The 46,185-nt window shown below is 68.3% G+C and carries 50 protein-coding genes, 1 tRNA gene and 1 other annotated feature; of the genes, 31 read left to right on the top strand and 20 right to left on the bottom strand.

The genetic code is table 11. The features are described from left to right. From BGN98_RS13350 to BGN98_RS13330, 5 genes are all read left to right on the top strand, one after another. Positions 1–469: hypothetical protein (locus tag BGN98_RS13350; RefSeq protein ID WP_288121662.1), on the top strand; the 469-nt coding region annotated here is incomplete at its 5' end. 11 nt (positions 470–480) lie between these two features. Further along, positions 481–3,000 carry an ATP-binding protein gene (locus BGN98_RS13345; RefSeq protein ID WP_061018407.1) on the top strand — a complete coding sequence of 840 codons (2,520 nt, stop codon included), beginning with the start codon at positions 481–483 and terminating at the stop codon, positions 2,998–3,000. Next, on the top strand, positions 2,997–4,961 hold the full coding sequence (locus tag BGN98_RS13340) for a hypothetical protein (protein ID WP_288121661.1): 1,965 nt from the start codon (positions 2,997–2,999) through the stop codon (positions 4,959–4,961). The genes BGN98_RS13345 and BGN98_RS13340 overlap by 4 nt, the downstream gene beginning before the upstream one ends. Continuing rightward, complete coding sequence (locus BGN98_RS13335) at positions 4,961–6,322, top strand: peptidoglycan DD-metalloendopeptidase family protein (RefSeq protein ID WP_288121660.1); 1,362 nt, start codon at positions 4,961–4,963, stop codon at positions 6,320–6,322. The genes BGN98_RS13340 and BGN98_RS13335 overlap by 1 nt, the downstream gene beginning before the upstream one ends. Positions 6,323–6,422: 100 nt before the next feature. Then, positions 6,423–7,004 (top strand): hypothetical protein, encoded by a 582-nt coding sequence (locus tag BGN98_RS13330; RefSeq protein ID WP_288121659.1) that lies wholly within the window; start codon positions 6,423–6,425, stop codon positions 7,002–7,004. Here BGN98_RS13330 and BGN98_RS13325 read toward each other — a convergent pair. The 8 genes from BGN98_RS13325 to BGN98_RS13290 all read right to left on the bottom strand — a co-directional run bounded on the left by BGN98_RS13325 (position 6,995) and on the right by BGN98_RS13290 (position 14,638). Further along, positions 6,995–7,549, bottom strand: coding sequence for a hypothetical protein (locus tag BGN98_RS13325; RefSeq protein ID WP_288121658.1), 555 nt, complete (start codon positions 7,547–7,549; stop codon positions 6,995–6,997). The genes BGN98_RS13330 and BGN98_RS13325 overlap by 10 nt on opposite strands. 233 nt (positions 7,550–7,782) lie before the next feature. Next, positions 7,783–7,971 carry a hypothetical protein gene (locus BGN98_RS13320; protein WP_288121657.1) on the bottom strand — a complete coding sequence of 63 codons (189 nt, stop codon included), beginning with the start codon at positions 7,969–7,971 and terminating at the stop codon, positions 7,783–7,785. Between the two features lie 19 nt (positions 7,972–7,990). Next, entirely contained in the window at positions 7,991–8,647 is a 657-nt protein-coding gene (locus tag BGN98_RS13315) for a hypothetical protein (RefSeq protein WP_288121656.1), read from the bottom strand. A gap of 133 nt (positions 8,648–8,780) precedes the next feature. Further along, the gene (locus BGN98_RS13310) at positions 8,781–9,254 is read right to left on the bottom strand and encodes a hypothetical protein (RefSeq protein WP_288121655.1); all 474 of its coding nucleotides are present in this window, start codon (positions 9,252–9,254) and stop codon (positions 8,781–8,783) included. A gap of 581 nt (positions 9,255–9,835) precedes the next feature. Next, positions 9,836–10,783: a hypothetical protein gene (locus BGN98_RS13305; RefSeq protein ID WP_288121654.1), complete on the bottom strand. Its 948-nt coding sequence runs from the start codon at positions 10,781–10,783 to the stop codon at positions 9,836–9,838. Further along, positions 10,783–11,883 carry a TniB family NTP-binding protein gene (locus tag BGN98_RS13300; RefSeq protein WP_288121653.1) on the bottom strand — a complete coding sequence of 367 codons (1,101 nt, stop codon included), beginning with the start codon at positions 11,881–11,883 and terminating at the stop codon, positions 10,783–10,785. Before BGN98_RS13300 ends, BGN98_RS13305 begins: the two co-directional genes overlap by 1 nt. Next, complete coding sequence (locus BGN98_RS13295; RefSeq protein ID WP_288121652.1) at positions 11,880–13,898, bottom strand: TnsB C-terminal domain-containing protein; 2,019 nt, start codon at positions 13,896–13,898, stop codon at positions 11,880–11,882. The genes BGN98_RS13300 and BGN98_RS13295 overlap by 4 nt, the downstream gene beginning before the upstream one ends. After that, positions 13,895–14,638, bottom strand: coding sequence for a TnsA-like heteromeric transposase endonuclease subunit (locus BGN98_RS13290; RefSeq protein ID WP_288121651.1), 744 nt, complete (start codon positions 14,636–14,638; stop codon positions 13,895–13,897). Before BGN98_RS13290 ends, BGN98_RS13295 begins: the two co-directional genes overlap by 4 nt. Before the next feature lie 602 nt (positions 14,639–15,240). Here BGN98_RS13290 and BGN98_RS13285 point away from each other — a divergent pair. Genes BGN98_RS13285 through nrdH form a run of 4 tightly spaced genes read left to right on the top strand, consistent with a single transcriptional unit; the run spans position 15,241 to position 18,030 of the window. Beyond that, positions 15,241–17,268, top strand: a complete 2,028-nt coding sequence (locus BGN98_RS13285) for an FtsK/SpoIIIE domain-containing protein (protein ID WP_288121650.1) — start codon at positions 15,241–15,243, stop codon at positions 17,266–17,268. A gap of 15 nt (positions 17,269–17,283) precedes the next feature. Then, positions 17,284–17,475: a hypothetical protein gene (locus tag BGN98_RS13280; protein WP_061018396.1), complete on the top strand. Its 192-nt coding sequence runs from the start codon at positions 17,284–17,286 to the stop codon at positions 17,473–17,475. Continuing rightward, on the top strand, positions 17,472–17,753 hold the full coding sequence (locus BGN98_RS13275; protein WP_061018394.1) for a hypothetical protein: 282 nt from the start codon (positions 17,472–17,474) through the stop codon (positions 17,751–17,753). Before BGN98_RS13280 ends, BGN98_RS13275 begins: the two co-directional genes overlap by 4 nt. Positions 17,754–17,796: 43 nt before the next feature. After that, positions 17,797–18,030, top strand: a complete 234-nt coding sequence (gene nrdH, locus BGN98_RS13270) for a glutaredoxin-like protein NrdH (protein ID WP_061018392.1) — start codon at positions 17,797–17,799, stop codon at positions 18,028–18,030. 49 nt (positions 18,031–18,079) lie between these two features. On the opposite strand, the gene BGN98_RS13265 is transcribed toward nrdH, so the two are convergent. Genes BGN98_RS13265 through BGN98_RS13255 form a run of 3 tightly spaced genes read right to left on the bottom strand, consistent with a single transcriptional unit; the run spans position 18,080 to position 19,087 of the window. Then, complete coding sequence (locus BGN98_RS13265; RefSeq protein WP_061018390.1) at positions 18,080–18,301, bottom strand: hypothetical protein; 222 nt, start codon at positions 18,299–18,301, stop codon at positions 18,080–18,082. 7 nt (positions 18,302–18,308) lie between these two features. Continuing rightward, positions 18,309–18,533: a hypothetical protein gene (locus BGN98_RS13260; protein ID WP_061018388.1), complete on the bottom strand. Its 225-nt coding sequence runs from the start codon at positions 18,531–18,533 to the stop codon at positions 18,309–18,311. Further along, positions 18,530–19,087, bottom strand: a complete 558-nt coding sequence (locus tag BGN98_RS13255; RefSeq protein WP_288121649.1) for a hypothetical protein — start codon at positions 19,085–19,087, stop codon at positions 18,530–18,532. The genes BGN98_RS13260 and BGN98_RS13255 overlap by 4 nt, the downstream gene beginning before the upstream one ends. A 199-nt stretch (positions 19,088–19,286) precedes the next feature. On the opposite strand from BGN98_RS13255, the gene BGN98_RS13250 reads away from it, so the two are divergent. The 13 genes from BGN98_RS13250 to BGN98_RS13190 all read left to right on the top strand — a co-directional run bounded on the left by BGN98_RS13250 (position 19,287) and on the right by BGN98_RS13190 (position 31,852). Further along, positions 19,287–19,496, top strand: coding sequence for a heavy-metal-associated domain-containing protein (locus tag BGN98_RS13250; protein WP_061018383.1), 210 nt, complete (start codon positions 19,287–19,289; stop codon positions 19,494–19,496). Further along, on the top strand, positions 19,496–20,458 hold the full coding sequence (locus tag BGN98_RS13245; protein WP_061018381.1) for a DUF8832 domain-containing protein: 963 nt from the start codon (positions 19,496–19,498) through the stop codon (positions 20,456–20,458). The genes BGN98_RS13250 and BGN98_RS13245 overlap by 1 nt, the downstream gene beginning before the upstream one ends. A 35-nt stretch (positions 20,459–20,493) precedes the next feature. Continuing rightward, positions 20,494–22,770, top strand: a complete 2,277-nt coding sequence (locus tag BGN98_RS13240) for a heavy metal translocating P-type ATPase (RefSeq protein ID WP_061018378.1) — start codon at positions 20,494–20,496, stop codon at positions 22,768–22,770. A 52-nt stretch (positions 22,771–22,822) separates the two neighbouring features. Then, complete coding sequence (locus BGN98_RS13235; protein ID WP_061018376.1) at positions 22,823–23,065, top strand: YHS domain-containing protein; 243 nt, start codon at positions 22,823–22,825, stop codon at positions 23,063–23,065. Between the two features lie 55 nt (positions 23,066–23,120). After that, positions 23,121–23,411, top strand: a complete 291-nt coding sequence (locus tag BGN98_RS13230) for a metal-sensitive transcriptional regulator (protein WP_061018374.1) — start codon at positions 23,121–23,123, stop codon at positions 23,409–23,411. A 203-nt stretch (positions 23,412–23,614) separates the two neighbouring features. Next, positions 23,615–24,879, top strand: a protein-coding gene (locus tag BGN98_RS13225; RefSeq protein ID WP_502687837.1) for an IS3 family transposase whose coding sequence is annotated in 2 segments (ribosomal slippage) — positions 23,615–23,906 and positions 23,906–24,879 — 1,266 coding nt in all. Because the reading frame shifts where the segments join, the coding sequence is not laid out codon by codon here. Next, positions 23,899–24,027: a sequence feature (AL1L pseudoknot), on the top strand. It overlaps the preceding gene by 129 nt. Positions 24,880–24,902: 23 nt before the next feature. Then, positions 24,903–26,063 carry an MFS transporter gene (locus tag BGN98_RS13220; RefSeq protein WP_288121647.1) on the top strand — a complete coding sequence of 387 codons (1,161 nt, stop codon included), beginning with the start codon at positions 24,903–24,905 and terminating at the stop codon, positions 26,061–26,063. Then, positions 26,060–27,580 carry a multicopper oxidase family protein gene (locus BGN98_RS13215; protein WP_061018370.1) on the top strand — a complete coding sequence of 507 codons (1,521 nt, stop codon included), beginning with the start codon at positions 26,060–26,062 and terminating at the stop codon, positions 27,578–27,580. Before BGN98_RS13220 ends, BGN98_RS13215 begins: the two co-directional genes overlap by 4 nt. 141 nt (positions 27,581–27,721) lie before the next feature. Beyond that, on the top strand, positions 27,722–27,934 hold the full coding sequence (locus BGN98_RS13210; protein ID WP_061018368.1) for a YHS domain-containing protein: 213 nt from the start codon (positions 27,722–27,724) through the stop codon (positions 27,932–27,934). Between the two features lie 56 nt (positions 27,935–27,990). Further along, entirely contained in the window at positions 27,991–29,184 is a 1,194-nt protein-coding gene (locus BGN98_RS13205) for an FAD-dependent oxidoreductase (RefSeq protein WP_082738577.1), read from the top strand. 25 nt (positions 29,185–29,209) lie between these two features. Then, a complete protein-coding gene (locus BGN98_RS13200; RefSeq protein ID WP_061018366.1) occupies positions 29,210–31,390 on the top strand; it encodes a heavy metal translocating P-type ATPase in 2,181 nt (726 codons plus the stop codon). 15 nt (positions 31,391–31,405) lie between these two features. Next, entirely contained in the window at positions 31,406–31,720 is a 315-nt protein-coding gene (locus tag BGN98_RS13195) for a metal-sensitive transcriptional regulator (RefSeq protein WP_061018364.1), read from the top strand. Positions 31,721–31,778: 58 nt separating this feature from the next. Further along, positions 31,779–31,852, top strand: a tRNA-Cys gene (locus BGN98_RS13190). A 30-nt stretch (positions 31,853–31,882) separates the two neighbouring features. On the opposite strand, the gene BGN98_RS13185 is transcribed toward BGN98_RS13190, so the two are convergent. The 3 genes from BGN98_RS13185 to BGN98_RS13175 all read right to left on the bottom strand — a co-directional run bounded on the left by BGN98_RS13185 (position 31,883) and on the right by BGN98_RS13175 (position 33,848). Beyond that, a complete protein-coding gene (locus tag BGN98_RS13185; protein WP_061018362.1) occupies positions 31,883–32,716 on the bottom strand; it encodes a F510_1955 family glycosylhydrolase in 834 nt (277 codons plus the stop codon). 58 nt (positions 32,717–32,774) lie between these two features. Beyond that, positions 32,775–33,389, bottom strand: coding sequence for a DUF305 domain-containing protein (locus BGN98_RS13180; protein ID WP_061018432.1), 615 nt, complete (start codon positions 33,387–33,389; stop codon positions 32,775–32,777). Positions 33,390–33,476: 87 nt separating this feature from the next. Continuing rightward, the gene (locus BGN98_RS13175) at positions 33,477–33,848 is read right to left on the bottom strand and encodes a DUF6153 family protein (RefSeq protein WP_288121646.1); all 372 of its coding nucleotides are present in this window, start codon (positions 33,846–33,848) and stop codon (positions 33,477–33,479) included. Between the two features lie 162 nt (positions 33,849–34,010). On the opposite strand from BGN98_RS13175, the gene BGN98_RS13170 reads away from it, so the two are divergent. From BGN98_RS13170 to BGN98_RS13160, 3 genes are read left to right on the top strand one after another with little or no spacing between them, the layout of a single operon-like run. Next, entirely contained in the window at positions 34,011–35,909 is a 1,899-nt protein-coding gene (locus BGN98_RS13170) for a multicopper oxidase domain-containing protein (protein ID WP_061018351.1), read from the top strand. Positions 35,910–35,918: 9 nt separating this feature from the next. Further along, entirely contained in the window at positions 35,919–36,251 is a 333-nt protein-coding gene (gene fdxA / locus BGN98_RS13165) for a ferredoxin (RefSeq protein ID WP_061018348.1), read from the top strand. 24 nt (positions 36,252–36,275) lie between these two features. Further along, positions 36,276–36,968 carry an SDR family NAD(P)-dependent oxidoreductase gene (locus BGN98_RS13160; protein ID WP_061018346.1) on the top strand — a complete coding sequence of 231 codons (693 nt, stop codon included), beginning with the start codon at positions 36,276–36,278 and terminating at the stop codon, positions 36,966–36,968. A 14-nt stretch (positions 36,969–36,982) separates the two neighbouring features. Here BGN98_RS13160 and BGN98_RS13155 read toward each other — a convergent pair whose 3' ends face one another. Beyond that, positions 36,983–37,924: a cation diffusion facilitator family transporter gene (locus BGN98_RS13155; protein ID WP_061018344.1), complete on the bottom strand. Its 942-nt coding sequence runs from the start codon at positions 37,922–37,924 to the stop codon at positions 36,983–36,985. 93 nt (positions 37,925–38,017) lie between these two features. Here BGN98_RS13155 and BGN98_RS13150 point away from each other — a divergent pair, with 93 nt between their 5' ends. The 5 genes from BGN98_RS13150 (at position 38,018) to BGN98_RS13130 (ending at position 41,782) form a co-directional block, all read left to right on the top strand. Further along, positions 38,018–38,623 (top strand): TetR/AcrR family transcriptional regulator C-terminal domain-containing protein, encoded by a 606-nt coding sequence (locus tag BGN98_RS13150; RefSeq protein ID WP_061018341.1) that lies wholly within the window; start codon positions 38,018–38,020, stop codon positions 38,621–38,623. 49 nt (positions 38,624–38,672) lie between these two features. Further along, entirely contained in the window at positions 38,673–39,053 is a 381-nt protein-coding gene (locus BGN98_RS13145; protein WP_061018340.1) for an ArsR/SmtB family transcription factor, read from the top strand. Beyond that, positions 39,050–40,297 (top strand): MFS transporter, encoded by a 1,248-nt coding sequence (locus BGN98_RS13140; protein WP_061018337.1) that lies wholly within the window; start codon positions 39,050–39,052, stop codon positions 40,295–40,297. The genes BGN98_RS13145 and BGN98_RS13140 overlap by 4 nt, the downstream gene beginning before the upstream one ends. A 111-nt stretch (positions 40,298–40,408) precedes the next feature. Next, positions 40,409–41,326 carry a hypothetical protein gene (locus BGN98_RS13135; RefSeq protein WP_061018335.1) on the top strand — a complete coding sequence of 306 codons (918 nt, stop codon included), beginning with the start codon at positions 40,409–40,411 and terminating at the stop codon, positions 41,324–41,326. An 84-nt stretch (positions 41,327–41,410) separates the two neighbouring features. Continuing rightward, positions 41,411–41,782, top strand: coding sequence for a GNAT family N-acetyltransferase (locus BGN98_RS13130; RefSeq protein ID WP_061018333.1), 372 nt, complete (start codon positions 41,411–41,413; stop codon positions 41,780–41,782). Between the two features lie 156 nt (positions 41,783–41,938). Here BGN98_RS13130 and BGN98_RS13125 read toward each other — a convergent pair whose 3' ends face one another. From BGN98_RS13125 to BGN98_RS13110, 4 genes are all read right to left on the bottom strand, one after another. Beyond that, positions 41,939–43,207: a hypothetical protein gene (locus BGN98_RS13125; RefSeq protein WP_288121645.1), complete on the bottom strand. Its 1,269-nt coding sequence runs from the start codon at positions 43,205–43,207 to the stop codon at positions 41,939–41,941. A gap of 13 nt (positions 43,208–43,220) precedes the next feature. Next, on the bottom strand, positions 43,221–43,628 hold the full coding sequence (locus BGN98_RS13120; RefSeq protein WP_288121644.1) for a hypothetical protein: 408 nt from the start codon (positions 43,626–43,628) through the stop codon (positions 43,221–43,223). 14 nt (positions 43,629–43,642) lie between these two features. Then, a complete protein-coding gene (locus BGN98_RS13115; protein ID WP_061018327.1) occupies positions 43,643–44,311 on the bottom strand; it encodes an HNH endonuclease family protein in 669 nt (222 codons plus the stop codon). A 576-nt stretch (positions 44,312–44,887) separates the two neighbouring features. After that, complete coding sequence (locus BGN98_RS13110; RefSeq protein WP_217585032.1) at positions 44,888–45,133, bottom strand: hypothetical protein; 246 nt, start codon at positions 45,131–45,133, stop codon at positions 44,888–44,890. A 99-nt stretch (positions 45,134–45,232) separates the two neighbouring features. Here BGN98_RS13110 and BGN98_RS13105 point away from each other — a divergent pair, with 99 nt between their 5' ends. Next, positions 45,233–45,592 carry a hypothetical protein gene (locus BGN98_RS13105; RefSeq protein ID WP_288121643.1) on the top strand — a complete coding sequence of 120 codons (360 nt, stop codon included), beginning with the start codon at positions 45,233–45,235 and terminating at the stop codon, positions 45,590–45,592. Here BGN98_RS13105 and BGN98_RS13100 read toward each other — a convergent pair. Then, positions 45,550–46,185: IS3 family transposase (locus BGN98_RS13100; protein WP_288121642.1), on the bottom strand; the 636-nt coding region annotated here is incomplete at its 5' end. The genes BGN98_RS13105 and BGN98_RS13100 overlap by 43 nt on opposite strands.

Raw genomic sequence — 46,185 nt, 5'->3', positions numbered from 1 at the left:
CCCGGGTGGGCCGTACACGCTCACCCAGGTCGGCTTCGGCGGCGTGGCTCTCATGGGTCTGCTCGCGACGCGAACGCTGTGGAGCACGGGAGCGACTCTCCTCGATCTGGCTATCACGGTCGGTGTCGCCTGGGGCGTGACCTGGCTCGTCGGACTCATCCCGATGACGCGCCGCAACCTCGTCCTCGCCTTCGTCGGCGCGGTCGCGGCGATGTTCAAGCCGCACGGGGGGAGGTATCAGGCCCGCCCGATCCGCCTATCGCGTCCGCACCAGGCGATCGGGTCGACCCGGATGCCGCCCCCCGTGGCGGACCACCAGGGCGCCGAGCTCGAGGATGCCGCCCCCGAGCAGCCTCCGGCAGTGCCCGAGCGCCGTCCTGAGCGCCTCGCCCCCGCGCCTGCAGCCAAGCCTCGTGCCGCGGTCAGCGCCGTCGAGCGACTGCTGCAGCAGTCCAAGAACACGAACTAGGAGCACGTCTCATGCGCATTCCCGCCGCCTCTTTCGCCGGACACCTGATGTGGACCCGCACGGGCACGATCTGGGCCACCTGGCGCCTGCAGGGCCTCCCGCACGGGTACGGCACCGACGAGCTCCGTCAGCTGGTGCTCGGTCAGCACCAGGCGCTGTTCCAGTCGCTCCGGGGAGAGGCGCTGCTGATCGGGCTGTGCGCCACGAGCGACCCCGTCGATATCGTCGACAAGATGCTCGCGGGAGTCGACATCCGCCAGCATCCCGAATGGGCCGAGGAATGCGCCCTCACTCTCGACTCCCTCGAGGAGATCGCACTGGGGGAGCGCGCCTACTGGCTGTCCATCCCCCTGTCTGCCGGCAACTGGCGCACCCGATCGCAGGCCGCCTGGCGCGCCGGCCTCGAGCAGTTCCGCGAGCAGCTGGCCCTTCCTCGCACCACACCGGCCGAATCCGAGATCGCCGCGGCCATGGCCGCTGCCCAGGAGATCGAGAACCGCATCCCCGCCGACTTCTACGCCCGCCCCGCCACCGTCGCGGAATACGTCTGGATGGCACTGCACTCTCAGCACCGCGGCCTGGACATCGACGGCTCCGTCCCCGAGGCCGGCGACGTCGGCATCGCGGAAGTGCCCGCCACCCAGCTGCCTACCGCGATGCCGAACCCCTGGATCGACGAGGGCGGCCAGTCCGACCTCTCCCCGGCCGAGCTCAAGCGGTTCCTGCCGTTCAACCGCCGCTACCTCAAGGTGCAGAGCCCGCACGCCGACGCCCCCAGCTACCAGATCATGCAGGCCGTCGTGGGAGGCCCGAAGGGCGGATGGCTGATGCCCGGCGTCGAGTGGATCTCCCGCGTCGAGCAGTACGAGCTCGACGTCGACTGGGCGATCCGGCTGACCGTCACCAGCGCCGACGCCGTCAAGCGCCGCAACAAGCGCGCCGAGGAGCAGCTGCTGGATCAGGTCGACCAGCAGTCCGGCACCCTCGCGATCACCGGCAGCGGGTCAGACCTCGCGCAGGTCGCTGAGACCCTCGCGGCGTACCACGCCTCTCTCAACGCCAGCGACAAAGAGGTCGAGGTCCAAGCGACCGTGATCTACGCGGTCGGCGGCCCCGACCCCGCCACGGCGCAGGCTCGCGCCCGCTACATCGCCGCCGACTACAAGGCCTCCGACTTCCTCCTGGAAGCGCCCCTCGGCGGCCAGGAAGAGCTCTGGTGGGCGATGCAGCCGGGCGTGCCGACCTCCCGCATCGTGCGCGACCTGTCCCAGATCACCACCGGCCGCGAGTTCGCATCCGGCCTTCCCGTCGTCAGCAGCGCCCTCGGCGATGACCGCGGCATCCGCCTCGGCGACAACATCACCACCGGACGGCACACCCCGATCCTCGTCGACCTGTTCGGCAACATCCAGGCAGACTCCTCCGGCAGCTTCGGAGTGGTCGCCGAGCTCGGCGCCGGCAAGAGCGTCCTGCTCAAGAGCGTCGCCGGTGACGTGCTCGATCGCGGCGGACTGATCGTGGCGCTGGACCGCACCGTGGCCCGCGAGTACGCCACGTTCGCCGAGTCGCTGCCCGGAACCTCCACCCGCGTCATCGACATGCTCGAGCCGCAGTGGTCTCTGGACCCGCTGCGGGTGCTCGGCCCGCGCAAGGGCGCCCGCATGGTGCAGTCGCTGTTCTCGCTGATGCTCGGCATCCAGACCATGGACACCCGCGGCGTGCAGCTGTCAGGGCTGCTCGAGGCGGAGTACATGGAGACGCACCGGATCACCAGCCTCGGTGCGCTCATCGAGCACCTGCGCCAGCTGGGGCAGCAGAACGCGGTGGCGGCAGAACTGCTCGGCCTGATCCGCGTCGTGGCCACCAAGGACTTCGGCGCCGTTCTCTTCGACGAGTCCCTGCCCCCGCTGGATCTCAAGGCCGTCGACGCGGTCGTGTTCACCACTCACGGGCTGAGCCTTCCCGACCGTGCCGAGGTCGAGAACGAGCACCTGTTCAAGCAGATGCCCATCGAGAAGATCGTCGGCCGAGCCATGTACGCGATGCTCGCCCAGCTGACCCGCGAGGTCTGCTTCATGGACCGCCACCGCTTCGCGCTGGCGATCTTCGACGAAACCCACCACATCAGCGCCTCCCGCGACGGCCAGGCCGAACTGCAGACGTTCTTCCGAGACGGCCGCAAGCACGCCGCCGCGGCCGCAGTCGGCTCCCACGACCCCCACGACTTCGGCGACGAGGTCACCCGAGGCCTGATCCCCATCCGGTTCGTCATGCGCCAGCGCGACGAGACCCTCGCCAAGCGCGCCGTCGACTGGCTGGGCCTGCCCGTCTCGCCCGAGCTCGTCCGCGAGGTCATGACCAACCTGAGCCCCATCGGCCCCGACCGGAAGGTGCCGATCGAGCGCCGCGGCGAGGGGATCATGCGCGACGTCCGCGGCCGCTACGGCAAGTTCCGCAAGACGCTTCCCGCCCGCCCCGACCGTCGTCAGGCGGTGCTGTCCACGCCCTCCGCCCCCGTGGAGATCTCATGATCACGTTCTACGTCGACGCCTTCCGCTCGATGGGCGGCTGGGCCTGGCGCGCACGGGTCTGGGCGCACCGGCACCCTCGGTGGGCGAGAACCATCGCCACCGTCGCCCTCGTCGGGTACTTCACCTTCATCCAGGGCCAGACCGCCCACGCGGTGAGCTTCCTCCCGGACGGCGTCGACTACATCGACAGCCACGGCAACCCGTTCTCCCAGTACGGGGTGATCGACATCAACGCCGGCGACGTGTGGACACCGGGCACGGTCGTCGTCAACTTCATCGTGCAGCTGCTGTGGTCGATGCAGTACTTCTCGACCGGCGTGATCCTCTGGCTGTTCGACTTCCTCCTCAGCTTCGAGTGGGTCGCGTGGCTGGCCACCCCGTTCAACACCCTCGCGGTGTGGGTGCAGGAGCAGCTGGGCACGGTCAACTGGATTCCCTTCGCGCTGATGATCAGCGCCCTGGTGGGAGGCATCGCCCTCTACGTCGGGCGCGTGTCCGGCGGACTCTGGGAAATGCTCGTCTCCGCCGTCCTGGCCGTGCTGGCCGTGGGGGTGCTCGCCAACCCGGTCGCCACACTCACCGCCACCGGTGGTGTTCTGGATAACGCGCAGGAGTTCGGCAGCCAGCTGGCCAACTCGATCGTCGTAGACCCAGACGCGCAGAGCAGCGACGGGACACTTGCGACCGCGGTCAACGCCACGCTGATGGACATCTTCGTGCGCATCCCGTACCAGGTGATCTCCTACGCCCAGGTGCTGCCCGACAACTGCCAGGGCATCTTCAACACCTTCATCCAGTCCGGCGAGCCCCAGTCGGCGCTGCGGGACTGCGCCCCCGAGGCGGCGCGGTTCGCCCACGACAACCCGGGCGGCATGAACATCCTCAACGCCATGGTCGCCGGCGGCGGGGTCTCCGTCATGTTCTTGTTCGGGATGGTGATCGCGGCGCTGCTGATGGTGTCGGTGGTGTTCTTCCTGGTCGCCGCGGTCAAGTCGATGCTGCTGGTGTACCTGTGCATCCTCCCGGTGAACCGCGAGCCGCTGTGGAAGGCGATCTCCGACACCTACATGGGTGCGATCAGCCTCGCGGTGATGACCGTAGTGATGGCGCTGTACCTCAAGCTGACGACCTGGATCATGGGGCAGACCGGGTTCCTCCCGCACCAGCTGCGGATGGTTCTCCTGATCATCTTCCTGATCATCGTCATCGTGCTGGTGTGGCGGGCACGTCGGGCCACCCTGCGCGCCGGCCGCGGTGTCGCGGGCCACCTGAACAAGCTCGGCCTGGGCATGAAGCCCGGCCCGAAGGACTCCAACGCCCTGCTCAAGATGAGCGCGATCGCCAGCATGGCCAACACCGCGAAGGATCTGATCAAGCGCCGCCCGGCCAAGCCGAGCGCCGCGGCACTGCCGGAGAAGCCCGCTGCGCCCGAGCCCGTGACCCTCACCCAGGTCCGCGACCCCGGCCCTCAGGGCGGCGCAGGAGGCGGCAGAGGCCCCTCCGGCACCCGCGGACCCTCGGTCGGTCCTGGCGCGGCTCGTAAGGCCCTCGGCGCGGCGTCCACAGCGACCTCCGTCGCGAAGGGTGCCGCCACCGTCGCGAAGGGAGCAGCCAGCGGCGGAGTCGCCGGCGCGGCCGCGGCCGGCGCCGTGGTCGTCGGCAAGAGCGTCGCCCGGAAGACCGCGAACAAGGCCACGTCGGCCGTCACCAACGCCGCCGCACGCCGGGTGGCGCCTCAGGTTGTCGACGCCGGCGAGCTCAAGGTGGTGAAGGTCGCCGAAACCCGCGCCAGCCGTATCGAGGTCGACGCGCAGGGGGTGGCCACCGCTCACCGCAAGTCCGCGACCGGGGTGCAGGACATCTCCTCGCTGCCGCCCCGCCCGGCGCAGCGGCCCTCTGCCCGTGCGCTCGAGCGGCGCCGCCAGCTTGAGGCCTACCGTCCCCGGGAGCTCACGCGCTGATGACGGATCTGACAGTGGACGAGGACGAGGCCCGGTCGCCGTGGAAGCGGATCGTCGCGATCCTCTGCGTCATCGGCCTGATCTTCGCCATGGTCGTCGGCGGGCTCCTCGCGGTGTTCATGGGCGTCATCGCCTCGTCCGCCGGCGCGGTGGGATCGGATGGCGGCGGGTGCGTCCCCGCTTCGACGGCCTCCTCGGCGTCGTGGGGCGATGCGACGTCGACGCGACCGACCCCGCCGGCGTCGTCGAGCTCGAAGCCGCCCGCCTCGTCGACGGGGTGGGGGAGCTCGTCGACGAGCGAGACGGCGCCGGCGGCCGCGCCGCAGTCGATCGAGATCCCCAATGGCCGCGGCGGCAAGATCACGCTGAACGAGAAGCAGATCGCGATCGCCACCCGCATCATCGCGGTCGGGCGTGACCTCGGCGTCTCCGACAAGGGTCTCAAGATCGCTCTGATGACGGCGTTGCAGGAGTCCGTGCTGCGCATGTACGCGAACTCCTCCGTCCCCGAGTCGCTCAACTACCCCCACGATGCGGTCGGCAGCGACCACGACAGCGTCAACCCGTTCCAGCAGCGCGTGTCGGGGTGGGGGACCGTCGCGGAGCTCATGAACCTCGACTACTCCATCAAGGCGTTCTTCGGCGGCCCCACCGGCCCCAACGGGGGCTCTCCGCGCGGCCTGCTCGACATCAACGGCTGGGAGAGCATGGAGCCTGGCGTCGCGGCTCAGCGGGTGCAGGTCAGCGCTTTCCCCGATGCCTACGACAAGTGGGAGCCCGCGGCCGAGCAGCTGATCGCCACCCTGGGCGAAGGCATCATCGGCGGCGGCTGCAGCGGCAGCATCGACGGCGAGATCCAGCTGCCCCTGCGCTCCGACTACAACATGACCAGCGGCTACGGACCCCGCAGCAGCGGCGTCCCCGGCGCCTCCACCTGGCACGCCGCGATCGACCTGCAGCGGTGGCCCAACCCCTGCGGCGACCCGGTCTACGCGATCCTGCCCGGCAAGGTCGTCCTCTCAAGCGCCCTGTGGCTGTCGATCGAGCACGCAGACGGGTACGTGGTCTCCTACCTGCACATGTACAAGTCGCAGCGCCTGGTCGACGTCGGCGACACCGTCGAAGCCGGCGAGCAGATCGGCGTAGTGGGCAACGTCCCGCCCTCCGGCGGCTGCCACCTGGATCTGCGGATCAACGTCGCCAACAACACCAACCCCGAGGTCGCGAAGCTCATCCTGTCCCAGAACGACACTCGCCTGCCACGACCGGCGACGCTCCCCGAGCACCAGAACTTCGTCAACCCGGAGGACTTCTTCGAGCTCTGGGGCGTCGAGCTCTGCCCGGTCGGCTCCTGCCAGTAGCACGGGCAGCTGACGCCCTGACGTCTGGATAAGCGGCGGGTAGGCTACCGATTACCCGAACATCCGCGGGCTCAGCCCGCCATTTTCCAGACGGTGATGTGTGACCGATCGAGACGCCCCCCACGTCGACGATCAGGCAGTATCCGGTCCCGCTGCGCGCACCACAGCAACCGGATACCGATCTGTTTCGTACTACCTGCCGGCAGCGCTGCACGCGCGACTCAAGGCCGCCTGGTGGGCGACCCGCGAGTGCCCGGACGGCGCGCCGACGCTCTCGGCCCTGGTGGAGGGGATCTTCCTCGAGTACGTCACGGCGGCTGAGCTCGAGCACAACGGCGGCCGACCGTTCCCGCCTGCGCCTCGAGGCGCGCAGGGGCCGAGGAGTGTTGCTTCGGAGGGGCACCGGCTCGTGGCGTACTACCTTCCCGCGGACCTGCACGCGCGACTCAAGGCCACCTGGTGGGCGCTGCGCGATGCGCGCACACCGGCGCTGTCATCGGTGGTCGAGGCGCTGTTCGTCGACGCGGCCGCGAACCTCGAGCAGCGGCACAATCACGGTACCCCGTTCCCACCGGCGCCCGACTCCGCACGCGGCGTCAGCCGGGCCGCGGCGGTGCGGCAGGGGGAGTGGATGCGGCGCGAGTGGGAGAATCGTCGCGGCGAGAGCTCCGCTCAGGGCTGAGGCGTCGACGCGGTCCCCGTACCCGGCTGACCCGTCGACGCGGCCGGTGAGGTCATGGCGCCCACCGCGCGCTGGAATGCGAAGCGCACCACGCTCCACGCTGCGCCCCAGAACCCTCGAGCGAGCCAGCGACCCAGCGCCAGCATCGCGAAGCCCGAGAAGGTCACCAGGGCAGGCCCCGCTGCTCCGGTCAGCGCCACTGCCACTCCGCTGAGAGCGAGAGAGGCGGAGGTCGAGATCCCGATACCTGTCGGCGTCATGGTGAGAACGGCCACCCATTGCAGAGCGCCCCTGGCATCCCGGTCGCGCGTGATCGCGAAGCCGAGCCCGACGACCACCGCGGCCATGACGCCCACGCCCACCCCTGCGACGAGGGCGATGAGGGCGCGCTGGAACAATTCGGAGGGTTCCGCCGGATCGACTATCTGATCGAGCGAGCCGGCAAGGATGAGCCCTCCCAGCGGCACGAGAACCCACCCGATGACCCACCGGGTCGCGGTGCGTCGATCGGGTGGCAGAAGGGTGCTGGCGGTCGCGGAGGTCACTCGCCACTTCTAACGCAGCTGCTGCACCGGCCCCGCGAGGGAACGTGTGCCGGGGGATGTGCGGCCCGGGTCGCCGCCGAGAGAGCGCAGCTGATGCGGTGATGCTTGTCGGATCTCACGAGAGCTGTCGGGATTGAGAACCGCTGACCTGGGTTTTTCTTATCGGTAGATGAGGCTTAAGGCGTGATCTGTCTCACAAGACTTGCTACGGATCGTCACGATGACGCTGCCGGTCACGTCTTCAGGAAGTACTCCTGGACATCAAGTTCCGGGCGGTCGCTTCCCAACGCATAGATGTGACCAGCATGCGAAACCTCGTTGTGCGGCATGCCTTCCGGGGTTCGGTCGACCAGAATCTCGATCAGAGAACCAGTTGAGCCATTGCCTGCGAACAGTCGGGCGATGTAGGGGCTCGTCGTCATGAGGCGACTGTATCTCTCGCTACGGGAACTCCCTTTGAAGAGTGCTGTGGATGGCGTTCCTCAACGAGTCGTAGCCCTCGGGAATCGTGTCTACGATCTCAAGGGCCAGTTCGAAGTACGAACGTGCGCCGGAGAATGTGAACCGACTGTCGTCGCCCCGTTTGGCGATAGCCAACGTCGAGCGACCCTGCGTCGCACGAAGTAGTGCCTTTAGCCGAAGCGCGCCAAACTCGTCCGCCCGTGCTACCAGCCCGTTGAGGGTGGTCGGGTTCTCCGGCGGGCTGTCGTAGGCGTCCTTCGCCAGTACGAGCAGTGCTTCTCGCTCGCCCTCCACATCGCCCAGGGCGTCTGCGACCAACATGTCGAACTCGACGAACCTGCGGAAGCTTGGATCTCCGCGCCGCTGAAGCTCTCGGCTATGTGCACGGAGCGTGTTCACGAATCGCGAAGGCAACCCGTCGACGGCCTCCCCGACTCGGCCCAGCGTCTGTCGCGCAGGAATGGAACCCGCCGCGCCGTCGTCAAGGAACAAGACGAAAGTGTCGTCCTGGACCGTGACCAGGACTCTCTCGGGGCCGCCTCGGTCGATCGTTAACGACGGCACCGGTTTGGAGTTGATCCATCCCCATATTGGCTGACTCGACCGCCTAGACAGTTCCCGGGCGAACTCTTCCATCGCGCGACGCGATCGACTATCACTCAGGAAACCCACGTCAAGAGAGTAGCGCCCGACAGCGGAACGGACCGTTCGACCGTCCGCGCAACCACGATGCCCGCCGAGGACTACGAAACGGCAACGACGCCAGCACTTACACGAGCGCGAGCTCATCGTTCTCAAGCGACCAGTTTCGAACCACCCGGGTGCGCGGTGCGGCCTGGCCGACCTTGCCGGCGATGTCCGGAATGCCTCTCGAGTTGGCGTGTCGAAGAATGCAAGCGCGCTGTCGATGCGCGGCGACCATGAGCGCGCGGTTGAAGGGGCAGCGCTGGCGCTTCACCTGGCGCGAGCTGCGGAGTCCGTACATGTACATCATCGCCCGGTGGGAATGCCCGACGACGCTGACCGCGAATGCTCGGAGGGCGTCGTTGGGCTCATGGCCGATCGCGTTCGCCACCTGGGGCAAGAGACGATCGGCCTGGGTGAGCGCGGAGACGGTCACGTTCAAGACGGGAGTGATCGTTCGCGGGGTGGTGAGCATGCACGCCATGCGGATGGTCTCGGGGTAGGCGCACAGCAGCACATCTTCGTAGGAGTCGAGGTGCGGGATACCGAATCTCGCCATGCGATCGTCGATGGCAGATGGAGATTCTGACCCTCCGTGCCATGCGTGAACGAATGCTGCGGCGAGGTTCAGTTCGCCGGTGTGGAGCGCAACGCCGCGCGTCCAGAGCTGTGATCGCAGCAGCAGTTCCGCACTCTCATAGTCGGGCAGCCCCGCTACGTCGGCGCGGAACGCGCGGAACACCCACTGATGATGGGCGAGGCAGAGCGCGCCGCCGCGGGCGATCGTCGTGGTGGCCAGCCCGCCGGAACACTCCGAGCACGCGGCGCGAGGTTCGGCAAGCCGGGCGCACCGACAGCACTTCTCTGGTCGCCAGCTGCGGTGGCCGCATCTGACCCACATGCCGTGCTTCTCGAAGTCGGGGCGAAGTGCGCCGGGCGGTAGGCCCGCGAGTTGCTCCAGGAGATCGGCGACACGCTGATCTGCTGCTGGCCACCAGGTGAGGCCGAGCCGGTCCAGGACTATTCGGCGGACATCGCGTTCCTCGCACTGGTGAGCTTGGGCGAGCCGCTTCGTGAACCCGTCGACGGTCTCGCCCTCGATGGGTTCGAGTCGAATCGGTAGCGTGCGGAGAGGATTGTTCACACGTGTTCGTGCTTCGATGAGCCGCGCGGTCGCCGTGTGGGAGGCTTGCGGGCGTCGGTGTGGCGCAGGAGTGTGGCTCGGACCCGCGGGGCGAACGTCAGGATTCTCCTACCGAGCTCATCGAGGCCCGGGGATCGGCCGCACCGGAGCTGCACGGGCTGGTCGAGGCCGATGACCGCTTCGCGACCGTCGGCGTGAAAGGAAGCGCGGACAGCGTCGACGTCGCGCGACGTGCCCGCGGTCACCGCGTTCACCGCTGCTCCCACGAGTGCGGCGACCTGGATGGGGCCGACGTTCGTGTTCGCGAGGAACCGCTCCGCCCACGGCTCTGTCAGCAGGGCAACGAGACGCACCGCTTCGGGAAAGTGGCGCGCAAGCGCCGCTCGATGAGATTCGTCCTCCCTTCTATGATCACTGGCGCGGATGAGGGTCGTGGCGAGTTCCAGCTCACCGGTGTTTGGGCCGATGCCGCGTTCCCAGAGCCTGCCGGTGAGGCATCGTTCGGCTCGAAAGAACTCGGCGCTATGGGCGAGGTCGCGGTCCGCTCCCGCGTAGTGCCACCGGCGGTGTCGCGCACACACCGCCCCGGCCCGAGTTCGCACTTCGACGGGTTCACCGCTGGTGCAGCGCCTGCATTTCGTGACCGGGGCCGGCAGGGGCGCGCACGTCAGGCAGTTGCTGTGTCGCCAGGCGACGTGGACGCAGCGGACGAAAAGACGATCAGTGCGGCGACCGTCAAAGTACCCGGGAGGGAGGTCGGCGAGTTGTTCGACCAGTCGCGGCACGAGTTCTGGTGTCGTGCGCAGAGGCAGCCGCGGGCGCTCGTGACGGATGGTCGTCCACAGTTCCCCGGTCGGCACCGCGTTGTGGGCGGCGAGCCGACGGTAGACGCTGCCGACGGTTTCCCCCGCGAACGCTTCGACGAGCACGGGAAGCTTCCTCATCAGGTCGCTCGCGCGGGACGGCCCGGTTTGGGCCGCGGTGAGGGCCGGTTCTCTTCTTCCTCGATCCAGCCTTCCGCCTCACGGATTCTCGCCAGTGATGCAAGCACGTCGTCCAGGTCGAGGCGTTCAGTGTGCTGCTCGATAGCGCGACGCGCACCGCGGCGGACGGCTCTCGCCACGCGGCCGATGGAGCCGCGGGATAGGTCACGGAGCTCGGCAGCAACGGTGAGGATTTCCCCGTCGGGGTGGGCGATGAGGCACAGCGAGTCCTCGAGGTCGACGAGGATGCGCCCCCACACCGCGGCATCCGCCGTCTCGACAGTCCCATACGTGTCGAACTTGACCAGCTCGAAACGTGCCATGATCTGTTCGCCACGGGAACCCCAGAACAGGCCGTTACGGGCGACGTCGACGCCAGCGTAGACCATCGTGCCAGGGCACCGCTCGGATAGTTCTTTGAGCGCGTCGGCGACCTGCTCGTTGCCGCGGTAGTGCAGGTCCAGCCGGTGGATGTCGTCGACGATCACCAGCTCGGTGCGGCATTCGCGCATGACGTGACTGACGCGGCTGAGGAGGAGTTCGTAGTTCGCGTTGCGGGTGTAGGGGATGGCGTAGAAGTCGGCGAGCTTGGTGATCATTGTCTTCGCCGTCGCGTGCGTCGGCACGGGTACGTAGGCGACGGGGATCAGATTGCGTTGCGAGGCCGTGGCGCGCTGGCGTCGTGCACGCTCGAACGCGCGCCCGAACTCCTGGACTGCGGTGGTCTTCCCGAGACCTGCCCGGCCGGAGATGATCACCCCGGACTTGCTGGCGTCCGGGGAGCGGTTGTCGGTCATCGCGTGGCGGATCGCGACCGCGACCTGCCGCAGCGATGGCGTCGCGACCCGGGCGCCAAGGGTCATGTACCGTTCGCGGGCGATGTTGAATAGCGCACGCTCCGAGGAGTCCAACACGTCGTACTCAGCCAGTGTGATCGAGAGTGGCCGCTGTGCGACGAACTCGACGAACTCGCGCCACCCTTCCTTGGTCGCGTAGTCGAAGTCGGTCGACGGGGCGTCGAAGTCGAAGTCGCCCAGAAGGTCATCGAACACGGCGCTCACGCCTCATCCGGCGACCGGGTCATCCCGAACGGTGCCGCGACCGGCCACGCAGGCTTCGCTGCGACCGCATTGGGTTCCTTGTCGCCGTCGCCGTCTGCAGCCGCAAGCTCGCCGCGCGGTGGACCTGCGGGGGCGATGTGTGGGAGTTGGTGGGTGATCGCCAGCGGGTCCGTCCGTGCGCTTACGGAACGCTTCCTCTGCCGCTTCGTCGGAGGAACGTTGCCCTTGTACATGAACCGGCGCATCACTTCGTTGAGGTCGTCGGTGCTCGGCTCGCTCTCGCCGCGTGCGGCAGCCTGAGCGCGGGCGACCCGCCATACCTCGTCGGCCATCGGAGCTCCGCTGTACGGAGATCGCCAGTCCAGCGGGAGGAACTGGTCGTCGAGCTCCAGCCACACCGTCATCGGGTTGTATGGGTCTACGTGGAACGGCCACTTGCCCTGCTGCCGATGATGCGGTGACCGCTTCTTCCGCAGCGGGCCGAGTTCCGTGGAGTCGTAGACGCGCAGGTCGATGTCGACACCGTAGTGGTTGATCACACGCCACTCGGTCGGGAGAAGCGCGATGTACTTCTCGGCCGTGAGCGGGACTTGCAGCTCCGGAGCGATCTCCCGGTACGCAGCGACCATCTGGTTCGGCGTCAGCATCAGCCGAGGGTTGCGGGGGTCGCGCAACGCCTTGTGGGGTCGGTTCTGCCAGCTCACCGCGACCCAGTCCTCGAACAACTCCTGCAGCTGCTCGAGGGTGAGCAGCTGGCTCGTCGCAATGATCTCGTCGCCGCGCATGTCGGTGCTCTGCCCGAGGAACGCGATCGCGTACTGGGTGAACAGGTCCTTGACGGTGCGGAACATCCGCTCGATCTTCGCCTTCTGCGTCGGCGAATACTCCGCGTTGACCGTCAGCGAGATCCCCAACGTCCGACAAGCATCGGAGAAGTGCCGAGACACATACGATGCGCCACGGTCGGTCGTTATCGACTCCGGGAAGACATACGGCTGCGCGTCACGCATTAGCTCGAACCGCTCCACCATGAACCCGTCCGTGCCGGTCCACGCCTCCGACACCTGACGCCGGTTCGCACGCACGCCGTCGGGGCGCGACGCGTACGGCACGAGAGCGCGGGCGAGGACCACCACCAGATCGATGCTGCGGGAGCCAACGGTAACGATGCCGGAGAGCACCGACCGGGATGCCTCGCACAACAGCAGAGTGAGATCGGGGCGGACGGGTTCACCGTCGCATTCGACGAGGATCTCCATCGGCGTCGTGTCGATCAGTACCTGCTCACCAGGTCGCACCCCCGACCGGACCCCGTGCATGTGATCCGGTTGGTTAGCCGTCGTGCGACGGGCACGGGCAGTCCCCAGCGTGTGCTTGCCCGCATCGAGCTCACTCAGGAGCCGGTACATCGTTGCGCGGCTCGGCATCGGCACGACGCTCTCGCCGAAGCGGTCGTCCAGCTCTCTGCGGACGAGCCAGATCAGTCGCGTCCCGGTGCCCGTGGATTTCCGCTCCTGGCCGGCCTGGACAGTCAGGATCGCGTCGATGAGGCGCTCGTCGTAGGAGCGACCGGGCATGTCGGCCAGGCCGTGGCGACGTCGATCGAGAAGGCCGCTGACCCCGAACTCCTCGAGCGCGCGTTGCTGACGCGAGACCTTGACCGGGCTGTAGTCGGTCCCGAGACGACGGTTGACGCTGTCGATAACTTGCTGCCGCGCCGCGGGCTTGGTCACGCCTGCCGCCACGAGCTCATCGAACCGGGCGAGTTCCTCCAGCCACACGTCGACGATCTTGCGGTCACGCGCGTCGAGGTCCTGCAGGCTGCGCAAGTCCAGCAGGGAGCGGAGCGATGCCGGTGCGGCAGGTTCCGCCTCATGTCGCAGATCGGCGGCGAGAACCTCCACGTCGTCTCCGTCGCCGTCGACGGCGCGCAAGGTCAGATAGGTGGGTCGGATCGCGACGACCTGGTGGCTTCCGCCCTGCCACCGGATGATGTCGCCCGGGTGAATGGTCATGATGCCGCTCCGACGTCGACGACGGTCGTCATCGACAGGGGACGCTGTAGATCCGCCACGGCAACTCCGCTCCATACGAGCGCATACGCGGCACCGACGCCGGAGTGAGCGGCGCCACCGAGGACCGCCGCGAGCGACCCCAGACTCATCCGGCCGGTGAGCCCGAGCGCGGCAATATCGACGCCCTCAAGCCACGCCGGGTCACGGTACCGAAGCAAGAAGCGCAAGTTCGCCTGGGTGGCCCCGGGAAGCTGATCAAAGACGAGGTACGACCAGCCCAGTGCGGCCGCAAGGCACCGAGTGAGTTCGAACTTGATGCTGTCCTCGGGCTTGATCAGTTCGACCGGCCTCACGTCGACGAGCAGCGCACTCCCATCGGAGCGGCGCACGAAGTAGTCGGGCGCGTGTGAGCGCTTCGGTGACCGCCAGCGGATCCACATCGGCTGGCTCGCCACCCCGACGACATCCCCCGTCCGGTCCAGCATGGTCAGGAACGAGCGTTCCCAGAAGGACTCGAACGGGACGTGTCGGCTCGTCGAGGCCATCCAGAGCTTGCCCTCGAAGTTGCGCTTGCCCGGCCAGGACGGGAACTCGCGTACCGGATCCGCATCCTCGAACATCACGCGGGCCGCGTCGACGGGGTCTGCGTGCTGGAGGAGGCCGTGTCTGGAGAACTCGATCGTGGCCGAGAGTGCGTTCGTCCCGTCGATCGCGGCGAGCCAGTCTTGGGTCAAGGTCACGGAGAACTCTCCCTTCCGGAGAATCCCGCACCCGATCAGAGCGCTCCTGTGGAACCTCCCGGCTTGAACCGGAAGCTACTCCCGCCTCGGAGCAGCGTTAAGCGGCGCGCCGCTCTCCCGACAACTGGAGTGAGAATCCGACAACTGGAGTGAGACGACTCGACAGGTCCGTGAGAATCGGACAACTGGAGTGAGACACGACAATGCTGCGGGGATATTGCGGGCTGGATATTTCTTACGGCGGTGGGGGGTTTGCCCCGCTCCGCTTCCGACTTCGCTTCAGCTACGCGGGGCAAGCCTACCACTGTTGTCAAGCGCCAAGGTGGCGACGATATTGCGCTGATGTGCGGGAAAGTGCTGCGGCACTACGCCCGCAATACCTCTCGCCACATCGAGCGCGGCGGGTTCCCGGGTCGCTCGAAGCTGCCAGATCCAGATCCTCGTGTCCGCGAAGAGGGGTTCGCGGGGCCTATATGACGCAGAGGGCCGCGATCGCCGTGGCCCGGTTCAGGAGGCATCAGATGGCGACTCGAGTTGCTCGCCCGCCGGCACGTCCGTCGTCTGCGCCGGTCGCCCCATTGGGAGTGCTGCCGCGTCGGCAGGTGACGGGGATCTTCCCCGCACTGGTGGTGCTGGCGGCCGCGGTGGTGTTGACCGGAGTGAACATGCAGGCCCGCTTCACCGACGCGATCGCGTGGGTGTGGGTTGCGGCTGTGGTGATCGCGGCCGTGTCGGTCGCGTCCGGCATCCGTACCTACCAGAAGCAGAGCCGGCTCGATCCGGGCATCGAGGCGGTGCTGCCGTCGCTGGGTGCGCAGCGTCCGTCGCGCGATCTGGTCCGGGCGGTGAAGTGGACCCGCGGGTGGGTCGGCGTTCCTCGCAAGGTGACGATCCGGTATGCCTCCCACGTCGACGACCGTGATGTGCGTTTCGTCGATCAGATCGTCACGTCGTTCTCGCGCCGCATCGGCGAGGAGTACCGCGTGCTCAAGCACGTCCCCCGCCGCTGCCTCATCGTGCTCGAGCTCGCGCCGCCGACCACGCCGGTCTCTCGAGAGCAGCAGCGGGCCGAGCAGGTCGCGAAGCTGCTGCTGGGGGAGAGCGCCAAGGTCGAGGTCACCACCGACCCCGAATCCAACGACGTCCGCAAGATGAAGGTCAAGCACGACATGGGGCCGCGGCTGGCGATCCCGGCGCGACGAATGCAGATCGAGAAGGTGATCTCCTCGATGCTGCCGGGGCGTTGGCGGGCGCATTGGGATCTCGAGGGCGATGAGGTCACCTTCGAGATCCGTCCCCCGATGCCCGACATGGTGCTGCACGAGCCGGCGCCGTCGACGAAGCAGCTGACGCACGCCGAGTACAAGGCGTTCAAGATCCCGATCGGCGTCGACGAGGACGGGTCGGTGCAGACATGGCAGCCCTCGGTCTCCCCGCACATGCTCGTCATCGGTGGAACGGGCTCGGGCAAGACGTCGTTCCAGCACACGGTGCTCACCCACCTGGCGCAGGCCCGCTGGCGGGTGTGGGTGCTGGACGGGAAGCGGATCGAGTTCGCGGGGTTCCGCACCTGGCCGAACGTCGAGCTCGTCGCGGCCCGCGTCGAGCACCAGGTGCGGATGCTGCACGCAGCGCACGAGCTCATGGAGCAGCGTTACACCCAACTCGAGGAGGGCACCGCCCGCCTCGAGGACTTCGAGCCGCTCGCACTGATCATCGACGAGTACGCGACGTTCAAGGCTCGCGTGCAGCGTTGGTACAAGACGGTGAAGCCGAAGGGGGCGCCCACTCAGGCGCCGGTGCTCGAGCTCCTGTCGGATCTGGCCCGTCTGGCGCGAAGCGCGAAGATCCACATGCTGCTGGGCATCCAGCGCCCCGACGTCGAGTTCCTCGGCGGTGAAATGCGCGACAACTTCGGAGCCCGACTCTCCCTCGGCCGGCTCTCCCCGCAGGGCGCGATGATGATGTGGGACTCTCCGGCGATCGGCGTCGCGCTGCCTCGCAACAAGCGCGGCCGCGGCGTCACCCTCAGCGCCGAGTCGCTTCCGGTGGAAGTGCAGACCTTCTACACGCCCGACCCGGCCAAGCTCGACAAGTCCGACGCGCAGGACTGGGAGCACCTGCGCACGCTCACCCCGCTCGAGACTGATCACCCTCGCAAGACCATCGCCGAACCGTCTGCGCTCATCGACGGCGACGAGGAGCTCCCGCCGACCTACAACGACTGGGCGACCACCCGCATCACCCTCTTCGACGGCGTCGAGCCGCCGGCGGTGGAGACTCCCAAGGCCCTGCCCAGCAACGTCGTCGCGCTCGGCGCACGCAAGGCCGGCAATGTCCGGTTCGAGCCCGAGCCGTTGGACGTCGACGACGAACCCGCCGCGGCCGCCGATGACGACGAAGGCTACGGGGAGATCTCCGAGGGCCTGGCCGGCGACCTCGCGGTCGGCGACCTGGTGCTGTCCGATTCCACCCTCGGGATCTGGGTGGTCGTGGAGTCCGTGGAGCCGGACATCGTCGACGAGGACGCGATGGCGATCGAGTACCGCGAGCTCGACACCGGCGACGAGGGCCTGATGACCGTGTCGGACAACGAAGTGCTCACCTACCGGCGCCCCGCCGCCGCGTGAACGAAAGGAGCAGTGATGCAGAGCACTCAGAACCGGGCCGAGCTCGCGCACGAGCAGGCCTTCGCGTTCGCACTCACCCAGGGTGCTGCGCGCGAACGTGCGGAGGAGTTCGCCGGTGAGTACGTCAACGTGCTCGAGGACCGCGCCGGCGAGATCCGCTACCCGGACGCGCCGGCGCCCACGCCCGAGGAGGTGTGGATCTCATGACGCAGTCTGTGGCCGAGAACGAGGACGACCTGCTGACGCTGATGTTCATGCTCTGCGGAGGCATGGCGACCGGGATGTTCTCGTTCGGTGTGCTGCTCCACCCGGTGCGCGACTGGATGCTGCAGTACCACCTGCTCGCGAACGGCACCGAGGTCGTCATTCCGTTCATCGACGGCATCGGGTTCGGATGGCCGCAGATCGTCGTGGCCAGCGGCTTGATCGCCGCCCTGGTGGCCACCGTCGTCTGGCTGCGCCGCCGCGCCCGCGAGCGTGTCTGACCCGATCCACAAACTACGAGACCAAGAGAGGAGGATGAGTCACATGGCTGTCACGGTGTACACGAAGCCGTCGTGCGTCCAGTGCACGGCGACCTATCGCGCGCTGGATTCCAAGGGGATCGATTACGACGTTCTCGATCTGTCGGAAGATCCCGCCGCGCTCGAGCAGGTGAAGTCGCTCGGCTACCTGCAGGCGCCGGTTGTGATCACGGATCAGGATCACTGGTCCGGGTTCCGGCCGGACAAGATCGACGAGCTCGCCGCACGCCTGGTGTGAGCGAGCAAGTGACTGAGGGGCGTCCCGGATGGGGCGCCCCTCAGTCGTGTCAGGTCTGCTGCCGGGTGGCGTAGAGCCGAAGCAGCGCGTCGCGCAGATGGGTGTTGCGCTCGAGCGATCGCCGCAGCGCTTCCGCATCCGCGGGTCGTGGGTCGGGGCCTGCGCGCACGACGCCGGCGGAGATCGCCCACCGTGCGAGCTCGTCGAGTTCGACGTCGACGGTTGCGGTGGCGATCGCCTGCTGGGTCCAGGTGACCTTGTAGGCCGACATGGTGGCCTCAGCTGCTGCGGAAGAAGTCGATCACGCTGATCACGAGCGCCCACAGCAGCACGATCGCGGCCGCGGTCAGCAGGATCTTGCCCATGTGCGGCGCGAGGAGGATGCCGAGCCAGCCGGCGCCGACCGCGAGGCCGATCGTGAGCAGACCGATGATCATCCGGCGCAGCCGGGTGAGGATCTCGTCGGGGATGTCCGCGTGCTTGCGCGGAGTCGCGAGGCTCATCGGTCACCCACGTCCAGGGCCTTCGCGGCCGCGGCCACGGTCAGCGAGGATCGGAATCCGATCTCGCGCGTCCACTCGTCGACGGCGCGGCTGAGTCCGACGTACTCCACGACGCCGGGCTCCTGCGTGGATGCCTCGCGGGGATGGAAGTACAGGCGAGCCTCGATGCTCTGCTCGAGGCGGCTCAGCTGCCGGTTCGCTTCGGAGTCGTCCCACCCGGCGTGATGGCAGGAGACCTCCTCCATGTACAGCCGGCACCGCTCGATCTGCAGGATCTGCTCGGTGTCGATGCGGTCGCCCAGGAACTCCGCGACGGGACGCCACTCGTAGCGGGGCGCTGGAACGCTGCAGCGGTTGGCGAAGCTGACGCTGGCGTAGTTCTCGTCCCACAGCTGCTGACCGAGACGGTCGGCGTCGGCGAGAACTGCGGCGGGGGAGCGGCCCGAGGCGACGATCGGCACCCGGGCGGGAGACTGCGTGATGTCGGTGCTGCTGATCAGGATCGCTGTGACCAACAGGTCAACGACGTCCTGGGGGACGGGGAGCTCGCGCATGGCAACTACCTCCTAGTAAAGTTGTGTATCTGACCTACATAACAATATTTGGAAGCGGTCCAGTCGTCAAGGGGGAGAGCAAGTTAGGCATGGCGCAACAGGGTCCGTCACGGTGAATTGGAATACCCTAGGGGGGTAGGGGTGTTACGGTGGGGAGAGCCCCACTCAGGAGCACCACCCAGACGGAAGGAAACCCATCATGGCCACCAGCGAGTACCAGGTCACCGGCATGACGTGCGGACACTGCGAGATGTCCATCCGCGAAGAGGTCTCCCAGATCCCCGGGGTCGACGAGATCCAGGTGAGCGCCCAGAGCGGCAAGCTCGTCGTCTCGTCCACCAGCGACCTCGATGACGCCGCCGTGCTGGCCGCTGTCGACGAGGCTGGCTACTCGGCGGTGCGCGCCTGATGAACGCTGCGGGACGACTCAGCCTGTATGGCGCCGGCGTCGTCGTGGCCTTCGGCGCAGCGTTCGGCATCGCGGCAGCGGTCGTCCCGGACAGCGCCGTCGCCAACTGGACGGCCGCCGCCAGCGACGGCTCGATGGCCGACCACGCCGGCATGACCGACACCGACACCACCGAGACCGCGACCATCCCCGGTGTCTCCCTCTCCGGCTATGGGTACGAACTCAGCCCGATCACCGCGCCGACCGGCACGGGACAGGCCGGCGAGTTCAGCTTCCAGATCCTGGACGCCGACGGGACGCCGCTGACCGCCTACGAGACCTCGCACGAGAAGGACCTGCATCTGATCGTGGTGCGCACCGACGGAACCCAGTTCCGGCACGTGCACCCCACGTTTGATGAGGGCACCGGCACCTGGTCGGCATCGTGGGAGTGGGCCGAGGCCGGTACTTACCGGATCTACGCGGACTTCGTGCCGGACGTGACCGACGGCCCCGACAAGGTCACCCTGACCCGCACGGTCGACGTCGCGGGGGAGTTCACCCCGGACCCGGCGACCGCCACCTCCACGGCCAGCGAGGTCGACGGGTACACGGTCACCCTCGACGGTGACCTGACCGCGGGGGAGAGCTCCGAGCTGACCCTGTCGGTCGCCCGCGACGGGCAGCCGGTCACCACGCTGCAGCCGTACTTGGGCGCCTTCGGGCACCTGGTCGCGCTGCGCGACGGCGACCTGGCCTACCTGCACGTGCACGCCGAAGGCGACGAACCACGCGACGGCGACACCGCCGGACCCGACATCCGGTTCGCAGCCGAGGCCCCCACCGCCGGCCGGTACCTGCTCTACCTCGACTTCCAGGTCGACGGGAAGGTCCACACCGCCGAGTTCGTCGTCGACGCCGGTCACGGCACCGGCGGCACGGACACGGACGACACACACAGCGACACGGGCGACGGTCACTGACCGCCCCGCGGTGATCTGAGAGAAGAAGGAACACCATGAGCACCACAGCCCCCGCAGGCTCGACCGCGGACTCCGCAGTCGAACTCCAGATCGGCGGGATGACCTGCGCCTCCTGCGCGATGCGGATCGAGAAGAAGCTGAACAAGCTCGACGGCGTCGCCGCGACGGTGAACTACGCCACCGAGAAGGCGAAGGTCACCGTGCCCGCCGGGTACGACCCGGCCTTGCTGATCGCCGAGGTCGAGAAGACCGGCTACAGCGCCGCACTCCCGGCCCCGAAGAAGACCAAGAACGACACCACCCAGGGCGGGGACGCGGACGACGCCGACCCGGAGCTGACCAGCCTGCGCAACCGGCTGATCGTCTCGATCATCCTCAGCGTCCCGGTCATCGCTATGGCGATGGTCCCCGCGCTGCAGTTCACCTACTGGCAGTGGGCGTCCCTCGCGCTGGCCGCGCCGGTGATCGTGTGGGCGGCGTTCCCGTTCCACAAGGCCGCCTGGGCGAACCTCCGCCACGGCGCGGCGACGATGGACACGCTCATCTCGATGGGCACCACCGCCGCGTTCCTGTGGTCGCTGTACGCCCTGTTCTTCGGCACCGCCGGCGTCCCCGGCATGACGCACCCGTTCGAGCTGACCCTCGCCCCCTCCGACGGTGCGGCGAACATCTACCTCGAGGTCGCCGCCGGAGTGACGATGTTCATCCTCGCCGGCCGCTACTTCGAGAAGCGGTCCAAGCGGCAGGCCGGGGCCGCGCTGCGCGCGCTGCTCGAGCTCGGCGCGAAGGAGGTCGCGGTCCTGCGGGGCGGCGTGGAGACGAAGATCTCCGTCGACGAGCTGCAGGTCGGGGACGAATTCGTCGTCCGCCCGGGCGAGAAGATCGCCACCGACGGGGTCGTCGTCTCCGGCACCTCCGCCGTCGACGCGTCCATGCTCACCGGCGAATCCGTCCCGGTCGAGGTCGGCGAGGGTGACCCGGTCACCGGCGCCACCGTGAACGCGGGCGGACGCCTGGTCATCCGCGCCACCCGGGTCGGCTCCGACACGCAGCTGGCCCAGATGGCCAAGCTCGTCGAGGACGCCCAGACCGGCAAGGCCGAGGTGCAGCGCCTGGCCGACAAGATCTCCGGCGTGTTCGTACCGATCGCGATCCTCATCGCGGTCATCGCGCTCGGCGCCTGGTGGGGGGCGGGCTTCCCGATCTCCGCCGCATTCACCGCCGCCGTGGCCGTCCTCGTGATCGCCTGCCCTTGCGCCCTGGGCCTTGCAACCCCGACCGCGCTGCTGGTCGGCACCGGCCGCGGCGCGCAGATGGGCATCCTGATCAAGGGCCCGGAGGTGCTGGAGTCCACCCGCAAGGTCGACACCGTGGTGCTGGACAAGACCGGCACCGTCACCACCGGCAAAATGACCCTGGTCGACGTGGTCACCGAGCCCGGCGTGGACCGGGACGAGCTGCTCCGCCTCGCCGGTGCGCTGGAGGACGCCTCCGAGCACCCCATCGCGCAGGCGATCGCCAAGGGCGCCACCCAGGAAACCGGCAGCACCCTGCCGGCCGTGGAAGGGTTCACCAACCTCGAAGGCAAGGGCGTCCAGGGCGTCGTCGACGGGCACGCGCTGCTCGTGGGCCGGGAGTCACTGCTGGCCGAGTGGTCGCTGCGCCTGAGCGCCGAGGTCGCCGCCGCGAAGGCACAGGCCGAGAGCGAGGGCAAGACCGTCGTCGCCGTCGGATGGGACGGTGCCGCCCGCGGCATCCTCGTCGTCGCCGACACCGTCAAGCCGACAAGCAAGGAAGCCATCGCCCAGCTCAAGGCGCTGGGCCTGACCCCGGTGCTGCTCACCGGCGACAACGAGGCGGTCGCCCGCCAGATCGCCGCCGAGGTCGGCATCGACCAGGTCATCGCCGAGGTCATGCCCAAAGACAAGGTCGACGTCGTCACCCGCCTGCAGGGCGAGGGCAAGGTCGTCGCGATGGTCGGAGACGGCGTCAACGACGCCCCCGCGCTCGCGCAGGCCGACCTGGGACTTGCGATGGGCACCGGCACCGACGTCGCGATCGAAGCATCCGACATCACCCTGGTCCGCGGCGACCTGCGCAGCGCAGCCGACGCGATCCGCCTGTCCCGCAAGACCCTGGGCACGATCAAGACCAACCTGTTCTGGGCCTTCGCCTACAACACGGCTGCGATCCCAGTCGCCGCTCTCGGCCTCCTCAACCCGATGCTCGCCGGGGCCGCCATGGCCCTGTCCAGCGTGTTCGTCGTCGGCAACAGCCTGCGTCTGCGCGGATTCAAGAGCATCGCGCGCTGACCGGGCCCACCCGCCAGCGCACCCATCACCCACATCGGAAGGAACACCACCCATGTCCAGCTGTTGCAGCACCAGCGCCCCCGCCCCCGGCGGACGCGAGAACCTCCTCGACGGCACCACCGGCGCTGACATGACGACCTGCCCGGTCATGACCGGCACCCCCGTCAACAAGGCCACCGCCGAGGCCGCCGGCCTGTTCCGCGACTACGAGGGCGAGCGGTACTACTTCTGCTGCGCCGGCTGCGGTCCCGCGTTCGACGCGGACCCGGCCAAGCACGCCGCCGCCATGGCCTGATCCTCACTCCCGGGCCCACACCCACCGTGTGGGCCCGGGACACGGACACCCGACCATGACCATCCCCACACCCGCCGCGGACGGCTACATCACCGACCCGCGCACCTACCGCAACCGGCTCCGCCGCCTCGAGGGACAGCTCCGCGGAATCACCCGCATGATCGAGCAGGAACGCCCCTGCATCGACACCCTCACCCAGATCTCCGCCAGCAAACGCGCACTGGAAGGCGTAGCACTCAGCCTCCTCGACGACCACCTCCGCCACGCAAACACCACCGGGACCCTCACCGACGAGACCTCCCTCGCCGCCACCTCCGCGGCCATCGCCCGGCTGATCCAGCCCTAACCCCCACCCCTCTTCGCAGCGCAGCGGACACCGCACACAGACATGCCAGCCGCGCCCCGTCGCCGCTCGCCCAGGAGGACTCCTATGACCGCCGCAGCACTCGCGACCCGCGCCCGCGGCGGCTTCTGTCTGGCCATCACTGGCACCGTGCTGAATCGCCCCGGGTCTCGTGGAGGGTCTGATTCCCCGAGAGGATGATGACTATGCCAGCACCGAGGAAGTATCCGCCGGAGCTTCGTGAGCGTGCGATGCGGCTTGTTGCCGAGGCCAGGAAGGAGGATCCGGAGCTGTCGCTGAATCAGGCGGTGGTCCGGATCGGGCAGCGTGTCGGGGTCAATGCCGATACGTTGCGGGGCTGGTGCAAGCAGGCCGCGATCGACGCGGGCGAGCGGCCGGGAACGACGACGAGCGACGCGGCGCGGATCAAGCAGCTCGAGGCCGAGAACCGGGAGCTGAAGCGCGCCAACGAGATCTTGTTGGCGGCGTCGTCGTTCTTCGCGCGGGAGCTCGACCCGCGACTGCCGTGGTAGTTCAGTTCATCGACGATCATCGTGACCGGTTCGGGGTCGAGCCGATCTGCCGCGTGCTCACCGAGCATGGGGTCCAGATCGCTCCGTCCGGTTACTACGCGTTCAAGACCCGCCCCGTCTCAGCGCGAGCCGTTCGGGATGCCGAGCTGATCGTGCAGATCGAGCGGGTGTTCTGGGACCGGAAACTCGGCCGCGGGATCAGCGGCGTCCGCAAGGTCTGGCATCTGCTGCGGCGAGAGGGGATCCTCGTGGCCCGCTGCACCGTCGAGCGGCTCATGCGCCAGCAGGGCTTGCGCGGCATCCGGCGGGGCAAGCAGTTCGTCACCACCCGACCTGACGATGCCGCCACTCGGCCGCCGGACCACGTGCAACGCTGCTTCCGCGCGGACCGGCCCAACGAGCTCTGGGTCGTCGACTTCACCTACGTCCCGACGTGGTCGGGCATGGCGTTCACGGCGTTCGTCACCGATGTGTTCTCCCGCCGGATCGTCGGGTGGCGCACGATGTCGAAGATGCCCACCGACCTGCCGCTGGACGCGCTCGAGATGGCGCTGTGGGTGCGGGACCGCGCCGGCGAGGACGTCACCGGCGTCATCCAGCACTCCGACGCCGGGTCCCAGTACACCGCGTTGCGGTACTCCGAGCGGCTCGCGGACGTCGGCGCGATCGCGTCGATCGGAACCGTCGGCGATTCGTATGACAACGCCCTGGCTGAGACGGTCGTGGGCCTCTACAAAACCGAGTGCGTGAAGGTCGACGGCCCATTCCGCACCGCTGATGAGCTCGAGCTCGCCACGCTCTCCTGGGTGCACTGGTTCAACGAGAACCGGCTGCACTCCTCGATCGGATACCTCACGCCGGTCGAGAAGGAGAACGAGTACTACCGTGAGATCAACTCCCAGAGCCGCCCGGCGCTGGGAGAACTCGCCCTCCACTAAACCCGGGGCGATTCATGCTGCTGATGGCCGCAGCCTCCGCCCCCTCACCGTTCTACCCGCAGCTCACCCAGCGGCTGCAGCTGGCACCGGTCGCGACCACCCTGATCTTCGCGATTTATGCCCTCCCGCTGCTGATCGCCCTGCTCACCCTCGGCTCCCTCTCCGACCGGATCGGACGACGCCGCGTCCTCAGCGTCGGGGCGGTGCTGCTCACCGTCAGCCTGCTGCTGTTCTGGGCCGCCGACTCGCTGCCCGCCCTGCTCACCGCCCGGGCCCTCCAAGGCCTCGCCGCGGGGCTGCTCGTCCCGGCGCTAAACGCGATGATGGTCGACTTCGAACCACCCCGCCGGCCGGGAGCCGCCGCGCTGGCCAACACCGCCGCCCCCATGGCCGGGCTCGCACTCGGCGCGCTCACCGCCGCGGTGCTGCTGGACCTGGACGGCATCGACGCGGGCACCATCTTCCTCGTGCTCGCCGCCGCGTTCGTCGTGCTCGCCGCGACCGCGTGGAGCATCCCCGACGCCGCCCCCGCCCGCCACGACCGGGGCCGTGCGCGTCGTGTTCCGCTGCCGCCGCGCACCCGGCGAGTGATCCTGTCCGTCGTCCCGGCGGTCATCTCCGGGTGGGTCACCAACGGCATGTTCCTGGCCCTGGGCACCGGGATCGTCGCCACCCAGTTCACCGCCGACACCCGCACTCAGGAAGCGGCGTCCATCGTGATCCTCGCTACCGCCGGTGTCGCAGCCGCGGTGCTGCTGCACCGCTCCAGCCCGCGACGCATCACCCTGTTCGGCAGCGTCAGCCTCGGATTGGGCACCCTGTTCAGCCTGCTCACCCTGCACGGGCACAGCCTCACCGGATACCTCGCCAGCGTCGCCATCGTCGGCGCCGGATTCGGGACCGCGTTCATGGGGGCCATGCGCACCCTGCTCCCACACGTCGACCCCGGCCAGCGCGCCACCGTTATGGCCGTGATCTACACGATCTCCTACCTGGCCATGTCGCTACCCACCGTGTTCGCCGGGCTCCTCGTGCCCGTGCTCACCCTGCCGGGCGCGGCGACCCTGCTTGGTGGGGCTGTTGTGGCGCTGAGCATCACCGCCATCCTCACCCGCCTGCTCCTGACCGACCAGCCCGCCCGCCGCGCGGCGGCCGCCCACCAGAAAGAGACCACGCGCCGATGACCACCCCCGCTCCTCGTCCCCGCCGCCAGCTCACCCGCCGCGGGTTCCTCTCCCTCAGCACCGGCGCCGTCGCCGCCGTGGCCCTCGCCGCCTGCACCCCGACCCCGGCATGGGTGACCCCCACCGGTGCCGCCGTGGACCGCGCCGAACGGGACCGGCGCGGCACCGGACGGGTCACCACCGCGGCGCTCACCGCCGCGGCCACCACCATCGACCTCGCCGGCACCGCCGCGGCGACGTTCTCCTACGGGTCGGTGCCCGGACCGGTCCTGCGGGTACGTGCCGGGGACACCCTGCAGGCGACGCTGCGCAACGATCTCCCCTTCGACACTTCCGTGCACTGGCACGGGCTCGCGCTGCGCAACGACATGGACGGTGTCCCCCCGCTCACCCAGCAGCCCATCGCCGCCGGCGACTCCTTCCGGTACGAGTTCACCGCCCCCGATCCGGGCACCCACTGGTTCCACCCGCACGTCGGCGCCCAGCTGGACACCGGACTGTACGGCGCGCTCATCGTCGAGGACCCCAACGAACCGCTCCGCTACGACGACGAATGGGTCATCATCCTCGACGACTGGCTCGACGGCGTCACCGCCACCCCCGACGAGGTGCTCGAGCAGCTGCGGCAGGGGATGGGGGAGATGGGCGGCCACGGTGACATGTTCATGCGGATGGGCAACATGCTGATGGGCGCGACCTCCGACCTGCTCGGCGGTGACGCCGGCGACGTCTACTACCCGCACTACCTGATCAACGGCAAACCCGCCGCCGACCCCGCCCAGTTCACCGGCACCCCCGGATCCCGGGTCCGGATCCGCCTGATCAACGCCGGTGGAGACACCGCATTCCGGGTCGCGCTCGGCGGACACAGGCTCACCGTCACCCACACCGACGGGTACCCCGTCGACCCGGTCGAGGTCGACAGCGTCCTGCTGGGGATGGGTGAACGCTACGACGTGCTCGTCACCCTCGGCGACGGAGTGTTCCCGCTCATCGCCGAAGCCGAAGGCAAACGCGAACGCGGCTTCGCGCTCGTCCGCACCGGCGGCGGGCAGGCGCCGGCCGCGGACGTGCAGATCACCGAGCTGGGGGAGGGCGCCCAGGTCGCGACCGCCGAGCGGCTGGCCGCGACCGCCGCGGTCACCCTCGACCGGCGTGACGCCGACCGCACCATCGCGCTGACCCTCACCGGCAGCATGGCCGACTACGACTGGGGCTTCAACGGCCGCCAGTTCGACATGCACGACCCACTCCGCGACGCACACCCGCTCACCGCGGGCGAACGCGTGCGGCTGACCGTCACCAACGACACCGACATGTGGCACCCGTTCCACCTGCACGGGCACACCTACCAGCACACCGGCGGCGGCCCCCGCAAAGACACCTCCATCGTGCTCCCCAAGCAAACGCTCGAGCTGGAGTTCGACGCCGACAACCCCGGACGGTGGATGGCCCACTGCCACAACATCTACCACGGCGAGGCCGGCATGATGACCGTCCTCGCCTACCGCCAATGAGGTCGACCCGGACGGGAATAGCAGGCGGCACCCGCCTGTTGTGATACCCATACGGGGTATACGCTAGGGGAGTCCCAGGCGCACACCGTGCCGGACCGACGGCCGCTCGGCCGTCGACAACCGACAGAAAGAACACCCGCCATGAGCCACGACCACGACCACCACCACGAGGCCCCCGCCGACGCGAACGACGTCGTCGTCTGTCCCGTGATGCCCGGCAGCACCGTCAGCAAGAGCGTCGCCGAGGCCCAGGGCCTGTACCGGGACTACGAAGGCGAGCGGTACTGGTTCTGCTGCGCCGCGTGCGGTCCGCTCTTCGACGCCGACCCCGAAAAGTACGTCAAGGCCGCCTGACACCACCCTCGGGGGCCCGGAACATCCGGGCCCCACAGACCCTCTCAAGGAACGACATGTCACCCCAGAAGATCCTCATCCTGGGTGCCGGCGCCGCCGGCACAGCCGCCGCCCGCGTCCTCGCGGGCACGGACACGGTGACCGTCACCCTGATCGGGCGCACCGGCGAAACCCCCTACAACCGCACCCTGGTCAACAAGGGCGTCGCCGTGGGGCTGCTCACCCCCGAGCAAGCCGCCATCCCCGGTGTCGCCGCCGAGGCGGACACAGCGGTGGACGTGGACCCGGAGAACAAGACCGTCCGGTTCGCGTCCGGCCGCGTCGAGCACTACGACGCCCTCATCCTCGCCACCGGCAGCACCCCGCGGCTCCTGGAGGACACCATCCCCGGTGCCACCACGGGAACAGCTCGGATCACCACGCTGCATTCCCTGGAAGACGCGATCACCGTCCGCGACCTGATCGCCGGGCTCGGGCGGCCCGCACAGGTCGTGATCTCCGGGGCCGGGCTGGTCGCCGCGGAGACCGCGACACTGCTGCGCGAACGCGGCCACCAGGTCACCCTCCTCACCCGCGACACCACCCCGGGCGTCCGGGTATTCGGCGCCGAGCTCGCGGAACGCCTCAACGACGCCCACCACGCGAATCTGGACACCGCGTTCGGCCGCACTCTCACCGGGGTACAGGAGAGCGGTGACCGGCTCGAGCTGACCCTCGACGACGGCACCGCCCTGCCCGCCGACCTCCTCCTCATCGCCCACGGCACCACCCCCACCGCACCATCCCCGTGGGACGGACCCGTGCCGGTCGACGAGAGCCTGCGCACCGCGGCCGCGCACGTCTACGCCGCCGGCGGCGTCGCCGTGCACGATGACCCCGCCCTCGGGGCGTGGCGGATCGATCACTGGTCCGACGCGGCCGCGCAGGGCGAGCACGCCGCCCGCACCCTGCTCGCCGATCTCGGCGCGGGGGAGCAGCCCGGCAGCTACCAGCCTCGCGCCCCGTTCACCGCCACAGTCCACGGCGCGATGATCGCCGGCGCCGGACTGACCGACACCCGCACCGACACCCGCATCGACAGCTCCGAGCCGCTGGTGGTCATCCGCCAGCACGGCCCGGTCCCCGTCGGTGTCCTCGGCTTGGACGCCGCCCCCGCCGTCTTCGGCTGGATGCCCAAGCTGCACACCCCGACCGGCCCCGACGCGGAGGCCCTCGCCTCCACCGGGACCGGCACGGCAGACTCGAAATAACCGCTAGGCACAGGGAAGTGAACTGATGACCGACCCGCACGCACACCACACCAACCACCCCACCGGCAAGGCCGCCACCGCCACCGGCGAGCACGGCGACCACACCCCGGAGCCGCCCACGCAGCACGACACCCACACCGGGCACGACGTGCAGCCCAGCCACGGCCAGCACGCCGGCGGCCAGATGGACCACTCCGGCCACGGCGGAGGCCATGGCGGGCACGCCGGGCACGGCGACCACGTCGGCCAGTTCCGGCGGCTGTTCTGGATCAACCTGATCATCGCCGTCCCCGTGGTGGCGTTCTCCCCGATGTTCGCGATGATCCTCGGCTACGAGGTCCCCGGCTGGGCCCGGTTCATCGCCCCGGTGCTCGGCACCGTCATGTACGTGTGGGGCGGGTGGCCGTTCCTGACCGGCGCGGTCAGCGAGCTGCGCTCGCGCAAGCCCGGGATGATGCTGCTGATCGGCCTGGCGATCACGGTCGCGTTCTTCGCGTCCTGGGGCGCCACGCTGGGGCTGCTGCACCACGAGCTCGAGTTCTGGTGGGAGCTGGCGCTGCTGATCGTGATCATGCTGCTCGGTCACTGGATCGAGATGCGCTCCCTCGCCCAGACCAGCTCCGCCCTCGACACCCTGGCCGCGCTGCTGCCCGATGAGGCCGAGCGAGTCGAAGGAGACCAGATCGTCAAGGTCTCACCCGCCGACCTGGCCGTCGGGGATGTCGTCGTGGTCCGCCCCGGCGGCAGCGTCCCCGCCGACGGGAAGATCGTCGACGGCCGCGCCGACATGGACGAGTCCATGGTCACCGGCGAATCCCGCCCGGTCGCCCGCGGCACCGGCGACCCGGTCACCGCCGGCACCGTCGCCACCGACTCCGGGCTGCGCGTGGAGGTCACCGCCACCGGCGACGAGACCACCCTCGCCGGCATCCAGCGGCTGGTCACCGAGGCGCAGAACTCCTCCTCCCGTGCGCAGCGGATCGCGGACCGTGCCGCGGCCCTGCTGTTCTGGTTCGCACTGATCGCCGCCGCCATCACCGCGGTGGTGTGGACCCTCGTCGGCAACCCCGACGAAGCCGTGATCCGCACCATCACCGTCCTGGTCATCGCCTGCCCCCACGCGCTGGGCCTGGCGATCCCGCTGGTGGTCTCCATCGCCACCGAGCGCGCCGCCCGCGGCGGGGTGCTGGTCAAGGACCGGCTCGCGCTGGAGAGCATGCGCACCGTCGACACCGTCCTGTTCGATAAGACCGGCACCCTCACCAAGGGTGAGCCCACCGTCTCGGCGGTGGAGCCGATCGGTGACCTGGACGCTGACCAGGTGCTTGCGATCGCCGCGGCGGCCGAGGCCGACAGTGAGCACCCGCTCGCCAAGGCCATCGTCCGTGCCGCGCAGGAGAAGAACCTCACCCTGCCCAAGGCGACCGGGTTCAGCTCCTCACCGGCGGTGGGCGTCACCGCCACCGTCGACGGTGCGGAGATCCGCGTCGGCGGCCCCCGCCTGCTCGAGGAGGTCGGCGCCCGTGAGGTCGACCAGGCTGACAGCTGGCGTGGTGAGGGCGCAATCATCCTGCACGTCACCCGTGACGGGAAAGTCATCGGTGGGCTCAAGCTCGCCGACGAGATCCGTCCCGAGTCCCGCGAAGCCGTCGAGGCGCTGCACAAGCTCGGCGTGCAGGTGGTCATGATCACCGGCGACGCCGAAGCCGTCGCGAACGCCGTCGGCAGCGAGCTGGGCATCGACCGGGTGTTCGCGCACGTGCGCCCCGAGGACAAGTCCAGCAAGGTCGCCGAGCTGCAGAAGGAAGGCCGCAAGGTCGCCATGGTCGGAGACGGCGTCAACGACGCCCCCGCCCTCGCGCAGGCCGACGTCGGCATCGCCATCGGCGCCGGCACGGACGTCGCCATCGCCTCCGCCGGGGTAATCCTCGCCAGCTCCGACCCCCGGTCGGTGCTGTCGGTGATCCAGCTCTCCCGCGCGGCGTACGGGAAGATGAAGCAGAATCTGTGGTGGGCTGCAGGCTACAACCTGATCTCCGTGCCGCTCGCCGCCGGCGTGCTGGCCCCGATCGGGTTCGTGCTTCCCATGTCGGTCGGTGCGATCCTGATGTCGCTGTCCACCGTCGTGGTCGCCCTGAACGCGCAGCTGCTGCGCCGAATCGACCTCACACCCGAAGCGAGCACCCGCGCGGTCCTCGACCGCTGACCGAAGGAACCGGCCATGTCCACACCCACCGTCGACACGACGCACACCACTCACGGGTACATCACCGACAAAGACAAGTACCTGAACCGGCTCAAGCGCATCGAGGGTCAGGCGCGCGGGATCTCGAAGATGGTCGATGACGAGAAGTACTGCATCGACATCCTCACCCAGATCAGCGCTCTCACCAGCGCCCTGCAGGCCGTCGCGATCGGGCTGCTCGACGATCACCTCAAGCACTGTGTGATCGACGCAGCACGGATGGACGGCGACCAGGCCGAGCAAAAGATCAAGGAAGCCAGCGACGCGATCGCCCGTCTGGTCCGGTCCTAACCCGGACCAGACGGACGACCCGTCCGGCATCCCCCCGCCCCACGTCGGGGCGGAACCTGGTGCCTTGGCCGAGCGGCGAGGCAGCGGCCTGCAAAGCCGCCCAGACGGGTTCGACTCCCGTAGGCACCTCCACCCGTCACCGCAGCCGCCGTGCGGCCCCCGCTACTGGGGCAGCACGGTGATGCCGCTGGCGTCGACCACGACGACCCGGCCGTCCGCGTCGATCCCCACCGCCTGCGCCTGCTCGTGCACCGTGCCGGCCTCCCGCCACTGGTCCTCCCCGGACCCGAGCACCCAGATCCGGTCATCGGTGCCGACCCCGACCAGCCGCTTCCGATCCGGGGACGCTCCCAGCGTGTACAGCAGCGGCGCATCCGGCCACGCCGAGAACGACGCCCCCCGGTCCGTGCTCACGGTCACCCCGTCCGCGGTCGCCGCGACCACCCGGCCGCTGGCATCCGCGGTCAAACTCACCGCCGGCACCTGCGCGCCCGTCGGAGTCCAGGTGGCGCCGGCATCGACGCTGCGCAACAGGTCGGTGTCGTCGGTCGCCAACCCGTACACGGTGTCATCGGCGCCCGCGGTGAGCGCATGGAAGTCTTTCTCCCCGGTGAACGCGACGGGTTCCCAGTTCGCGCCGCCGTCGACACTGCGGATCACTCCCAGATTCGGTGCTCCCCACTCTTCGGGGGTCTGCGGGCCCGGGTGCCCGGACGCGATCAGGCCCTGCGACGTCGCCGTCAACCCCATCGCGTCGAAGTCGGCGGTACTGACCCGGCCGCCGAGCTCACCCGATTCGGACACCTCGTAGATGCCCTCGTGGGTGCCCAGCAGCAGCTGCCCCGTCTCCGGGTCCACGACCACCGCGTGCACATGCGTGGACAACGCGGTGTGTTCTTCCCCTGTCGACGCGGGCGTGCTCGCGCACCCCGCCAACACGACAGGCACGGACATGACGGCGGCGATCACGGCCGCCGCCTTGAAACGGACGCGCATATGCACCCTCCACGATCAGGGTGGGGCGCCACCATCGGTGACGCCCCACCGGGGTGCCTCAGAGCTGAGCGAGCAGATCTTCCATGGTGGTGATCTCCGCGGACTGCGTGTCCACCACCGCCTGGGCCAGTTCCTTCGCGTCCGGGTTCTTCCCGTCGGCCAGCTCGGTCTCGGCCATCTCGATCGCGCCCTTGTGGTGCTCGATCATCTGCTCGAGGAACATCCGGGCAGCGTCGGCGCCGGTCGCGGCCTCCAGCTGCGCCATGTCCTCCTCGGACATCATCCCGCCGCCGTGGTCCATGTCGCCCATGTCCATATCGTCGGCGGACATGCCCCAGTCATCGAGCCAGCCCTGCATCGTGTCGATCTCCGGCTGCTGCGCATCCTTGATCTGCTGCGCCAGATCCAGCACCTGCTGGTCGACGTCGCTCTTGGCGAGGATCATGTCGCTCATCTCCACCGCCTGCTGGTGGTGGGGGATCATCATCATCGCGAACATCGAATCGGCCATGTTGAAGTCCGCCTCTGCGGACTCCGATGGCGCCGACGAGGACCCGCCGCCGTGATCCATGCCCGGCATCGAGTCGCCGCTGCCGGCGCACCCAGCGAGGAACAGGGCCGTCGCCAGCGGAACGGCGACGAGTGCTGCGGTGCGGAGCTTCTTCTTCATCATCATCAATCAGTCCTTCTCTTGGGTGTACGTGAACGCCCGCGAACGGGCACGGCAACAAACCCCACCGGACGGCGGGGTCCGGCGCGTTCACGTCCGACTGATCGACAACTCCCGCAGTGAAGGCGGGCGGCTCGGAGCCGGCCGCGCTACGAACATCACCGGCCACCATGTGGCCCGTTCCTGCGGTGTCCCGCGGATCAGCCGAGGGAGCAGGAGGAGCAGCACCGTCGCCAGCAGCGCCAGCACGCACATCACCATCAGCGCGTCGTGACCGCCCTCCGGGCTGCACGTCACACACCCGTGCCCCGCGTCGTCCACCGGGGCAGTGGCTGCGCCGTGATGACCCTCGGGAACGGTGGCGCCGGTCATCTCCGCCGTCGACGACATCGCCGGCGCGTGGGAGGAGGCCAGGGTGTGCATGCCCATCAGCCCGACGATGATCGCGGCCGCGAAGCACACCAGGAGCAGCCACCGCGTCGAACGCGGCAGCCGGGTACGCAGCGCGGACAGGAGGAGCCAGGGGCACGAGCAGGCACACCACCAATCGTGGGTACCCTGCGGGGGTAGGCTATACGGGTCTGAGCCTCCTTCGCACCGACCGGCTCGGCGAAAAGGAGCGCCATGCTGATCCAACCCATCGACTACTTCCTGGTCGGCTGGTTCGTCCTTGTAGCCATCAGTACCCTTTGGGTCGGCGTCGACCAGTTCCGAAGCAACCCCGAGCCCACCGTGATGAAGTGGGGCTTTATCCTCGTCACCCTCTACCTCGGACCCATCGGTGCGCTCCTATATGTCCTGGCGGACAAGGAGCCACGGCCGGGGGAGCACGAAGAGTTCACAAAGCCCCTCTGGAAGCAGGGCATCGGATCGACCATTCACTGCGTGGCCGGAGACGCGACGGGAATCATCGCCGCCGCGGTGATCGTCTCTACCCTGGGCCTGCCGATGTGGCTCGATCTGATCATCGAGTACATCGCCGGATTCGCTTTCGGGCTCTTCATCTTCCAGGCCCTGTTCATGAAGAACATGATGGGAGGCACCTACTGGCAGAACGTGCGCCGCTCGTTCCTGCCGGAATTCATCAGCATGAACTTCATGATGGCCGGGATGGCGCCGGTGATGTCGCTGCTGATGATGGGGCGGGACATGCGGGCCATGGTCCCCACTGAACTCATCTTCTGGGCCGTGATGTCCGTCGGTGTTGCCGCCGGCTTTGCGCTGGCCTACCCCTCCAACGTGTGGATGGTGAAGAAGGGCATCAAGCACGGACTGATGACTCAGCGCAAGGAGCCGGCCACCGATCCGCAGCCTGAACACGCCGGGCACGCGGCGATGGCCGCCGGATCCGGAGCGGGGCATGACGATGCGCAACAGCCATCCGAGCATGAGCAGCATCAGCCCAATGGGGCAAGCAAGGTCACTGTGCCGCAGCTGACCGTCGTTGCCTCGTTCGCGACGATCGCACTGATCGTGGGCATGGTCGCCCCCGCCAACGCGGTCAACATGACCCTCAGCGCCGAAGACGTCGGAGGTCTGATCATGCCGCCGGGCATGATCATGACCCGCGACACTCCCGCCGAGGCGATGGAGGACATGGCTGCGGTCGATCCGCGGGACGTCACCAGCGCCTACGACGTGGACACCCGTGGTGACGAGGTCCTCGAGCCTTCCCGGATCGAGGATGGCGTGAAGATCTACGAGCTCACTGTCTCCCTGATCCGATGGGAGATCCTCCCTGGTGTTGCCGTCGACGCATACGCGTACAACGGGCAGGTGCCCGGGCCCCGGCTGAACTTCACCCAAGGCGACCGGATCCGCATCGACGTCACCAACAAGCTCGGCGAAACCACCACTGTGCACTGGCACGGCCTGGACGTCCCCAACGAGATGGACGGCCCTGCCGGCATCACCCAGGACCCGATCGAGCCCGGTGACACGTACAGCTACGAGTACACCGTCAAGCAGTGGGGCACCTTCTTCTACCACTCCCACGACCACGCCGACCGGCAGCAATCCCTTGGCCTCTACGGGGCCCTCATCATCGACCCGGCCGACCCGTCCCAGCAGCCACCAGCAGATCACGATTACACGATCCAGCTGCAGGAATGGCTCAACCGAGAAGGCCTGACCTATCCGGCGATGCCGATGGAAGGAGGGATGCCGAACTACTTCACCATCAACGGCAAGGCGTACCCGGCCACCGAAACCATCGACATGAAAGTTGGCGAGACCCTCAGGGTCCGCTTCATCGGCTCGAACACCGTCGGCATCCACCCGATGCACATCCACGGCGGCCCGTTCACCGTCGTCGCCCGCGACGGTGAATCCCTCGCCGAAGACCAACAATTCAAAGCCGACACCATCAACATCGGGCCCGGTCAACGCTACGACGTGATCTGGGAGGCGCTGGAGCCCGGCAAGTGGCTCATCCACTGCCACATCAACCACCACACGACCAACAACAACGTCGAGACCGACGGCGCCGGCGGGCTCACGATGATCATCAACGTCACCGAGTAGACCCTACTGATGACCTATGTGATCGCACTGCCCTGCGTGGACGTCACCGACCGCGCCTGTCTGGACGAGTGCCCGGTGGACTGCATCTACGAGGGCGACCGGATGCTCTACATCCATCCCGACGAATGCGTCGACTGCGGTGCCTGCGAGCCCGTCTGCCCGGTCGAAGCGATCTACTACGAAGATGACCTCCCCGACGAGTGGGCCGACTACTACACCGTCAACGTCGAGTTCTTCACCGAGCTCGGTTCACCCGGCGGTGCCGCCAAGACCGGTGTTCTCGGTCTCGACCACCCCACTGTCGCTGCCCTCCCGCTGCAGCACCCGCGCGGCCTCGACTGACCCACCCCACCCCGAAGGACACCCATGACCGCCACCCTGCTCATCCTCGGCGCCGGACCCGGCACCGGCCGCGCCCTCGCACACACCTACGCCGCCGAAGGCTGGAACGTCGCCCTCGTCGCCCGCCGATCCGACCCGCTCACCGCTCTGGCCGACAGCATCCGCCGCAACGGCGGCGAGATCGCCGCGTTCCCCGCCGACATCACAAACCCGCACGAGCTGCGCACGGTCATCGACCAGGTGCGCGAGCGGCTCGGGCGGATCGACGCGATCGCCTTCACCGCGGCCTCCGACGACGGATTCGTCCCGGCGGCAGATCTCACCAGCGAACAGGCCCGCACCTTCGCGGACCTGTTCCTCTACCCGCTGATCACCACCGTTCAACTCACCCTGGCGGACCTCCGAGGTAGCGAGCACGGTGCGATCTTCTACGTCAACGGCGCCAGCGCCCTGGGCGCACCCGCCGGGATGAGTGGTCCCGCCCCGGCGATGGCCGCCGCCCGCAACTACCTCGCTACCCTGCGCGATGAGCTCGCCGGCGATGTGTTCGTCGGGGCAACCTTCGTCGCCGCGATGATCGAGGGCAGCGCCGCCGCGGACGCCGCCGCCGAATGGAACGCGGACGGCAGCTTCCCCAGCATCGACGCCGCCCAGATCGCCGGCTCCATCTGGGACCGGCATCAGCACGGCGGGGCCTTCGAGACACTGCTCCCGTGAGCTGCTAGCCGCGCTCAGCGGTGCCGGACCAGGGCCGACTCGTCCTCGGTGAGGTGCGCGGTCTCGACCTGGAAGGTCGAGTGCTGGATCGACACCGGGAAGTGCCCGGCCACGCATTCGCGGACCTCGTGCAACACCTCTGCGGCATGCCCATCGGTGAAGCACTCGTCCTCGACCACGATGTGGGCGGTCAGGGTGGGCAGGCCCGTCGCGACCGTCGACGCGTGCAGGTCGTGTACGTCGGTGACGTGCTTGAGCTCGAGGATATGCCGGCGCACCTCGTCCAAGTCGAGCCCGGCGGGGGTGAACTCCATGAGCACCCGGGTGGTGTCACGCATCAGGATGATCGCGCGCGGCACGATCAGCCCGGCGATCAGGAGGCCCGCTATCGCGTCGGCCTGCTGGAAGCCGGTCGTGGCGATCACGATCGCGGCCACGATCACTCCGAGGGAGCCGAGTGCATCGTTGATCACCTCCAGGAACGCGGCACGCATGTTGAAGTTCGCGCCGCGGCTCGACGACAAGATCACGATCGCCACGACATTCGCGGCCAGTCCCACGATGCCGAACACGAGCATCTCGCCGGCGGCGACCTCCGGCGGCTCGAACAGACGCCGGATGCCCTCGATGGCGGCGTAGGTGCCGACCACCAGCAGCAGCGCGGCCTGTCCGAGCGCGGCGATCACCTCGATCCGCCGGAACCCCCAGGTCCGCTTCGGGTTGGCCGGCCGCAGCATCAAGGTCGCGGCGATCAGCGCGACCAGCAGTCCGGATGCGTCGGTGATCGCGTGGGCGGTGTCCGTCAGCAGCGCCAGGCTGCCGGTGACGACAGACCCGATCGCCTGCGCGACCACGATCGTCGTCGTCAGACCAAACGCGATCCACAGACGTGCCCGGTGATCCCCAGGCGCTCCCGCCTCGCTCGCCGGCGCACCGTGATTGTGACCCGCACCCATGTCCTGCTCCCTCACTTGGTCAGTGACCAACACTCTTGGTCGGTGACCAAGCTACTACAATGTTGGTCACTGACCAACCCCGAGGAGAACCCTGTGGCCGACCGACTGTCCCGCCGCGACGTCATCCACGCCGCCCTGCTCCTGCTCGATCGCGACGGAGCGGACGCCATCACCCTCCGGGGGATCGCCCGACACCTCGACGTCCACCTCAACTCGGTGTCACTGCAGGTGGGAAGCAAGGCGCGCCTGCTCGACCTGATGGCCGACGCCATCCTCGGCGAGCTCTCCTTCGACGACCTCCCGCACCCGCCGATCGACCGGGTCAAGGAGATCTTCCGCCGCTACCGTCAGGTCCTGCTGAACCACCGCGACGGCGCGCACCTCGTCTCGGGCACGCGGGTCTCCGAGACCAACACCCTGCGCCTGGGGGAGGCGGTGATCGCCGCGCTGCTCGATGCCGGCGTCGACCCCGACCTCGCGGTCACCACCTTCTGGAGTCTCAACTACCTCGTGGTCGGCCTCGTCCACGAAGAGCAGACCACCCCTGAGGACGGCGCCCACCGTTTCGAGCAGGAACTCGCCTCGCATTCGTTCCCCGCCCTGACCAGCGTCCGCGATCTCTTCCTCGGCGACAACGTCGCCGCGCACCTCGAATTCGGCATGGATGCTCTGCTGCATCGCGCGCGTCATCTCGACTGAGCATTCTCGTCAGCTGCCGGCCGCGCCCTCCATATGAAATAATCTGCGTATGGATGCAGATAACAAGACGTGCGGTCGCGACCCCGACAGCCTGTACGTCGAGCTCGCCGTCGAGGTCTTCACCATGCTCGCCGACGCCACCCGCGTGCGGATCATCCTCGCGCTGGACGGGGCGGGGGAGCTGTCCGTGAACCACATCGCCGACATCGTCGACAAGTCCCCGGCCGCCGTCTCCCAGCACCTGGCCAAGCTGCGCCTGGCCCGCATGGTCACCACCCGGCAAGACGGCACCCGCGTCTTCTACGCCCTCGCCGACGAACACGCCCGCCAGCTCGTCACGGACGCGATCTTCCAAGCAGAGCACTCCCTTGGCGGCACCGTCCCGCACCACCACACCGAAGCCGACACCACCCGACCCGGGCCGTCATGATCACCGTCCTCCGCAACGGCACGTACCGGGCGCTGTTCTTCGCCCAGGTCATCGCCCTGGTCGGCACCGGGCTGCTCACCGTCGCCCTCGGACTGCTCGCGTTCCAGATCGCCGGCGACGCCGCCGGATCGGTGCTCGGCACCGCGCTGACGATCAAGATGGTCGCCTACGTCGGCGTCGCACCCCTGGTCGCAGCGCTCGTGGACCGGCTCCCCAAAAAGGCCGTCCTGGTCGGCGCCGACGCGGTCCGACTCGCGATCGCGCTCACCCTGCCCTTCGTCCAGGACACCTGGCAGATCTACCTGCTCGTGTTCGTGCTGCAATCCGCGTCTGCGACCTTCACCCCCGCGTTCCAATCGCTCATCCCGAGCGTGCTGCCCGACCTCCAGCAGTACACCCGTGCGCTCGCGCTCTCCCGCCTCGCCTACGACCTGGACTCGATCCTCAGCCCTGTCATCGCCGCAGCCCTGCTCACCGTGATCAGCTACAACAACCTGTTCATCGGCACCGCGCTCGGTTTCGCAGCCTCCGCCACCCTCGTCCTCATCGCCCGCCTCCCCGCTCACGTCCCGGAGGCGATCACCGGTACCTTCTGGGAACGGCTGCCCACCGGCCTGCGCGTCTTCGCCCGCACCCCCAGCCTCCGCTTCCTGATGGCCGCTAACATCGTCGTCGCAGCCGGCACCGCGATTGTCCTGGTCAACTCCGTCGTCTACGCCAAGGGCGTGTTCGGCCTCGATGACTCCGCGCTCGCCCTCGCGCTCGGCGCGTACGGTGTCGGGTCCCTCGTCGTCGCGCTGAACGTCCCCTGGATCGTGGACAGAATCGGAGTGCTCCGCACCATGAGCATCGGTGCTTGGCTCCTCGTCGCCGCCATGGGCGCCGCTGTCGCCATGACGGTCGTCGCGGTATCGACGGGGGAGGGGTGGTGGGCGCTGCTCGCCACCTGGGCGCTCCTCGGAGCCAGCACATCACTGATCAATACCCCCTCGTCGCGGCTTCTCGCCGACGCATCCACCCCCGCCAACCGCAACCTGGTCTACACCGCTCAGTTCGCCCTGTCCCACGGCTGCTTTCTGATCAGCTACCCGATCGCCGGATGGCTCGGCGCCATCGGCCTGCCGATCGCCGCCATCGCGCTCCTCGGACTCGCGATCCTTGGCGCGATCGCCGTCACCGTCCTCCACAGAACCGCCCTTTCCGCCGCGCACATAGACGAGGCGGTAGTGCAGCGGAGGCTCTAAATGGCCTTGATCGAGGTGGTCCTCGAGGCTTATTGCGACTGAGAACTACTGGGCCGGGGTTGGACATCTTGTAGCGGATTACAGCGACAACGACGACAAGGAATTGGGTAGATGACCACTTACGACCGGGCGGCGGCGAGCGACGACGGCGACCTGAGCCCGATAAAGCTCGCGGAGGTGTGCGAGGCGCTCATCGCCGCATGGCACGAGGATTCGGCTCAGTCCGGTGCCGGCGCAGCACCGGACTCGGCATCCGCGCTCGACGCCCGTGCGATCGTGCAGGCGTTCCCGGAGAACCGGCCGCGGAACCTCGAGTACGCCCATGGCCAGATGGCGGGCAACCTGGTCAACGCGATCGTGCTGCAGCTGCGGTCCGTGGTGACGTTGCTGCGCGCTGAGCCGATGATTCCTCTGGGTGTTTGGCCGCTGGTGAGATCGGAGCTCGAGTACGCCGGTCGAGTCGCGTGGCTGCTTGAGCCGCTCCCGGAGGCGGAGGCGGGCACCCGCAGGGTCGCACGTGAAATGCTCGATCACCTGGCGGCGATACAGCGGCAGCGGTTCACAGCCGGCAAGTGGGACAAGCCCCGGGCGAAGCAGTTCAAGGGCAAGCGCGACGAGCTCCTCGCCCGCATCCGTGAGCTCTTCGACGACGTCGACACTCCTCTGGACAACCCGCAGCAGATTGACGAGTGGCGGATCGGCGGCGAGCCGATGCTGCCCCTGGGCAAGTCGATCGGTCTCTTTCTCGAGCTCCACATGACCGGGGCCGCAGCGCTGTACGACGTGCTCTCCGACAACACGCACCCCTCGGTGATCTCGCTCGCCTTCCAGTCCACAACGAGGGATGAAGACGGGATCACGTCAACCGACTACCCCGCGATCCCGCGGGTGATCAACTTCCAGGTGAGGCTGGGGTGCCTCTTCGCCTACAACGCCGCGCTGCTGATCCTGCGTTACTTCGGGTACTCGTCGCCGGCGTTGGATCAGTGGGCGGCGGCCGCGCCGGCTCGGTGGTTCTCCGGGTCGTGAGTGTCTGGCCGCACAGTGGGTGGGCCTCGTCGACGAGGACAGGGACGCTTCACGGTTCGGGAGCCGCGCGGCCGATATTTCTTAGTGAAGGTGCTCACGATCGAACGGGAGAGCGACATGGACGAGTACGTGGTGATGCAGGCGAGGAAAGAGCCCTCGCGGGTGGCGTGTTGGGAGGAGGACAGGGCCGGGGTGACGCACGGAACGCTCGTGATGCGGTGGATCGACGACCAGGATCTCTACCTCGAGCACGTCGAGGTCGATGAGGCTTGGCGCGGGAAGGGTGTAGCGACGCGACTGCTCGATATGGCGCTGGCGACGTACCGGCTCTCCGGCGAGCAGCTGACCGTTCGCACTCACTCGGCGACCGGGGAGATGGATGCCCTGCTGGCGTCGGCGCGACGTCGGCACCCGGAGTTCCGGTTTATCGCGATCGGCGACGACGACGACGAGTAATCCGCGTCTGCAGGCAAAGAGAAAGGGCACCCGTCCGGAGCCAACTCAGATGCGGATTGTCAGATACACAACTGGGAGGGCGGCACCACTGCGAACAGAGGATGCTCTACGGACGGGTGCCCAGGCCTCGATGCTACCGGGTGGGCGTCGAGGGGATCAGGCGGAGATCGCCAGGGTGGCGTCGGCGGGCTGCAGCGCGAGGATGCGCTGCGCCTTGGTCTCTTCGATCTCGCGGGGGAGTTCGCCCTTGCGTGCGCCCGAGCGTCCGTAGAGCAGGATCTTCACCCCGGTCTTGGACACGCCCGCCTTCTCCGCGATGCCCAGGACGGTCATGCCGCCGGCCATCAGCTGACGGACGTGCTCGCGGACGGGTTCGGCGAGGACGCGAGGAGCTTGCTCGCCGATGCCGGCTTCGCGGCGCCGGCGGCGCTCTTCGGCGAGGGAGGCGTCGGCGCAGGAGATCTCTGCGGGGCAGGTCTCCCGGTCTTTGCATCCCAGCTGATACCCGTAGGCGGTGCCGTGGTGCTCGAGGGGGATGCTTTCGGCGCGGCGCTGTTGCATCCAGATCCGGTGATACTCGCGGCCCGCTTCGATGCACTCGGGACGGTCGCAGCCGCGAGCTCGGCAGGCGTTCGTGCCGTGCGGCTGCAGCTGACGGGGTTTGCTGATGCGAGGCGCACGAGGCGGCCGCGGTGCGCGGGGCTTGGCCGGTGCCGGAGGCTTCTGCTGGTCGACCTGCGCGAGCGTGTCGGTCGCCGCTTGGTGCTGGATGGTGGCGGCGTGCAGCGCGTTCTCGATCGCGCCGCTAACAGACAGGCCGGTGCCGGAGGCGATCGTCGCGGTCTTGAGTGTCGAGGCCGCGGCTTTCAGGTGAGCGCGGGCCGCGTCCCGTCGCTCCTGCCACTGGGCGAGCTCTGCGACGTGACGATCGAGGTCGCGTCGGTACTGGGCGAGATCCTCCCGACGCTGCGCCTGCATGTCTGCCGGCAGCTGCGCGATCGCCTCGGTCGCCTCGGCGAGCCACTTGTGCCCGGGGTGGGGGCGCTGCGGCCGGGATGTGCGAGCGGGCTGCTGTGCGGCGGCCGGCTTCGGCCGGGGCGACGTCGTGGTTCCCGCGGCGCGAGGCCGGGTCGCCGTCTTCGTTCGCGCCGCCGCCTTCGGCTGTGCAGCTGCTCGTCGTGCCTTGCGGGCGGCGATCTGGTCGCGGTGGCGGATGCTCTCTTTCTCGGCGGCGTCGCGCTCGAGGATCTCGGCCAGCGGCACGCCGGCGTCGATGAGCTTGGCGAAGGTGAAGTCGCCGCAGTAGCGGCTGTGCACCTCACGGCAGGGCAGGACGGCCGGGCACGCCGCGGTGCGGCAGCCGAGACGATAGCCGTCCGGGGTTCCGTGCGGAAAGGTGTCGGTGAGGAGATCGAGGGTCGACATCGGTGGTGTCCTCTCAGTGCAGGTCGTGCTCGATGAGCAGGCCGAGGGCGTCGGCGATGGTCCGCAGTCGGTAGCCGCGCCGGCCGTGCTCGACGTGGCCGAAGATGTTGATGAACTCGAGCTCGCCGCTGGCGTCGTCGAGGTAGGCGATGGTGTGGACGTCGGCGGCGTCGAGGTACTGCCAGCCGTATCGGTCGGCAGGGGTGTCGACCCGCGACTGAATCCACCGGACGATGACCGCCCCGAGTGGGCCGTCCGCGTTGGCGCCGGGGGAGTGGGGCGCGTTGGGGACCATGGCGTCGACACCGCGGGGGCCGAGCTCGCCGGGCAGCAGGTCGAAGCTGTCGGGGTCGAGATCAGCGAACAGGTCGGTGTAGTTGGTGCCGGTCTCGTCGCTGATGCGCCGGAGGGTGAGGCTCATGTCGGTCTCCTGGGTTATCGAGTGCTCGGGCAGCGGGTCAGCGCCTCGTCGAGGGCGCTGAGGTCGGCTGCGGAGATCTCGAGGGCGTAGGTGTCGGTGACCTCGAGGTAGCGGGTTGCGTAGGTGCAGGCCGCGGCGCCGGTGGGCAGCCATTCACTCGGGGTGCTGTCTCCCTTCACCTGGTTGGCGGTGGTGGCCTGCAGGTTGGCGGGATCGTTCGCGAACTGCGTGCGCTGCTCGGTCGTCCAGCTGGCGGCGCCGGATGACCAGGCGACCGCGAGAGGGAAGATGTGGTCGATCTGCACGGGCTGGTAGCCCTCGTTGACACGGGTGAAGGTGACCGTCTCCCCGGTGAATGGGTCGTGCAGGATGCCGGTGAGCACGACGCAGTCGTTGGTTCCGGGCTTGTGGACGACGTCGACGAGATCGCGTCCGAGGATGTCGTTGCGGGTGTCGCAGCCGTTGCGGTCGACGTCGGCCCAGCGAGGGCCGAACTCCTCCCGCGAGTACTCCTCGGCCGCGGCAGACATTGGGGAGGACTGTGCGGTTGTCGAAGTCGCCGTGGGGAGCGTGACGGGGGAGAGGCTGTCGCCGGCGTGCGGGGCCGGCCACAGCAGCAGCGCGGCGGCCGCGGCGATGCCGACGACGCCGGCGGCTGCGCCTGCGGTGCGGGTGAGCTTCATTGGGTGACCTCCCGGGTCTCACTGCATATAGGCCGGTTCCCCGGCCGTTCGCGGACGGCGAGGGTGGAGCGGCCGCGGGCCGGGGCCTGTGCCGGCCGGCTCGCGGTCGCGTGTCACTCGGGAGAGTGCTCGCCGTGTCGACGAGAACTCCCCGTCGACCTAAGTTGTGTATCTGACATGCACAACACTAGTCGGATGAGCGCGCGGGGTCAAGCCCCGATCGACGGGATGTGCTGCAGGAGATCGCGGGCAGCTTTGGGGTAGGGCGTCCGCTCGAGCGCGATCAGCTGCCGGCGCCGTTGGCGAGCGTTGCCGAGCGCCCAGGCGTCTGGTGCAAGTACCTTCTTGCAGGGAGCACTATTCATCAGTTCTCACTTGCGGTGTAGCCGGATTCAGCAAGGCTTCGACGCGCAATCGTGAGAACCGTGCAGGAACGGTACGACGGGTAGACCGATGCCGCGTCAGGGCTGGCCGTTAACTCGAGACGTGTCCAGGGTTCCGCGTCATCACCGCTGCGAGAGAGAATTTCAACGCCGACGGCACTCGCTGTAGCAACAAGAGCTACGACTGACAGAGTCAGTCCTCGATGTCGCCTAGTTGTTCCCCGGCGAGAGCTCGTTGGACGAGCCGCGCATGTTCTGCGGACAACGGGAACTGGATCTCATCGCAGTCTGGAAAGTTCTCATCCCCAGCACTGACGCTCAGGAGGAAGTCGCCTCCGGGTTCTCGGAGCACGACGAGCATGCCGCTTGTCAGTGAAGGCTCTCCGTCGATTGTGCTCACTGGCCAGGTCAGCGCGATTCGAATGAGTTCGTCGCTCATCAAGATGAAGCTCGATTCTGGTTGCACTTGCTTGTTGAGCCAGGCTACCGAGCCGACCCACGAGCCAAGCGGGTCGCCGTGCGCCGATATGGTGCACACATGAAGCACCTGCACTACGGCTCGATCGTTATAGCCATCTCTGATCAGTTGGCCTCGACCTTTCAGACAGCAGCGCACGACTTCATGGCCGCGGGGCGCTCTGCAGTCTGGCCAGTCTCGGGCTACCGCGATGATCGGGATGAGATCTCGATTCAGCTGGCTGTTGGTCCTGGGATTGCGTTTGCGATCACCGACACTTGGCTCCCCGACGAGCGCGAGCCTTCACGACACGATGCGGACTCGATCGCATACATAGATGGCGAGCACGAAGCCCTCGAGAAGGAGCAGTTGAGCGAGGCGGTCCTGGGCCGCCCCCTTCATTCGGTCCGGACGCTCTGTGAGTCGTCGGTTTCCATTTGATGGGTGCACTGCCGAGCGTACTCGACTGGGGGTAGGTAGCCGAGCGAGGAGTGCCGGCGGTGATGGTTGTACTCGTCCTTCCAGTCGCCGATCACGACCTGCGCGTGCAGCAGCGAGTAGAAGCTGTTGATGTTGAGGCACTCGTCACGGAGCCGGCTGTTGAACGACTCGACGTACCCGTTCCGCCACGGCGAGCCCGGTGGGATGTAGGACAGGCCGGTGCGGGTGCCTGCCCAGTCGGCCATCGCCTCGCTGATGAACTCCGGCCCGTTGTCCGACCTGAGCACCGCCGGGGCGCCCCGGGCGGCGACGAGGTCCTCGAGGTGGGCGGTGAGTCGGTCGGCGGTAATCGAGCGCTCCACCAGCCCACCGATGCACTCCCGGGTGTGCTCGTCGACGATCGAGCAGATCTTGATCGGTCGGCCCTGCTCGTCGGCGTCGAACTGGAAGTCCACCGCCCACACCACGTTCGGCGCGTCCGCCGTCGGCGCGTCGACGGTCGAGGACCCGACGCGCTTGCGTCGACGCCGCTGCGGGACCCGGAGCCCTTCGTCACGCCACAGGCGTTGGATCTTCTTGTGGTTCACCACCCA

The organism is Microbacterium sp. 69-7 (genome assembly GCF_001897985.1).
GTDB lineage: Bacteria > Actinomycetota > Actinomycetes > Actinomycetales > Microbacteriaceae > Microbacterium > Microbacterium laevaniformans.
The sequence above is the reverse complement of the archived record's forward strand: the minus strand, read 5'-3'. Positions and strand labels throughout refer to the sequence as shown.

What these genes read in the sequence shown, in the direction of transcription:
- BGN98_RS13345 (WP_061018407.1), top strand. Translation starts at nt 481, where the DNA reads ATGCGCATTCCCGCCGCCTCTTTCGCCGGACACCTGATGTGGACCCGC.
- BGN98_RS13340 (WP_288121661.1), top strand. Translation starts at nt 2,997, where the DNA reads ATGATCACGTTCTACGTCGACGCCTTCCGCTCGATGGGCGGCTGGGCC.
- BGN98_RS13335 (WP_288121660.1), top strand. Translation starts at nt 4,961, where the DNA reads ATGACGGATCTGACAGTGGACGAGGACGAGGCCCGGTCGCCGTGGAAG.
- BGN98_RS13320 (WP_288121657.1), bottom strand. Translation starts at nt 7,971, where the DNA reads ATGACGACGAGCCCCTACATCGCCCGACTGTTCGCAGGCAATGGCTCA.
- BGN98_RS13315 (WP_288121656.1), bottom strand. Translation starts at nt 8,647, where the DNA reads ATGGAAGAGTTCGCCCGGGAACTGTCTAGGCGGTCGAGTCAGCCAATA.
- BGN98_RS13310 (WP_288121655.1), bottom strand. Translation starts at nt 9,254, where the DNA reads ATGGCGAGATTCGGTATCCCGCACCTCGACTCCTACGAAGATGTGCTG.
- BGN98_RS13305 (WP_288121654.1), bottom strand. Translation starts at nt 10,783, where the DNA reads ATGAGGAAGCTTCCCGTGCTCGTCGAAGCGTTCGCGGGGGAAACCGTC.
- BGN98_RS13295 (WP_288121652.1), bottom strand. Translation starts at nt 13,898, where the DNA reads ATGACCATTCACCCGGGCGACATCATCCGGTGGCAGGGCGGAAGCCAC.
- BGN98_RS13280 (WP_061018396.1), top strand. Translation starts at nt 17,284, where the DNA reads ATGCAGAGCACTCAGAACCGGGCCGAGCTCGCGCACGAGCAGGCCTTC.
- BGN98_RS13275 (WP_061018394.1), top strand. Translation starts at nt 17,472, where the DNA reads ATGACGCAGTCTGTGGCCGAGAACGAGGACGACCTGCTGACGCTGATG.
- nrdH (WP_061018392.1), top strand. Translation starts at nt 17,797, where the DNA reads ATGGCTGTCACGGTGTACACGAAGCCGTCGTGCGTCCAGTGCACGGCG.
- BGN98_RS13265 (WP_061018390.1), bottom strand. Translation starts at nt 18,301, where the DNA reads ATGTCGGCCTACAAGGTCACCTGGACCCAGCAGGCGATCGCCACCGCA.
- BGN98_RS13260 (WP_061018388.1), bottom strand. Translation starts at nt 18,533, where the DNA reads ATGAGCCTCGCGACTCCGCGCAAGCACGCGGACATCCCCGACGAGATC.
- BGN98_RS13255 (WP_288121649.1), bottom strand. Translation starts at nt 19,087, where the DNA reads ATGCGCGAGCTCCCCGTCCCCCAGGACGTCGTTGACCTGTTGGTCACA.
- BGN98_RS13250 (WP_061018383.1), top strand. Translation starts at nt 19,287, where the DNA reads ATGGCCACCAGCGAGTACCAGGTCACCGGCATGACGTGCGGACACTGC.
- BGN98_RS13245 (WP_061018381.1), top strand. Translation starts at nt 19,496, where the DNA reads ATGAACGCTGCGGGACGACTCAGCCTGTATGGCGCCGGCGTCGTCGTG.
- BGN98_RS13240 (WP_061018378.1), top strand. Translation starts at nt 20,494, where the DNA reads ATGAGCACCACAGCCCCCGCAGGCTCGACCGCGGACTCCGCAGTCGAA.
- BGN98_RS13235 (WP_061018376.1), top strand. Translation starts at nt 22,823, where the DNA reads ATGTCCAGCTGTTGCAGCACCAGCGCCCCCGCCCCCGGCGGACGCGAG.
- BGN98_RS13230 (WP_061018374.1), top strand. Translation starts at nt 23,121, where the DNA reads ATGACCATCCCCACACCCGCCGCGGACGGCTACATCACCGACCCGCGC.
- BGN98_RS13220 (WP_288121647.1), top strand. Translation starts at nt 24,903, where the DNA reads ATGGCCGCAGCCTCCGCCCCCTCACCGTTCTACCCGCAGCTCACCCAG.
- BGN98_RS13215 (WP_061018370.1), top strand. Translation starts at nt 26,060, where the DNA reads ATGACCACCCCCGCTCCTCGTCCCCGCCGCCAGCTCACCCGCCGCGGG.
- BGN98_RS13210 (WP_061018368.1), top strand. Translation starts at nt 27,722, where the DNA reads ATGAGCCACGACCACGACCACCACCACGAGGCCCCCGCCGACGCGAAC.
- BGN98_RS13205 (WP_082738577.1), top strand. Translation starts at nt 27,991, where the DNA reads ATGTCACCCCAGAAGATCCTCATCCTGGGTGCCGGCGCCGCCGGCACA.
- BGN98_RS13200 (WP_061018366.1), top strand. Translation starts at nt 29,210, where the DNA reads ATGACCGACCCGCACGCACACCACACCAACCACCCCACCGGCAAGGCC.
- BGN98_RS13195 (WP_061018364.1), top strand. Translation starts at nt 31,406, where the DNA reads ATGTCCACACCCACCGTCGACACGACGCACACCACTCACGGGTACATC.
- BGN98_RS13185 (WP_061018362.1), bottom strand. Translation starts at nt 32,716, where the DNA reads ATGCGCGTCCGTTTCAAGGCGGCGGCCGTGATCGCCGCCGTCATGTCC.
- BGN98_RS13180 (WP_061018432.1), bottom strand. Translation starts at nt 33,389, where the DNA reads ATGATGAAGAAGAAGCTCCGCACCGCAGCACTCGTCGCCGTTCCGCTG.
- BGN98_RS13170 (WP_061018351.1), top strand. Translation starts at nt 34,011, where the DNA reads ATGCTGATCCAACCCATCGACTACTTCCTGGTCGGCTGGTTCGTCCTT.
- fdxA (WP_061018348.1), top strand. Translation starts at nt 35,919, where the DNA reads ATGACCTATGTGATCGCACTGCCCTGCGTGGACGTCACCGACCGCGCC.
- BGN98_RS13160 (WP_061018346.1), top strand. Translation starts at nt 36,276, where the DNA reads ATGACCGCCACCCTGCTCATCCTCGGCGCCGGACCCGGCACCGGCCGC.
- BGN98_RS13155 (WP_061018344.1), bottom strand. Translation starts at nt 37,924, where the DNA reads ATGGGTGCGGGTCACAATCACGGTGCGCCGGCGAGCGAGGCGGGAGCG.
- BGN98_RS13145 (WP_061018340.1), top strand. Translation starts at nt 38,673, where the DNA reads ATGGATGCAGATAACAAGACGTGCGGTCGCGACCCCGACAGCCTGTAC.
- BGN98_RS13140 (WP_061018337.1), top strand. Translation starts at nt 39,050, where the DNA reads ATGATCACCGTCCTCCGCAACGGCACGTACCGGGCGCTGTTCTTCGCC.
- BGN98_RS13135 (WP_061018335.1), top strand. Translation starts at nt 40,409, where the DNA reads ATGACCACTTACGACCGGGCGGCGGCGAGCGACGACGGCGACCTGAGC.
- BGN98_RS13125 (WP_288121645.1), bottom strand. Translation starts at nt 43,207, where the DNA reads ATGTCGACCCTCGATCTCCTCACCGACACCTTTCCGCACGGAACCCCG.
- BGN98_RS13120 (WP_288121644.1), bottom strand. Translation starts at nt 43,628, where the DNA reads ATGAGCCTCACCCTCCGGCGCATCAGCGACGAGACCGGCACCAACTAC.
- BGN98_RS13115 (WP_061018327.1), bottom strand. Translation starts at nt 44,311, where the DNA reads ATGAAGCTCACCCGCACCGCAGGCGCAGCCGCCGGCGTCGTCGGCATC.
- BGN98_RS13110 (WP_217585032.1), bottom strand. Translation starts at nt 45,133, where the DNA reads ATGAGCGACGAACTCATTCGAATCGCGCTGACCTGGCCAGTGAGCACA.
- BGN98_RS13105 (WP_288121643.1), top strand. Translation starts at nt 45,233, where the DNA reads ATGAAGCACCTGCACTACGGCTCGATCGTTATAGCCATCTCTGATCAG.